At 73.4% G+C, this 57,196-nt stretch carries 48 protein-coding genes, 3 pseudogenes and 1 riboswitch (2 of these 52 running past the window's edge); of the genes and pseudogenes, 19 read left to right on the plus strand and 32 right to left on the minus strand.

Annotated features, from left to right (window positions below):
• From POF43_RS03570 to POF43_RS03605, 8 genes are all read right to left on the minus strand, one after another.
• Positions 1-766, minus strand: the 5' portion of a protein-coding gene (locus tag POF43_RS03570) for an LCP family protein (RefSeq protein WP_282704394.1). 641 nt of this gene lie to the left of the window's left edge; the window shows 766 of its 1,407 coding nt (coding positions 1-766); the start codon lies at positions 764-766; its stop codon lies off the left edge, out of view.
• A gap of 240 nt (positions 767-1,006) precedes the next feature.
• Entirely contained in the window at positions 1,007-2,770 is a 1,764-nt protein-coding gene (locus POF43_RS03575) for a carbohydrate binding domain-containing protein (RefSeq protein ID WP_271316954.1), read from the minus strand.
• Positions 2,771-2,906: 136 nt separating this feature from the next.
• Complete coding sequence (locus tag POF43_RS03580) at positions 2,907-3,557, minus strand: response regulator (protein WP_271316955.1); 651 nt, start codon at positions 3,555-3,557, stop codon at positions 2,907-2,909.
• A complete protein-coding gene (locus POF43_RS03585) occupies positions 3,550-4,845 on the minus strand; it encodes a sensor histidine kinase (RefSeq protein ID WP_282704395.1) in 1,296 nt (431 codons plus the stop codon). The genes POF43_RS03580 and POF43_RS03585 overlap by 8 nt, the downstream gene beginning before the upstream one ends.
• Before the next feature lie 105 nt (positions 4,846-4,950).
• Entirely contained in the window at positions 4,951-5,817 is an 867-nt protein-coding gene (locus POF43_RS03590; RefSeq protein ID WP_271324878.1) for an ABC transporter permease, read from the minus strand.
• Positions 5,814-6,716 carry an ABC transporter ATP-binding protein gene (locus tag POF43_RS03595; protein ID WP_271316958.1) on the minus strand — a complete coding sequence of 301 codons (903 nt, stop codon included), beginning with the start codon at positions 6,714-6,716 and terminating at the stop codon, positions 5,814-5,816. Before POF43_RS03595 ends, POF43_RS03590 begins: the two co-directional genes overlap by 4 nt.
• A 284-nt stretch (positions 6,717-7,000) precedes the next feature.
• Entirely contained in the window at positions 7,001-7,240 is a 240-nt protein-coding gene (locus POF43_RS03600) for a chaplin (protein WP_271317236.1), read from the minus strand.
• Between the two features lie 178 nt (positions 7,241-7,418).
• On the minus strand, positions 7,419-8,144 hold the full coding sequence (locus tag POF43_RS03605; RefSeq protein ID WP_271317237.1) for a ubiquinone/menaquinone biosynthesis methyltransferase: 726 nt from the start codon (positions 8,142-8,144) through the stop codon (positions 7,419-7,421).
• Positions 8,145-8,455: 311 nt separating this feature from the next.
• Here POF43_RS03605 and POF43_RS03610 point away from each other — a divergent pair, with 311 nt between their 5' ends.
• Positions 8,456-10,837 carry a phosphoketolase family protein gene (locus POF43_RS03610; RefSeq protein ID WP_271325012.1) on the plus strand — a complete coding sequence of 794 codons (2,382 nt, stop codon included), beginning with the start codon at positions 8,456-8,458 and terminating at the stop codon, positions 10,835-10,837.
• A gap of 54 nt (positions 10,838-10,891) precedes the next feature.
• Here the strand turns inward: POF43_RS03610 and POF43_RS03615 are convergent, their stop codons facing one another.
• Complete coding sequence (locus tag POF43_RS03615) at positions 10,892-12,094, minus strand: cytochrome P450 (protein ID WP_271317239.1); 1,203 nt, start codon at positions 12,092-12,094, stop codon at positions 10,892-10,894.
• 205 nt (positions 12,095-12,299) lie between these two features.
• On the opposite strand from POF43_RS03615, the gene POF43_RS03620 reads away from it, so the two are divergent.
• Both POF43_RS03620 and POF43_RS03625 read left to right on the plus strand, forming a co-directional pair.
• Positions 12,300-12,857: a MarR family winged helix-turn-helix transcriptional regulator gene (locus POF43_RS03620; RefSeq protein WP_271316754.1), complete on the plus strand. Its 558-nt coding sequence runs from the start codon at positions 12,300-12,302 to the stop codon at positions 12,855-12,857.
• A gap of 101 nt (positions 12,858-12,958) precedes the next feature.
• The gene (locus tag POF43_RS03625; RefSeq protein WP_271316753.1) at positions 12,959-13,930 is read left to right on the plus strand and encodes an AsnC family transcriptional regulator; all 972 of its coding nucleotides are present in this window, start codon (positions 12,959-12,961) and stop codon (positions 13,928-13,930) included.
• 64 nt (positions 13,931-13,994) lie between these two features.
• Here POF43_RS03625 and POF43_RS03630 read toward each other — a convergent pair whose 3' ends face one another.
• Both POF43_RS03630 and POF43_RS03635 read right to left on the minus strand, forming a co-directional pair.
• Positions 13,995-15,368 carry a S53 family peptidase gene (locus POF43_RS03630; RefSeq protein ID WP_271324697.1) on the minus strand — a complete coding sequence of 458 codons (1,374 nt, stop codon included), beginning with the start codon at positions 15,366-15,368 and terminating at the stop codon, positions 13,995-13,997.
• A gap of 325 nt (positions 15,369-15,693) precedes the next feature.
• Positions 15,694-16,932 (minus strand): S53 family peptidase, encoded by a 1,239-nt coding sequence (locus POF43_RS03635; protein ID WP_271316751.1) that lies wholly within the window; start codon positions 16,930-16,932, stop codon positions 15,694-15,696.
• Between the two features lie 495 nt (positions 16,933-17,427).
• On the opposite strand from POF43_RS03635, the gene POF43_RS03640 reads away from it, so the two are divergent.
• The gene (locus tag POF43_RS03640; RefSeq protein WP_282699070.1) at positions 17,428-19,410 is read left to right on the plus strand and encodes an acyltransferase family protein; all 1,983 of its coding nucleotides are present in this window, start codon (positions 17,428-17,430) and stop codon (positions 19,408-19,410) included.
• Positions 19,411-19,690: 280 nt separating this feature from the next.
• Here the strand turns inward: POF43_RS03640 and POF43_RS03645 are convergent, their stop codons facing one another.
• Complete coding sequence (locus POF43_RS03645) at positions 19,691-20,674, minus strand: helix-turn-helix transcriptional regulator (RefSeq protein ID WP_271317485.1); 984 nt, start codon at positions 20,672-20,674, stop codon at positions 19,691-19,693.
• A 171-nt stretch (positions 20,675-20,845) separates the two neighbouring features.
• On the opposite strand from POF43_RS03645, the gene POF43_RS03650 reads away from it, so the two are divergent.
• Entirely contained in the window at positions 20,846-21,601 is a 756-nt protein-coding gene (locus POF43_RS03650; RefSeq protein ID WP_271317484.1) for a G1 family glutamic endopeptidase, read from the plus strand.
• A gap of 406 nt (positions 21,602-22,007) precedes the next feature.
• Here the strand turns inward: POF43_RS03650 and fahA are convergent, their stop codons facing one another.
• The 5 genes from fahA to POF43_RS03675 all read right to left on the minus strand — a co-directional run bounded on the left by fahA (position 22,008) and on the right by POF43_RS03675 (position 29,887).
• On the minus strand, positions 22,008-23,240 hold the full coding sequence (fahA, locus tag POF43_RS03655) for a fumarylacetoacetase (protein WP_271325168.1): 1,233 nt from the start codon (positions 23,238-23,240) through the stop codon (positions 22,008-22,010).
• A 410-nt stretch (positions 23,241-23,650) separates the two neighbouring features.
• A complete protein-coding gene (locus POF43_RS03660) occupies positions 23,651-23,815 on the minus strand; it encodes a hypothetical protein (protein ID WP_271326018.1) in 165 nt (54 codons plus the stop codon).
• A 325-nt stretch (positions 23,816-24,140) separates the two neighbouring features.
• Entirely contained in the window at positions 24,141-24,689 is a 549-nt protein-coding gene (locus POF43_RS03665; protein ID WP_282704396.1) for a winged helix-turn-helix domain-containing protein, read from the minus strand.
• Between the two features lie 813 nt (positions 24,690-25,502).
• Entirely contained in the window at positions 25,503-27,125 is a 1,623-nt protein-coding gene (locus POF43_RS03670; protein ID WP_271325550.1) for a TROVE domain-containing protein, read from the minus strand.
• Between the two features lie 1,535 nt (positions 27,126-28,660).
• A complete protein-coding gene (locus POF43_RS03675) occupies positions 28,661-29,887 on the minus strand; it encodes an acyl-CoA dehydrogenase family protein (RefSeq protein WP_271315403.1) in 1,227 nt (408 codons plus the stop codon).
• Positions 29,888-30,065: 178 nt separating this feature from the next.
• Here POF43_RS03675 and POF43_RS03680 point away from each other — a divergent pair, with 178 nt between their 5' ends.
• The gene (locus POF43_RS03680) at positions 30,066-30,731 is read left to right on the plus strand and encodes a TetR/AcrR family transcriptional regulator (RefSeq protein ID WP_271315402.1); all 666 of its coding nucleotides are present in this window, start codon (positions 30,066-30,068) and stop codon (positions 30,729-30,731) included.
• 162 nt (positions 30,732-30,893) lie between these two features.
• Here the strand turns inward: POF43_RS03680 and def are convergent, their stop codons facing one another.
• The gene (def, locus tag POF43_RS03685) at positions 30,894-31,460 is read right to left on the minus strand and encodes a peptide deformylase (RefSeq protein ID WP_271315401.1); all 567 of its coding nucleotides are present in this window, start codon (positions 31,458-31,460) and stop codon (positions 30,894-30,896) included.
• 246 nt (positions 31,461-31,706) lie between these two features.
• Between def and POF43_RS03690 the strand changes: the two genes are divergently transcribed.
• The 4 genes from POF43_RS03690 to POF43_RS03705 all read left to right on the plus strand — a co-directional run bounded on the left by POF43_RS03690 (position 31,707) and on the right by POF43_RS03705 (position 36,126).
• Complete coding sequence (locus POF43_RS03690; protein WP_271315400.1) at positions 31,707-32,945, plus strand: MurT ligase domain-containing protein; 1,239 nt, start codon at positions 31,707-31,709, stop codon at positions 32,943-32,945.
• A 25-nt stretch (positions 32,946-32,970) separates the two neighbouring features.
• Complete coding sequence (locus tag POF43_RS03695; RefSeq protein ID WP_271315399.1) at positions 32,971-33,711, plus strand: type 1 glutamine amidotransferase; 741 nt, start codon at positions 32,971-32,973, stop codon at positions 33,709-33,711.
• Positions 33,712-33,813: 102 nt separating this feature from the next.
• Positions 33,814-34,839, plus strand: a complete 1,026-nt coding sequence (locus tag POF43_RS03700; protein WP_271315398.1) for a 6-phosphofructokinase — start codon at positions 33,814-33,816, stop codon at positions 34,837-34,839.
• A 318-nt stretch (positions 34,840-35,157) separates the two neighbouring features.
• Positions 35,158-36,126 carry a cytochrome c oxidase assembly protein gene (locus POF43_RS03705; RefSeq protein WP_271324485.1) on the plus strand — a complete coding sequence of 323 codons (969 nt, stop codon included), beginning with the start codon at positions 35,158-35,160 and terminating at the stop codon, positions 36,124-36,126.
• Between the two features lie 24 nt (positions 36,127-36,150).
• Here POF43_RS03705 and POF43_RS03710 read toward each other — a convergent pair whose 3' ends face one another.
• Both POF43_RS03710 and POF43_RS03715 read right to left on the minus strand, forming a co-directional pair.
• Positions 36,151-36,552 (minus strand): SSI family serine proteinase inhibitor, encoded by a 402-nt coding sequence (locus tag POF43_RS03710; protein WP_271315396.1) that lies wholly within the window; start codon positions 36,550-36,552, stop codon positions 36,151-36,153.
• A 204-nt stretch (positions 36,553-36,756) separates the two neighbouring features.
• Positions 36,757-37,380 carry a hypothetical protein gene (locus POF43_RS03715; RefSeq protein ID WP_271315395.1) on the minus strand — a complete coding sequence of 208 codons (624 nt, stop codon included), beginning with the start codon at positions 37,378-37,380 and terminating at the stop codon, positions 36,757-36,759.
• 166 nt (positions 37,381-37,546) lie between these two features.
• Here POF43_RS03715 and POF43_RS03720 point away from each other — a divergent pair.
• Positions 37,547-38,266, plus strand: a pseudogene (locus POF43_RS03720) (lysophospholipid acyltransferase family protein); the annotation flags it as partial.
• Positions 38,267-38,644: 378 nt separating this feature from the next.
• On the opposite strand, the gene POF43_RS03725 reads toward POF43_RS03720, so the two are convergent.
• Entirely contained in the window at positions 38,645-39,277 is a 633-nt protein-coding gene (locus tag POF43_RS03725; RefSeq protein ID WP_271325994.1) for a DUF1707 SHOCT-like domain-containing protein, read from the minus strand.
• Between the two features lie 227 nt (positions 39,278-39,504).
• On the opposite strand from POF43_RS03725, the gene POF43_RS03730 reads away from it, so the two are divergent.
• A complete protein-coding gene (locus POF43_RS03730) occupies positions 39,505-40,572 on the plus strand; it encodes a TIGR02452 family protein (protein ID WP_282704398.1) in 1,068 nt (355 codons plus the stop codon).
• Between the two features lie 82 nt (positions 40,573-40,654).
• Here the strand turns inward: POF43_RS03730 and POF43_RS03735 are convergent, their stop codons facing one another.
• From POF43_RS03735 to POF43_RS03775, 9 genes are all read right to left on the minus strand, one after another.
• Positions 40,655-41,551 (minus strand): helix-turn-helix domain-containing protein, encoded by an 897-nt coding sequence (locus POF43_RS03735; protein ID WP_271323907.1) that lies wholly within the window; start codon positions 41,549-41,551, stop codon positions 40,655-40,657.
• A 369-nt stretch (positions 41,552-41,920) separates the two neighbouring features.
• Positions 41,921-42,466: a hypothetical protein gene (locus POF43_RS03740; protein WP_271323906.1), complete on the minus strand. Its 546-nt coding sequence runs from the start codon at positions 42,464-42,466 to the stop codon at positions 41,921-41,923.
• A 1,226-nt stretch (positions 42,467-43,692) separates the two neighbouring features.
• On the minus strand, positions 43,693-44,046 hold the full coding sequence (locus POF43_RS03745; protein WP_271323905.1) for a VOC family protein: 354 nt from the start codon (positions 44,044-44,046) through the stop codon (positions 43,693-43,695).
• A gap of 327 nt (positions 44,047-44,373) precedes the next feature.
• Positions 44,374-45,165, minus strand: coding sequence for an urease accessory protein UreD (locus POF43_RS03750; RefSeq protein WP_271323904.1), 792 nt, complete (start codon positions 45,163-45,165; stop codon positions 44,374-44,376).
• On the minus strand, positions 45,162-45,857 hold the full coding sequence (gene ureG, locus POF43_RS03755; RefSeq protein WP_271323903.1) for an urease accessory protein UreG: 696 nt from the start codon (positions 45,855-45,857) through the stop codon (positions 45,162-45,164). Before ureG ends, POF43_RS03750 begins: the two co-directional genes overlap by 4 nt.
• Positions 45,858-45,924: 67 nt before the next feature.
• Complete coding sequence (locus tag POF43_RS03760) at positions 45,925-46,632, minus strand: urease accessory protein UreF (RefSeq protein ID WP_271323902.1); 708 nt, start codon at positions 46,630-46,632, stop codon at positions 45,925-45,927.
• Positions 46,632-48,353: an urease subunit alpha gene (locus POF43_RS03765; protein ID WP_271315289.1), complete on the minus strand. Its 1,722-nt coding sequence runs from the start codon at positions 48,351-48,353 to the stop codon at positions 46,632-46,634. The genes POF43_RS03760 and POF43_RS03765 overlap by 1 nt, the downstream gene beginning before the upstream one ends.
• Positions 48,346-48,657: an urease subunit beta gene (locus POF43_RS03770; RefSeq protein ID WP_271315290.1), complete on the minus strand. Its 312-nt coding sequence runs from the start codon at positions 48,655-48,657 to the stop codon at positions 48,346-48,348. The genes POF43_RS03765 and POF43_RS03770 overlap by 8 nt, the downstream gene beginning before the upstream one ends.
• Before the next feature lie 236 nt (positions 48,658-48,893).
• Entirely contained in the window at positions 48,894-49,196 is a 303-nt protein-coding gene (locus POF43_RS03775; RefSeq protein WP_271318763.1) for an urease subunit gamma, read from the minus strand.
• 343 nt (positions 49,197-49,539) lie between these two features.
• Between POF43_RS03775 and POF43_RS03780 the strand changes: the two are divergent.
• From POF43_RS03780 to POF43_RS03795, 4 genes and pseudogenes are all read left to right on the plus strand, one after another.
• Positions 49,540-49,992, plus strand: a pseudogene (locus POF43_RS03780) (DoxX family protein); the annotation flags it as partial.
• A 481-nt stretch (positions 49,993-50,473) separates the two neighbouring features.
• A riboswitch (cyclic di-AMP (ydaO/yuaA leader) is annotated at positions 50,474-50,633 on the plus strand.
• Positions 50,634-50,636: 3 nt separating this feature from the next.
• Positions 50,637-51,119, plus strand: a complete 483-nt coding sequence (locus POF43_RS03785) for a C40 family peptidase (RefSeq protein WP_271325876.1) — start codon at positions 50,637-50,639, stop codon at positions 51,117-51,119.
• A 141-nt stretch (positions 51,120-51,260) separates the two neighbouring features.
• Positions 51,261-51,650, plus strand: a complete 390-nt coding sequence (locus POF43_RS03790) for a VOC family protein (RefSeq protein WP_271325877.1) — start codon at positions 51,261-51,263, stop codon at positions 51,648-51,650.
• 257 nt (positions 51,651-51,907) lie between these two features.
• Positions 51,908-52,600 (plus strand): class I SAM-dependent methyltransferase, encoded by a 693-nt coding sequence (locus POF43_RS03795; RefSeq protein ID WP_271324848.1) that lies wholly within the window; start codon positions 51,908-51,910, stop codon positions 52,598-52,600.
• Between the two features lie 289 nt (positions 52,601-52,889).
• On the opposite strand, the gene POF43_RS03800 is transcribed toward POF43_RS03795, so the two are convergent.
• Together POF43_RS03800 and POF43_RS03805 are read right to left on the minus strand one after the other, a co-directional pair.
• Positions 52,890-53,285, minus strand: a complete 396-nt coding sequence (locus POF43_RS03800; RefSeq protein ID WP_271315163.1) for a fic family toxin-antitoxin system, toxin component — start codon at positions 53,283-53,285, stop codon at positions 52,890-52,892.
• 218 nt (positions 53,286-53,503) lie between these two features.
• Positions 53,504-53,728: pseudogene (locus tag POF43_RS03805) on the minus strand (toxin-antitoxin system HicB family antitoxin); the annotation flags it as partial.
• 316 nt (positions 53,729-54,044) lie between these two features.
• On the opposite strand from POF43_RS03805, the gene POF43_RS03810 reads away from it, so the two are divergent.
• From POF43_RS03810 to POF43_RS03820, 3 genes are all read left to right on the plus strand, one after another.
• Entirely contained in the window at positions 54,045-54,941 is an 897-nt protein-coding gene (locus POF43_RS03810) for an LLM class F420-dependent oxidoreductase (RefSeq protein ID WP_271315164.1), read from the plus strand.
• A gap of 285 nt (positions 54,942-55,226) precedes the next feature.
• The gene (locus tag POF43_RS03815; protein ID WP_271324849.1) at positions 55,227-56,717 is read left to right on the plus strand and encodes a hemolysin family protein; all 1,491 of its coding nucleotides are present in this window, start codon (positions 55,227-55,229) and stop codon (positions 56,715-56,717) included.
• Positions 56,714-57,196 carry the start of a hemolysin family protein gene (locus POF43_RS03820; protein WP_271324850.1) on the plus strand. Its footprint extends 555 nt past the window's final position, so 483 of the gene's 1,038 nt are visible here — the first part of the coding sequence; it begins with the start codon at positions 56,714-56,716; the stop codon falls past the right edge of the window. The genes POF43_RS03815 and POF43_RS03820 overlap by 4 nt, the downstream gene beginning before the upstream one ends.

A 57,196-nucleotide genomic window follows, 5' to 3' on the forward strand; every position in this document is an offset into this window, starting at 1 on the left:
GGTACAGGTGCTGGGCGTAGGTGCGGCCCAGGTCGCTGCCGTCGCCGAAGGCGTGCCGCGAGCGCAGGAACTCCAGCGCCGACAGCCCCTTCAAGGTGTGCCTGCCGCGGGCCAGCCGCAGGTGGGAGTAGGGGTCGTAGACGTCGGAGTCCACGCAGACCGGGACGCCGCCGACCGCGTCGGACATCCGCACGACCCCGGTGAAGCCGATCATCATGAAGTGGTCGATGGGGATGCCGGTGAGCGCGTGCACGGCGGCGACCGTGCAGCCGGGTCCGTAGCCGAGGCTGGCGTTGATCTGACCGCGGTACGCGCGGTGGGCGGCGCCGCCGTGCGGGTCGCGGCAGGCGGGCAGGTCGGCGACGGTGTCGCGCGGCACGCTCATCACGGTGGCGTTGCTGCGGTCCGCCGACAGGTGCAGCACCATCTCGACGTCGGCGTTGCGGCCCGGTCCGCAGTCGCCGCCGATGACGCAGTCCGCCCGGTCGGCGCGCGAGTCCGAGCCGATGACCAGCACGTTGACCGGGGTGCGGCCGAGGGCGTCGCTCCGCTCCCGGCCGGCGTCGCCGCTGGCCCCGCCGAACAGCGGCAGGCCGCGGATGTTGCCGTCGAGGTGCTCGTAGAGCCAGGCGCCGGCGCCGGCGGTGACCAGCACCAGCGCCGCGGTCAGCGCGGCGGCGGCCCGCAGCGGGCGGCGCCGGCCCCGCGGCCGCACCGGGCGCGGCGCCCAGCCGGGGTACGCGCGCCGCCGGCCGCCCGCACTCACGCCGGCACCGGGTGCGGCGGGCGGGGGGTCGGTGGGCGCATCGCGTTCGCTGCTTTCCGGGGGTGGGGCGGCGGTCGGCGGCGCGGGGGCCGCGGAGCTTCGAATATGCCGGTATCCGGTGCGGTGTGCCGCTCTGGGCTGGGCCGTACGGGGGACGGGCCCGCCGGGAGCGGTCGGCTCCCGGCGGGCCCGTCGGGTGGTGCGGTACAGCGTTCTCGTGGTGCGGCGGTGTGCGGCGGGTCAGCTCACCGCGAGGTCGTCGGCGTGCACGTCGCCCTGGGCGTACCAGCCGTGGACGTAGACGGTGACCGCGCCGGTGGAGCCGGTGGTGAAGGGCACCGACAGCTTCGTCCAGCCGGTGGCGGAGGTCCAGGAGCTGGCGGTGGCGCCGCCGCTGACGCCGAGGTAGGCGTAGGAGCCCTCGACCCAGCCGCTGAGGGTGTACGAGGTGTTGGCCTTCAAGGTCAGCGCCTGGTCGCACTCACCGGTCTGCGAGGAGGTCGGCACCACCTGGAGGGCGTGGCTGCCGGTGTGCGCCGGGGAGGAGACGACCGCGCCGCCGCTCTGGCAGGTCCACGGGCTCAGGGTGCCGGTCTCGAAGCCGCCGTTGACCAGCGAGCCGGAGCCGCCGGTGCCGCCGGAACCGGTGACGGTCAGGGTGTAGGTGGCGGTGTGGCTGCCGGAGGCGGCGGTGCCGGTGACGGTGACCGGGTAGCTGCCGGCGGCGACCGTGGAACCGACCTTGGCGGTGAGGGTGGAACTGGCGCCGGCCGTCACACTGGCCGGGCTCAGCGCGAGCGTCACGCCGGACGGCGCGCCGGACGCCTTGAGGCTCACCGACTGGGCGGACCCGGCGGTGACGTGGGTGGCGACGGTGGTGGTGGCGGTGCCGCCGGGCGCGGCGGAGCCGGCCGCCGGGGTGGCCGACAGGGAGAAGTCGTTGGACGCCGGGGCGCCGGAGGAGCTGGTGAACGGCTCGAAGTCCTGGCTGAACTGCCAGGTGGACTGGGCGATCGAGGAGCAGGAGTCGCTGGCGGCGGAGCCGGGGCAGCCGCCGTTGTCGCGCTGGAGGGCCCACATCGACAGCGAGGCCAGGCCCTTGGCGGCGGCCCAGCTCTCCACGGTGGGTCCGTCGGCGGTGGTGAACGTCTCGGCGGGGCCGAAGTCGTCGACGCCGGGCATCTCGGTGACGCCGATGGTCGACCACAGCTGCGCGGCGCTCTTCGACGGGTAGAGGGTGGCCAGCTGGTTGTACAGGCCGGTCGCGGCGTTCTCGGTGTCGGTCGCCATCTCGTGGGTGGCGCCGTCGTAGTAGTCGAACGTCATGATGTTGACGACGTCGATCCGCGCGTCGTTGGCGACCGCGTTCTGCAGCACCGCGAGACCGCTGGCGGCCAGGCCGCCGGTGGTGGTCGGCAGGGTGTAGGAGAACTGGACGGTGCGGCCGTTGGCGGCGGCCCAGTCCTCGACCTGCTTGATCGCCTTGTTGCGGCGGTCGATGCCGGCGGTGTCGGTGAGGGAGTTGTCCTCGGTGTCGAGGTCGATGCGGGTGATGTTGTAGGTCGTGACGGCCTTTTCGTACGCGGCCGCGATGGAGGAGACGTCGGTACAGCTGTCGGCGATGTCGGTGCCGGCGTGGTCGGCTGCGTAGCCGCCGAAGGAGGGGATGACGTCGCCGCCGGCCGCCTGGATGGCGGAGATGTCGGAGCCGAAGGCGGACGAGGCGAACGGGGTGCTGGTGTCGCCGTTCCAGTACGGGGTGCACGAGCCCGCGGCGTCGGTCTGGGCGAAGGCCATCGTCAGGTACTTCGCGCCGGAGGCGGCGGCCGCGGCGGCCGGGCCCTGGGCGGTGTTGTACGCCTCGAAGTAGGGGGCGTAGACGTGGGCGGGCAGCGGGGTCGGCGCGGCGTGGGCGGCGCCGCCGCCGGTCACGACCAGGCCGAGCGCGGCGGTGGCGGTCGCCAGGCCGGCCACGGCCGCGCGGAGGGGTCTTTGACGTCTCATGAAAGCTCCCGGCAGATGACGGAACGCGAGAGGAAGCGGGACGCCAGTCATAATTGGACTAGACCAACGGCATGTCAAGGGTTGTGGCTCCACCGGCGGTTGAAAGCCGGACATCCGACCGCCCGGCGGCTGGCGCTCAGCCGCGGTCGCGGCGGCTGAGCAGGCCGCGCTCGTACCCGGCGGCCACCGCGGCGGCCCGGTCGTTGACCCCCAACTTGGCGTAGATGTGCAGCAGATGGGTCTTCACGGTCGCCTCGCTGATGAACAGCCGACGGGCCGCCTCCTTGTTGGTGCTGCCCGCCGCGACCAGCGAGAGCACCTCGACCTCGCGGGGGCTGAGCGGTTCGCGCTCCGGGGTGCGCACCTGGCCCAGCAGCCGGGTGGCCACCGCCGGGGACAGCACCGACTCGCCGCGCGCCGCCGACCGTACCGCGCGGAACAACTCGTCGCGGGCGGTGTCCTTCAGCAGGTAGCCGATGGCCCCCGCCTTCACCGCCGGCAGCACGTCGCTGTCGGTGTCGTAGGTGGTCAGCACCAGCACCCGGCACGGCAGGCCGCGTTCCGCCATCGCCCGGATCGCCGCGACGCCGTCCATCCGCGGCATCCGCAGGTCGGTCAGCACCACGTCGGGCAGCAGCCGGGCGGCGAGCTCGACGGCCTCGGCGCCGTCGCCGGCCTCACCGACCACCTCGAAGTCCGCGGCGCCGGCGAACATCCCGCGCAGCCCGTCGCGCACCACCGGGTGGTCGTCGACCACGATGAGCCGGATCACCGGGCCGTCAGCCACGCGCCGCCTCCCGCGCGACGGCCGGCACGGTGGCCGACAGCGCGGTGCCGCCGCCCGGCTCGGACTCGATCTCCAGCGTGCCCGCCAGCCGCCGCACCCGCTGGCGCATCGCGGTCAGCCCGAACCCGCCGTTCTCCCCGGCCGGCCGGCCAGCGGCGTCCGGCAGCGCCGACGGATCGAATCCGGCGCCGTCGTCGCGTACGTCCAGTGTCACCACGTCCTCCATGTACGACAGGGTCAGCCCGACCCGGGTGGCCGCGGCGTGCTTGGCGGCGTTGTTCAACGCCTCCTGGGCCGCGCGCAGCAGGGTGACCTCGACTTCGGGGTGCAACGGCACGGCGGTACCGGTGACCGTCAACTGCGCCGGAAGGTTGTGCAGTTCGCGCCAGGAGTCGACGACCTCACCGATGGCGGCCGGCAGTTCGGCGTGCTCCAGCGGCTCCGGACGCAGGGCCCGCACCGCGCGGCGGGCGTCGGTGAGCGACTCGCGGGCCAGCCGGGCGGCGTTGTCGAGATGGCGGCGGTGGGCCAGGTCCGTACCCCCGTGCTCACGGACCTGGTCCGCCGCCTGGAGCTGGGTGACGATGCCCGCCAGCCCCTGCGCGACGGTGTCGTGGATCTCCCTTGCCATCCGCTGGCGTTCGTCGGTCACCCCGGCCTCCCGGGCCTGGCCGATGAGCTGGGCGTGCAGGCCGGCGTTCTCCGCCAGCATGGCCGCCAGCCGCTCGTTGGCCTGCGACAGCGCGGCGTTGGCCTGCTTGCGCTGGGCGCTGAGCCGTTCGGTGACCTCCCCCAGCGTGATGACCACGCCGACCACCACCAGGTTGAAGCAGAGCGCGACGCCGTAGACCCCCAGCAGCCCCGGCGTGACCGGCAGCGTGCCACCGATCTGGGACAGCGCGGTCGGCAGCGTGGTCACCGCGATGCCCGCCATCCGGCGCCGGCCCTTGAGGTACCGGATGGCGTGCACGTAGCCGCTGAACGCGAAGAACCCGAACACCGGTGTCGACAGCACCAGTTGGCAGATCAGCGCGATCTGGACCGCGAAGTGCGCGCCGGCCGCCCACGGGCGTCCCCGGTCCAGCGCGCGGTGGTCCATCACCGACCGCAGCACCAGCCACCCCAGCGCGCCGGCCGACAGCAGCAGCGTGGAGCGCAGCGAACGGGCGGTGGCGATCGGCACGGTGCAGGCGAGGACGGCCGAGACCCCCAGCGCGAAGTACGGCAGGTACCCCAGCAGCGTCTCCAACCGCCGCTCGGACCGGTCCAGTTGCCGTTCACCGCTCACGGAGGCCATCCCCCGCACCCCTCTTCCAGCCGATCGGACCACCCCGGTGCCGCCACGTGCGCCGGCCGGCGGGCGGCGTCACCCGCCCGCCGCCCGCCCCACGTCTCACCGCCAGCGGAACAGCTTGGCCGCGAGGAAGCCCGCGACCAGGGTGAACACCGCCATTGTGGCCAGATCCCCTCCGCCTGGCCAATGGCCGGTCCAGCTGTCGGCCACCGCCTGGGTGGCGGCGCCGCTGGGGATGAAGTCGCCGATGTGCCGCAGGACCGACGGCATCAGGGCCCGCGGGACCCACAGTCCGGAGAAGAACATCAGCGGGAAGAACAACGCCATCCCCACGGCGTTGCCCGCCTTCGCCGACGGCACCACGGCCGCCACCAGCAGCCCGACGCCGAACAGCGACGAGGCGGCCAGGACGAAGGAGACCAGCAGCCCCAGCGGTTCGCGCGGCAGCGGGATGCCGAACGCGAGCCGGCCGACCGCCACGACCAGCCCCAGCGAGACCACCGCGACCGCCAGGTAGACGGTGACCAGCGCGGTGAGCATCGAGGCCGCCGGCACCGGTGAGGCCGACAGCCGGCGCAGCACGCCGCGTTCGCGGTAGGCGGTCAGGGTGGGCACCAGGCCGTTCATCCCCAGGATGGCGAGGCTGAACACCACCAGGATGGGCGCGTAGGCCTCGATGGTCGACAGTCCGTGCAGGGCGGCGGTGTGCTTGCGAAAGCCCGGGACCGAGCCGAGGATCACCAGCAGCAGGACCGGGAAGAGCAGCGAGAAGAACGCGGCCGCCGGGTCCCGCAGGAACAGCCGCCCCTCGGTGAGGGTGAGCCGGCGCAGGGCCCGGCCGGTGACGGCCGCCCGGTCGGCGGCCGGGTCGGCGGTTCGGGCCGCGGGGCGATCGGTGGCCGGGTTTGCGGTGCGGTCGGCGGTGCGGCCGGTGGCCGGGTTTGCGGTGCGGTCGGCGGTGGTCATGCGTCTCCTCCGGTGATGCGGACGTACGCGTCGTCGAGGGTGCGTTCACGGATGCGCAGGCCGGCGACGACGATGCCGCCGCGCGCCAGGGTGGCGGTGACCTCGTCGACCACCGGGCCGGCGCCGCTGACCTCGACGGTCCCGCCGGTGCTCACCACCCGTTCCACCGACGGCAGCGCGGCCAGCAGGTCCAGGTCGAGCGGCGCGGTGGGCCGGAAGCTGACGGTGACCGGGGTGCCGGTGGCGGCCACCAGGTCGGCGGGGGTGCCCTCGGCGACGATCCGGCCGCCGTCGAGGACGGCGGCGCGGTCGCACAGCGCGGTGACCTCGTCCATGAGGTGCGAGACCAGCACGACGGTGACCCCGCTGTCCCGGACGTCGCGCACCAGGTCCCAGGTCTCGCGCCGGCCCTGCGGGTCCAGGCCGGTGGTCAGCTCGTCGAGGAAGACCACCTCGGGGTCGCCGACCAGGGCCAGGGCGATGAACAGCCGCTGCTTCTGGCCGCCGGACAGCCTGCCGAAGCGGGTGCGGCGCTGGCCGGCCAGCCCCCACTGCTCCAGCAGTTCCCCGGTGTCGCGCGGCCGGGGGTGGAACGAGGCGTACAGCTCCAGCGCCTCGCCGACCCGCAGGGCGTCCTGGAGCTGGGACTCCTGGAGCTGGATGCCGACCGAGCGCCGCAGCCGGCGGGTCTGCCGGGCCGGGTCGAGGCCGAGCACCCGGACGGTGCCCGCGTCGGGGGTGCGCATGCCCTCCAGGCACTCCACGGTGGTGGTCTTGCCCGCGCCGTTCGGCCCGAGCAGACCGAAGATCTCCCCCTGCCGCACGCTGAACGAAACGCCGTCCAGGACCGTCCGGTCGCCGTACCGTTTCGTGAGGTCCTCGACCGAGATGATCGTCATGCCCCCAACTCCCTCTCCGCTGTGCCCCCGTGGCGTCGCCGCCCTGCGACGTGATCAGCCTCCCGCCCGGACCGGGTGCGCCGCGTCGCCCGTCCGGCCACCGTCGGGCGGCGGTCCGGTGGACGACGGCCATCAACCGATCGGTGGATGCGGGGGGCGCCGGGGCCCGGCCGGGTGAGGGTGCGGGCTGGGCCGGGGCGGGGCGGGGTGCGGGGTGAGGGCGCGGCGGGGGCCGGGGCCGGGGCGGCCCGCCCGGCGCGGTGCGGGGACTCCCCCGCGGTGGATCAGCTGTTGACGCAGGTGTTGCCGAACGCGGGGTTCAGGATCCCGATGACGTCGATGGTGTTGCCGCAGAGGTTGACCGGGATGTGGACCGGCACCTGGATGACGTTGCCGGAGATGACACCGGGGGAGCCGGTGGCGGCACCGGTGGCACCGGCGTCGGCCATGGCCAGGCCGGCGGTGCCGGTAACGGCGACACCGGCGGCGGCGGACACCATGAGGGCCTTGGCGATACGCGACATACTCGTAAGTCCTTGTCTGTGTAACGGGCATCGGTCCCGGCCGGGTCAGCGGTCGGGAGCCTGTTCAACGCGTGAGTCGCGCGTTCGTCGCGGTAGACCCCTCGAACAGGTGACACCCGTCGCACGATCGGCCCAACGTCCTGACGGGTGAGCCGACCGGCGTGCCGTTTGCCATCGCTCAGGCGGACTCCGAGCGCGATCCGGAGCCGGCGCCGGGCACGACGCCGGTGTGCAGGTGGACCACGCCGCCGTCCAGCGCCCGGTAGGCGACCTTCTGCCAGCCGGCCGCCCCGATGCGCCGGGCCAGCCCCGCCGGGGTGGACCAGGCGCGGATGGATTCGGCCAGGTAGGAGTACGCGGCGGGGTTGGTGCTGACCCGGCGGCCGATCCACGGCACCGCGTGCCGCAGCCAGAGCCCGAACAGCGCCCGGCACACCGGGTCGGACGGCATGCTGAACTCGCAGACCACCAGCCGGCCGCCGGGCCGGGTGACCCGGCGCATCTCGGCGAGCGCCGTCCCGGGGTCGGCGATGTTGCGCAGCCCGAAGGAGATGGTCACGGCGTCGAAGGCGCCGTCGGCGAACGGCAGCCGCCGGCCGTCGCCCACCACGAAGTCCATCGCGGGGTGGCGCCGCCGGCCGACCGACAGCATGCCGGGCGAGACGTCGCAGGCGGTCACCCGGGCACCGCGGGCACTGAGCGCCAGGCCGGAGGTGCCGGTGCCCGCCGCGACGTCGAGTATCCGGTCGCCGGGGCGGGCCCGGGCCGCGGCGGCCATGTGGACGCCCCAGGTGTTCATGCGTCCGAGCCACAGCCGCGACCGCGTGCGGTCGTAGCCGTGGGCGACCTCGTCGAACATCGCGACGACCTCGGACGGCACCTTCTCCAGATCTGCTGTGACCACGTTCTTCCCCGACCTTGGACGATGGAGCCTCCCACCCTGTCACGCGGTGTGCTGGACACCGGTCAACTCCCTGCACAGCACACCGAAGTTGCCGCCCGCCCCCGATCACCGTCGCCCCCGGCACGGCGGGCCGCGGCGGCGCCGGGTGGCTGGCGGACCGCGCCGGGGGCGGCGCCGGGCGGCCGGCTCCGCGCTCCCGCACCCGGGGGGAATCCGGGCCGGTATCCGCTCGCCCGGTGCGAAACGGGGTACCGGGGGCCATATCCGCCGGTGGGCGGCCCGTACCGCATCCGTTTGCAGGGAGGACGAAGATGGCCCGGACCGCGCCCCGGCACCTGACCGACGACGAGCTGGCGACCGTCGACCGGTACTGGCGGGCGGCGAACTACCTGGCGGTCGGGCAGATCTACCTGACCGGCAACCCGCTGCTGACCGAGCCGCTGCGGCCCGAGCACGTCAAGCCGCGGCTGCTGGGGCACTGGGGGACCTCGCCGGGCCTGAACCTGGTCTACGCGCACCTCAACCGGGTGATCCGGGCCCGTGACCTGGACGCCATCCACATCACCGGCCCCGGGCACGGCGGGCCGGCGACGCTGGCGTGCTGCTGGCTGGACGGCAGCTACAGCGACGTCCACCCCGACATCCCCCGGGACGGGGAGGGGATGCGGCGGCTGTTCCGGCAGTTCTCCTTCCCCGGCGGGGTGCCCAGCCACGTGGCACCGCAGACGCCCGGCTCGATCCACGAGGGCGGGGAGCTGGGCTACTCCCTCAGCCACGCCTACGGCGCCGCGTTCGACAATCCGGGGCTGCTGGTCGCCGCGATCGTCGGGGACGGCGAGGCCGAGACCGGTCCGCTGGCCACCGGATGGCACGGCAACAAGTTCCTCGACCCGGTGCACGACGGCGCCGTGCTGCCGGTGCTGCACCTGAACGGCTACAAGATCGCCAACCCGGCGGTGCTGGCCCGGCTGGACGACGGCGAGCTGGACCATCTGCTGCGCGGCTACGGGCACGAACCGCGCTACGTCGGCGGCGACGACCCGGCCGCGGTGCACGACGCGCTGGCGGCCGCGCTCGACGACTGCCTGGACCGGATCGCGCAGATCCAGCGGGCGGCGCGCGGTGGCGACAGCTCCGGGCGGCCGCGCTGGCCGATGATCGTCCTGCGCACCCCGAAGGGCTGGACCGGGCCGGCCGAGGTGGACGGCAAGCCGGTGGAGAACACCTGGCGGGCCCACCAGGTCCCGCTGTCACGGGTGCGCGACAACCCGGAGCACCTGGCGCAGCTGGAGGCGTGGCTGCGCTCCTACCGCCCGGAGGAGCTGTTCGACGAGCGGGGCCGGCCGGTCGCCGGCCTGCTGGGCCAGGTGCCGCACGGCGACCGGCGGCTGGGGTCCAACCCGCACGCCAACGGCGGCCGGCTGCTGCGGGCGCTGCCGGTGCCGGACGTGCGCCGGTACGCGGTGGAGGTGCCGGAGCCGGGCGGCACGCTGCACGAGCCGACGAAGATCCTCGGCGAGGTGCTGCGCGACGTCATGGACGCCACCGCGGACCGCCGCGACTTCCGGCTGTTCGGCCCGGACGAGACCGCCTCCAACCGGCTGTCGGCGGTGTTCCGGGCCAGCGGGAAGAACTGGCAGGAGCACCGGTTGGCGACCGATGAGGACCTGAGCCGGGACGGCCGGGTGGTGGAGATGCTCTCCGAGCACAACTGCCAAGGCTGGCTGGAGGGTTACCTGCTCACCGGCCGGCACGGGCTGTTCGCCTCCTACGAGGCGTTCATCCACATCGTCACCTCGATGGCCAACCAGCACGCCAAGTGGCTTCAGGTCTCACGGGAGTTGCCGTGGCGGATGCCGGTCTCCTCGCTCAACTACCTTTTGACGTCGCACGTATGGCGCCAGGACCACAACGGCTTCTCGCACCAGGACCCGGGGTTCATCGACCACATCGTCAACAAGGACCCGGCCACGATCCGGGTCTACCTGCCGCCGGACACCAACTGCCTGCTGGCGGTGGCCGCCGAGACGCTGGACACCCGGGACCTGATCAACGTGGTGGCGGCCGGCAAGCAGCCGACGTTCGACTGGCTGGGCATCGAGGACGCGGTCAACCACGTCGAGCGCGGCGTCAGCGTGTGGGACTGGGCCGGCACCGACACCGGCCGGGAACCGCAGGTGGTGCTGGCGGCGGCCGGCGACGTGCCCACCATGGAGATCATGGCGGCGGCCTCCCTGCTGCGCGCCCACCTGCCGGATCTGGCGGTGCGGGTGGTCAACGTGGTCGACCTGATGCGGCTGATGCCGCGGGAGAGCCACCCGCGCGGCCTGTCCGATGCGTCCTTCGACGCGCTGTTCACCACGTCGGCGCCGGTGATCTTCGCCTACCACGGCTACCCGTGGCTGATCCACCGGCTGACGTACTCGCGCCACAACCACGGCAACCTGCACGTGCGCGGCTACAAGGAGCGCGGGACGACCACCACGCCGTTCGACATGGTGGTGCTCAACGACATGGACCGCTACCGGCTGGTGATGGACGTCATCGACCGCACCCCGTCGCTGGCCTCGCGGGCCATCGCGGTGCGCCAGGCGATGGAGGAGAAGCGCAACAAGCACCGCGCGTACGTCCGCGAGCACGGTGAGGACATGCCCGAGGTGCGCGACTGGTCCTGGGCCAACCCCCTGGGGTGACACGGGTGTTCGCGGACCGTCCCGGGCGGGGACGGTCCGCGAAGGGGTGAAGTACTACCAGGCGACCGGCAGTTCGTGGACGCCGTAGACGGCCATGTCCTCGCGGTAGCGGATGTCCTGCGGGTCGCAGTCCAGCCGCAGGGTCGGCACCCGGCGCAGCAGGGTCTCCAGGGCTATCTGCAACTCCACCCGGGCCAGCGGCTGTCCGAGGCACTGGTGGACGCCGAAGCCGAAGGCCAGGTGGCGGCGGGACTCGGCACGGGTGATGTCGAGTTCGTCGGGGCCGGGGAAGGTGTCGGCGTCGCGGTTGGCGGAGTTGATCATGCACAGCACGCCGTCGCCGGCCCGGATGAGCCGGCCGCCGATCTCGACGTCCTCGGCGGCGACCCGCGGCACACCGGTGTGCACGATGCTCAAGAAGCGCAGCAGTTCCTCCACCGCGCCCTTCATCAGGGCGGGTTCGGCCCGCAGCTTGGCCAGCTGCTCGGGGTCGCGCAGCAGGGCCAGGGTGGACAGCGCGGTCATGTTGGCGGTGGTCTCGTGACCGGCGATCAGCAGCAACAGGCCCATGGCGGCGATCTGTTCGTCGGTCAGCTCACCGCGCTCGACCAGCCCGGAGATGATGCCGTCGTCCGGCTCGGTCCGCTTGCGGCGTGCCAGGTCGGTGAGGTAGCCGACGAGCGCCTCGCGGGCGTGGTCGATCTCCTCGGCGGTGGAGGCGTTGCGCAGCACGACGCGGCTGTGTTCCTGGAAGAACTCGTGGTCGGCGTAGTCGACACCGAGCAGCAGGCAGATCACCAGCGACGGGATCGGCAGGGCGTATTCGGCGACCAGGTCGGCGGACGAGCCGTTGGCGAGCATGCGGTCCAGGAAGTCGTCGACGATCTCCTGGATGCGCGGGCGCAGCGCCTCGGTGCGCTTGATCATGAACTCGGCGGTGAGCATCCGCCGCAGCCGGCTGTGTTCCGGGTCGTCCATCCGGATGAAGGAGATCTGCCCCTTGGGGACGGCGCGGCGGCCCTGGGTGATGAAGGGGAAACCGGGGCGGTGGGCCTCGGCGCTGAAGCGGTCGTCACGTAAAACGTTCCGCACGTCCGCGTGCTTGGTGATCATCCAGCACTTGGTGCCGTCCCACAGGCTGACCTGGCTGACCGGTTCCTCGATCAGCGCCGCCTGGTGGGCCGGTGGCGGGGAGAAGGGGCAACCGCCCCGGGCGGCGGGGAAGACGAGGGGTTCCGCTGGGCTCGCGGTGGTCATCGGGGAGGGCTCCTTCGGGCGGCGTCAGGGCCGGCGGCGGTGCGACGGCCCGTGTTACCTAACAAACTCAACTAATTCCCGGTGCCAAGGTATCCGCCGTCCCAGGGGGTGGGGTAGGGGTCAGGGGTCGTTCGCCGCAGGTTGGCCGATTTCGGACGGTGGCTTTCCGCCACGCCGGCGCGGTCGGCGACGCTACAGTCTCGGCATGCCCGACGCCGCGGACCACCCCGCCCCGGACGACCCCGCCACGGACGCGCTCCAGCAGGTGCTGAGGTCGATGTCCTACCTGATGACCCGGCCGTCCGCGCACGTGTGGCTCAGCTCCCGGGCGGGCGTGAGCATCGGGCGTTCGGACGTGCACCTGCTGGACGCGCTCGCCCGCGACGGCGGCAGCTGCCGGGTCGGCGACCTGGCGGACCGGCTGCTGGTCGAGCCGTCCCACGTCACCCGCCAGGTGGCCGGCCTCCAGGAGCAGGGCCTGGTGGAACGCACCCCCGACCCCGGGGACCGCCGCGCGCGCAACCTCACGATCACGCCAAAAGGCAGCGACCTGCTGATCCAGCTGCGCCGCATCCACCTCGACGACCTGCGCCAGGCCCTGCGGGACGTGGACGCCGACGACATCGACGCCACCGTCCGCGTGCTGCGCCGGCTGCTGGAGCGCTACGCGGTCGCGGTCCGCGCCAACGCCCCGGCCCCGGCGGCGCTCCCCGCCCCGGACGCGGCCGGCGGCACCGCCGGGGGGCCGGCGCCGCGCGGCTGACGTCGCGGCGGGTGCCCGCGTCCGCGGCCGGCCTCGGGCGGGGCGCCGCGGCGGCCGGCCGGTGCGCGGTGCGGTGCCGGGGATGGGCGAACATGGCCGTCATGACGCGTGATACGGCGATCGACGTCCTGGACGGCCTCGATCAGCGGCTGGTGGCGGCGTTGCAGTGCGACGGACGGCTGAGCGTGGAGCGGGCGGCGCGGGTGCTGGACGTCGGGGTGCGCACCGTGCGCCGCCGGTGGGCGCGGTTGCGGGAGGACGGCACGCTGTCGGTGGTGGTCCCGCCGCCGGTGCCGGACCTGGCGGCGGTGACGCTGCTGCGGGTGCGGGTGCTGCGCGGCCGGCTGGCGACGGTGGCCGCCGCGCTGGCCGCCCGCGACGACGTGCCGATGGTGGACGTCTCGGCCACCGGCGACGAGATCAGCGCGGTCGCGGTGACCGGGCACGCGCCCGGCGAACGCCTGGTGCTGGAGCAGTTGCCGCGCTCCTCGGCGGTGACCTCGGTGACGGCGGCCGCCGTGCTGCACGTCTTCCGCGACGCGTACGGCTGGCGGCACGACGTGCTCACCGCGCCGGAACGCGCCGCGCTCACCCCCGGCCGGCCTGCCGTACCCGCCGGTGAACTCGACGACGTGGACCGTCGGTTGCTGTCGCTGCTGGCGCCGGACGCGCGCAGCCCGGCGGCGGCGCTGGCCGCCGCGTCGGGCCTGCCGGACTCCACGGTGCGGCGCCGGCTGGCCGCGCTGGCCGCCCGCGGCCGGCTGGCGACCCACGTGCTGATCGACGCGCGGCGGCTGGGGTACGCGGTGGACGCCAACCTGTGGATGCGGGTGCCGCCGGAGCAACTCGACGCCGCCGGGCGGGCGTTGGCCGCGCATCCGGCGGTGCACGGCGCGCTGGCCACCACCGGCGCGGCCAACCTGCACGCGGCCGTGTGGCTGCCGGACCTGGCCGCGCTCTACGCGTTCGTCACCCGGGACCTGACCGGCCTGGGCATCCGCTCGGTGGAGACCGTGCTGGTGGGCGAGGCGGTCAAACGGCCCGGCGCACGGGCGCGTTACCGCTGGTCGTGACCGGGGTGCCCGCGGCCCGGACCCGGCCGCCGCACGGCAGGCCGGGTCCGGGCGGGCGGCGCGGTCAGTGCCGCTTCCAGCTCTCCGCCGCCAGCGCCGGCACGAACTTCGCGGCGTCCACGGTGCCGACGCCGCTGGCCAGGTCGTAGCCGGCGACGGCCCGGTAGCCGGGGACGGTGCCGTAGCCGTTGTCGGTGCCGTCGTCGATGTCGACAACGCCGCTGTAGTAAGGGGACTTGTCCCGCAGCGCGTACAGCGCCCGGTGGATGTCGCCGACGCGGTGGCCGGCGGCCTGGTCGGCGAGTGCGACGACGCCGGCGAAGAGCGGACACGACTCACTGGTGCCGCCGTAGACGTCCCAGCCGGTGGAGGCCGGGTCGAAGCTGGCGTAGACCCACGCGCCGCCGTCGACCGCCGCCGACATCGACACGTCCGGGGTGCCGCGCCAGGCGCCGACGATCCCGCGCACGCCGTCCTGGTACGACGGGCGGGTGAAGACGTGGGACGGGCCGCCGCCGCCGGCCCCGAAGTCGTTGTAGACCGAGTCGGGCGCCAGCCGCCGCCCCTGGTCGTTCAGGTGCAGCTGGGTACCGCCGATCGAGGTGACCAGCGGGTCGGCGGACGGGAAGGAGTTGACCGGGTAGGCGTAGGTGCCGGCGCCGCTGTCGGTGTCGTCGGTCGCGCCGCCGTCCCCGGAGGAGCCCAGGACGGTCACGTCGTGCGCGGCGGCGTCCTCGAAGGCGTAGCGCAGCCGCATGATGCTGGTGTGGTCGCCCTTGGCGAAGCCGGGGAAGGTGTTCTCGGTGGCGCCGAAGCTCTGGCTGATGACGTCGCCGGTGCCCCGGTCGATCAGGGACTTCTCCGCCGACATCATCTCCGGCAGGCCGGTGACGCCCTCGGTCTCGGCGACGCCGGTCTCGACCAGCACGATGCTGGCGCCGGGGGCGACGGCGTGCGCCATCTCCACGTCGAGGGTGGTCTCACCGGCCCAGCCGGTCATGTCGGCGTCGCCCAGGTCGAAGGCCGGCACGTGCCCCCACTTGACCACCCGCACCCGGGTGCTGGGCATGCCGAACTGCTTGCTGTAGGTGTCCAGGTCGTGCTGGATGGTCGGTGAGCCGAAGGAGTCGACGATGACGATGGTGCGGCCCTCGCCGGTCACCCCGGAGTCGTAGAGCGCGTCGAGGTCGTAGGCCTTGCGGTACTGCAACGGGGTGTAGCAGTTGATCTTCCACTTCGCCTGGCACTGCTCGATGCTCACCGGGCTGTCGACGTGCCGCACCAGGTGGTGGCCGGCGATCGCCGGGACCACCTTGACGGCCGGCGTCGCGGCCGCGGGGACGGCGGCCGCGCCCGGGGGTACGGCGCCGGTCAGCGCGGCGGCGGCCAGGACGGCCGCCGCGGCCGCGGCGCGGGTGCGCGGGCGGGCTCTACGCATGGGTTCTCCTTCGTCGCGGTGACGTCGCCCCGGGAGGACCGCCGGCGATCACGTCGGTCCGGACCTGAGCAGAAGACCTGCTGCCTCGGTGCGCCGGTCAACGATCGCCCGTCCCGTCCCGGTCACCCGTGGCCGGCCACTCCGGCCCGGGGCGGCCCCCGAACGCGGGCCGCGAAGTGCGGCATACGTACCCACCGTCACCCTGGATTGACGGTGACTCACCGGAATGCCACGCGGCCCCGGCCACCCGAGGGTGACCGGGGCCGGTGTCACGGCTGCCGGGCCGCCGTCCGCGACGGCGCGGCGGCTGCGGGGTGAACGGGCGTCAGCCGGTGAAGGCCGCCGTGCCGTTCGGGGTGCCCAGGCCGGTCGGGCCGTCGTAGCCGGTGCCCGCGGTGCACAGGTAGCTCGTGTCGCAGGTGCCGTTGGAGCCGGAGGTGACGTCGTTCAGCGCGCCGGTGTTGGCGTAGGGGAACGACGCCGGGTTGCTGCCCGACGACGGGGTGCCGGCGAGCGCGTAGACCGAGGCGATGATCGGCGACGAGGCGCTGGTGCCGCCGTAGACGTCCCAGCCGCCCGACTGGTAGGTGTCGTAGACCGCCACGCCGGTCGCCGGGTCGGCGACCGCGGAGACGTCGGCGATGGTCCGCTTCGAGCAGCCGCTGTCGGTCTGCCAGGACGGCTTGGTCTCGTAGGCGGAGCAGCCCGAGCCGGTGCCCTCGGTGCTGCTGGTGTTCCACACCGACTCCGACCAGCCGCGCGAGCTGGAGTCCTTGGTCAGCGAGGTGCCGCCGACCGCTGTGACGTCCGGCGAGGCGGCCGGGTACTCGGCGCCGTAGCCGCCGTCACCGGCGGAGGCGGTGATGACGGTGCCGGGGTGGTCGTAGTACTTGGTGTCGGTCGAGGTGTCCGAGGAGTCCTCGGAGCCGCCGTAGCTGTTGGAGACGAAGCCGGCGCCCAGCTTGACCGCCTCGTTGACCGACGCGCCCAGGTCGTCGGTGTTCGCCGAGGTGGCCTCGACCAGGATGATGTGCGCCTTGGGGGCGATGGCGGAGACCATGTCGAGGTCGAGCGAGATCTCGCCGGCCCAGCCGGAGTCGGCGGTCGGGTAGTTGGTGCTACCGTCCTGCGCCACCTTGCTGAAGCAGCCGTCGCCGCAGGCCGGCAGGCCGTACTGCGAGCGGTAGGCGGCCATGTCCGACGCGGCGTTGGGGTCGTCCTGCGCGTCCACGATGGCGATGGTCTGGCCCGCGCCGCCGCCGGTCGGCAGGTTGTAGGCGCTGGTCAGGTCGGACGGGCCGAAGCCACTGGGGGTGGCGTCGGCGGCCATGGCGTGCTTCTGGGTGATGTCGGTGCGCTGGAGCGCCATGCACGCCATCACGCCGGGCTTGTCCGGCGCGGCACACAGCCGCTTGACGTGCGGTCCGCTCGCCGCCGGGGTGGCGGCGCCGGCCGGGGCGACCACCGCGAAGGTACCGGCGACCGCCAGGCCCGCCGAGGCGGTGGCGACGACGGTACGCACCAGGCGGCGACTGCGTCGCGTGCCGGAAGTGGAGTTGTGCAAGGAACGGCCCTCCCTGGGGGGATGGGGGCGGCACCGGCCCGAACACGTACGGGCCCAGGTCGTGCGCCGCCCCGGGATCGACCGCCCGCCGGGTGCTCGTCCCGCCGCTGTGGGGTGTCGCGGCGGGAGTGGGGGGAGCACGAGGTGGCAAAGAAGCCATGCGCATGACAGATGCACCGGCCCAGTGCCACCCCGGCGAGTGGTGTCTGGTGCCAGGAAGCTAGCCCACGTTCACAGCGGACCACAAGGTTCCAGGTACCGCCGCGACCGTCCGGCGGCGCAATGTTACCCGGCCGTAACATCAAGGACCGCCCGCTCCGGGACCGTTGGCCCCGCCCGAACAGGTGATTGGCCATCACCCCGTTCCGCACCCCCGGAACCCGCTGCGACCTGCGGTTCCGTCCTCCCCGACGGCCCGCCGCCACCGGAACGGCGGACCGGCAACCGGCGGTGCGGCGACGGGGGTCGCGCGGCGTGATTGTGAACAGTACGAAGATGAGCACCGACATGACGCGTCCGGCGCCCGGTCCACCGGCCGCCCCGCCGGCGGCCGCGGCCGGCGCCCCGAGGTCCCAGGGACTGGACGGGCTGCGGGCCCTGGCGGTGACGGCCGTGGTCGTCTACCACCTGTGGACGAACGGCCTGCCGGGCGGATTCATCGGCGTCGACCTGTTCTTCGTCATCAGCGGCTACCTCATCACCAGCCTGCTCACCGCCGAGCGGGACCGCACCGGCCGGATGCGGCTGCGCGCCTTCTGGGTCCGGCGCGCCCGGCGGCTGCTGCCCGCGCTGTGGGCGGTGCTGGTCGTCGCCGCCTGCGCGGCCACCCTGCTGGGCGGCGACACCTACGCCGGCCTGCGCGGCACCGTGCTGGCGGCGCTGACCTACAGCAGCAACTGGTGGCAGGTCGCCCGGCACGACGCCTACTTCGCCGGCGTCGGCGGCCGCCCGGTGCTCCAGCACCTGTGGTCGCTCGCCGTCGAGGAGCAGTTCTACGTGCTGTGGCCGATGCTGCTGTGGGCGGTGCTGTCGCTGGTGCGCGGCCGGCGGCGGCAGGCGGCGGCCACCGCCGGCCTGGCGGGCTGCTGCTTCGCGCTGATGGCCTGGCTGTTCAGCCCGGACACCGACACCTCCCGGGTGTACTACGGCACCGACACGCACGGCGGCGGCCTGCTGCTCGGCGCGGCGGCCGCGCTGCTGGTCCCGCTGGCCCGGGCCGGCGGGCCGTGGCCGGCCCGGTCGGTGCGGCTGCTGGACCGGGCCGGGTTCGCCGGGCTCGGCGTGCTCGCGCTGGCCGCGCTGCTGCTGGACGGCACCGGCGCCGCGACGTACCGGGGCGGGCTGGCCATCTCCTGCGCGGCGTCGGTGGCGGTGACGGTGGCGGCCTGCGCGCCGGGCCGGCTCGCGCGGTCGCTGTCGTGGCCGCCGCTGGTGTGGGTGGGCCGCCGCTCCTACGGGATCTACCTGTGGCACTGGCCGCTGATCGCCGTGCTGGCCGACGCCGCACCCCGGCTCGCTGCCTCCCCGGCCGGGCACTGGCTGGTGCTGGCGGCGACCGTGCTGATCGCCGCCGCCTCGCACCGGGCGCTGGAGGAACCGCTGATCCGGCTCGGCACCCGCGCCTACCTGACCGCCGGCCGCCGGTGGTTCGAGGAGCGGGCCGAGCAACGCCCCCAGCAGGCCCTGGCGCTGGCGGTGGCCGCCGCCGGCGTGGTCACCGTGGCCGCCATCGGCGTCGCCCACGCCCCCGGCGCCACCGGGCTCCAGGCGCAGATCGCGGCCGGCCAACGCCTCGCCGCCGACCCGCCGGGCGCCTCCCCGGCCGCCACTTCCGCCGTCGCCCCGGGCCCCTCCCCCGCCGCGCCGGGCGTCCCGGACCGCGGCGCGCCGGCCCCGCGTCCGCCGACCGGTCCGAACGGCACGCCGTTCGCGGTGGTCGACGGCCGGGACACCGGCGGCCACGAACACGGCACGGCGATCGCCGCCCGGCCGCCGGTCACCGGCGAGGACCTGACGGCGGTGGGCGACTCGGTGATGCTGGCCTCGGCGGACGCCCTGCGGCACGACTTCCCCGGCATCGCGGTGGAGGCCAAGGTCGGACGGCAGATGGACGCCGCCCCCGGCGTGCTGCGCGATCTGGCGGCGGCCGGGCGGCTGCGGCACACGGTCGTCATCGGCCTGGGCACCAACGGCGGGTTCGGCGACTCCGTCATCGACGACGTCCTGCGGATCACCGGCCCCGGCCGCACGGTCGCCTTCGTCGACGTCCACGTGCCCAAGCCCTGGCAGGACGGCGTCAACGCGGCCCTGCGCCGGGCCGTCGTCCGGCACCCCGGCACCCTGCTGGTCGACTGGAACGCGGTCATCTCCCCCGCTCCCGAACGCCTGTGGACCGACCGCACCCACCCCCGCCCGTCCGGCACCGGTCTCTACGCCGACGCGGTCCGCGACACGCTGGCCCGGGCGGCCGGCGGGTGAGGAGCTGTCGTCCGGCGAGGGGGCGGACGGCGAGGGGGGCCGACCGGTGGACGGCAGCCGGGGGTACGGCCCAACGGTGAGCGGGTTACCGACCCGAGAGCGGCCCAACGGTGAGCGGGTTACCGACCGGAGAGCGGCCGGCGGGTGAGGTGCCAGCCGGGGAGCCGTTGTCCGGCCGGCGACCAGAGCGCTGCTGTCCGGCGAGCGGCCGGCGGGCGAGGCCCGCGACCAGTGAGCTGCTATCCGCTGAGCGGCCACCGGTGAGCGCCCGGCGGCCGGGTCACAGCCAGCCGGCCCGGGACGCCTGGATGCCCGCCTGGAAGCGGGTGCGGGCGCCGAGGGCATCCATCAGCTCGCGCACCCAGCGCTGCACGGTGCGCGGTGATACGCCGAGCTGCCGGGCGATGCTGTCGTCGGTGAACCCGGCCGACAGCAGCGTCAGCAGTTCGGTGCGCCGGTCGGGCGCCGGGCTGTCGCTGTGCGCGTTGGGCACGCCGACCGCCCGGTGCCAGTACGCCTCGAACATCCCGGTCAGCGCGTCCAGCAGCGAGGAGGCGCGCACCAGGACCGCGCCGCGCAGTTCGGCGCCGGTGGCCACCGGCAACAGGGCCCAGCGGTCGTCGACGATGGCGAGCTTGCAGGGCAGTTCGGGCAGCATGCGGGCCTCCTCGCCCGCCGCGACGACCGCCGCGATCTCGGCCCGGCGTCCGGGCGCGCCGACCGAGCCGCTCTCGTAGACCGCCCGGACCTTCACCCCGCGCTCCAGCAGGCGGCGTTCCGGCTCGGCGTCGCCGAAGGACAGGTGCGGCGGCTTGTCGAACATCAGCAGCCGGCGGCGTGCGCCGTCGCGCATCTGCCGCCAGCGCTCGGCTATCACGGCCTGGCCGGTGATGACCTCGACCAGGTCGTCGACCTGCGGGCTGCGGGCGCTGCGGTAGGTGCGCATGAGTTCGCCGACCCGGCCGCGGGTGCGCAGCAACTCCTCCTCCCGGCGCAGCAGCAACGCCTCCAACGCGACGTCCGGGGCGGCGGCCGACCAGTGCGGCGGGGCGCCCTCGGGACCGTTGACCAGGCCGTAGGAGGCCAGCGCGGTCAGCATCGCCTCGGTGCGGGCGGTGGTGGTGCGCAGGTCGGCGGCCAGTTCGGCGGAGGTGGCCCGGCCGCTGGCCAACACCCGCGCGTAGGCGCTCTGTTCGGGCTCGGGAATGCCGAGTCCCTCCAGCAGTCCCTGCTGGGCCGTACGGGTCACGCCCGGTGTCGTCATGACCGCTCCCTCTGAGGAACCGCTCGTCCACACATGATGTCATGTTCCCGCCATGGCGGGTTCCGGTCCGCCCGATCCCCTTGAGCCGCGGCGAACGCCGTGACCACGATGATTCACGGTCCGGCCGGCCGCCCCACACCTTCACTCCTCCCCCCACAGGAGATACGGCTCATGGGCATGACTTCGAGCGCCAGAGGAAAGCTCGCCAAGGGCAAGGCCGCTGCGGCGGGCATGATCCTCGCCGCCGCGCTGGTTCCGGCGAGCGCCGGTACGGCGGCGGCTGCGGACTTCACCCCGCAGACCGGACACTACGCCGACAGCAACTGGGGCGGCTACGTCGCCCAGGGCAGCTTCACCAGCATCAGCGGTTCGTGGGTCGAGCCCTCGGTGACCTGCAACTCCACCAACGACCTGTTCGCACCGTGGGTCGGCCTCGACGGCTACGGCTCGCAGAGCGTCGAGCAGGCCGGCGTGCAGACCGACTGCTCCAGCGGTTCGCCGGTGCTGTCGGCCTGGTACGAGATGTACCCGGCGGCCCCGGTGTACTGGAGCAACCCGGTCTCCGAGGGTGACACCATCACGTCGTCCATCGTCTCCAACGGCGGCGGCAGCTACACCCTGACCCTCTCCGACACCACCCAGGGCTGGACGAAGACGGTCAACCAGAACCTCAGCGCCGACAACGCCAGCGCGGAGGCGGTCATCGAGTCGCCGACCTCCAGCTACCCGTCGTTCGACCAGCTCAACTTCTCCAACATCACGGTCGACGGCCAGCCGTTCGCCTCCTCCAACCCCGGCTCGCTCACCAGCGGCGGCTACGGCCCGGGCCCGCTCAACGGCGGCGACTTCTCCATGACGCCCGGCGCGGACGCGATCCACGCCGGCACCCACGCGTCGACCAGCCGCCCCGGCACCATCCGCTACTGAACCCCCCACCGGTGAGGACCCCTGACACCTCACCGGCGAGAAAGCCCTGACGGCGGTCCGGCCCACCCATGCGGTGGACCGGACCGCCGAACGGCGTTGCGCGGCGAACGGTGTGTTGCGCGGCGAACGGTGTCGCGGCGAACGGTGTCGCGGTGAACGGTGTCGCGGTGAACGGTGTCGCGGCGTGTGGGGTTGCGGCTCATGGCGTCGCGGCGAACGGGCGGCGTGACCGGTCTCCCGGTCCGGGCGGTCAACGGCTTTCCTTCCGGCGGGCGTTGAGCCGCAGGCGTCCCGGTGTTGAACCTCAGACAGCCCTCGGCACCGCGAACGGCCTTGTCACGGGCCGACGTTGACCGCGTCCCTTGCTCGCCGGACCGGCCAACGCCAGCGCCGCGTACCGGTGTCGCTACGGAACGCGGGCCGGCAGCACGCGGCCGGTGACCTCGCCGAACCCCACGCGCGTACCGTCGGGCCCCGGCGCCCACGCGGTCACGGTGACCACGTCGCCGTCCTGGAGGAACCCGCGGGCCGAGCCGTCCGGCAGCGACAGCGGGTCGCGCCCGTTGGCGGTCATCTCCAGCAGGCAGCCCCGCTCGTGCGCGCCGGGCCCGCTGACCGTGCCGGACGCGAACAGGTCGCCGGTACGCAGCGCGGCACCGTTGACCGTCAGGTGCGCCAACTGCTGCGCAGCGGTCCAGTACATCGCGGAGAACGGCGGCCGCGACAAGGAGTGCCCGTTGAGCCGCACCTCCAGCCTCAGGTCGAGCCCCCAGGCGGGCAGCGCGGCGTCGTCGAGGTAGGGCAGCAGCGGGGTGTCGCGCTCCGGCGGCGCGACCCGGGCGGCCTCCAGCGCCGGCAGCGGCACGACCCACGGCGAGACCGACGTCGCGAACGACTTGGCGAGGAAGGGCCCCAGCGGCACGTACTCCCACGCCTGGATGTCGCGCGCCGACCAGTCGTTGACCAGGCAGACACCGAACACGTGCTCAGGGAACGCCTGTTGGCTGACGGGTACTCCGGCTGGCGATCCGGCGCCGACCACGAAGCCGACCTCCGCCTCGAAGTCCAGTCGCGCGCACGGGCCGAAGACGGGTGACGGATCGTCAACTCCCTTGCGCTGCCCGGCCGGACGCACCACATCGGTGCCCGATACCACCACCGAACCGGCCCGGCCGTGGTAACCGATGGGAAGATGCTTCCAGTTGGGGGTCAGCGCGTCACCGTCCGGCCGGAACAACCGCCCGACGGTGGTCGCGTGATGCTCACTGGCGTAGAAGTCCACGTAGTCGGCGACCTCGAACGGCAGGTGCAGCTCCACCGAGTCCAGCGGCCGCACCAGCGGTGCCACCGCGTCGTACAGCTCCGGCGCCGTCAGCCACCGGCCCACCGCCGCCCGCACCCGCTCCCAGGCCGGCCGCCCGGCCGCCATCAGCGGATTCAGCACCGGGTGGTCCAGCAGCGCCGCCACCGCCTCGTCGCCGACCGCCCGCGCCGCCGCCGCGGCGTCCAGGACCACATCCCCGACCCGCACCCCGATCCTGCGCGCCGGATCGCCCGGCGTACCGAAGACGCCGTAGGGGAGGTTGTGCGGGCCGAACAGTTCGCTGCCGTGCTGGTCGAGCAGGCTTGCCTGGGGCATCGGTGGTGCCTCGCCTTCCTCTTCTGGGCGCCGGTGAGCGCGAGGAAAGGCTACGGGTCGGACGGGGGCGGAGTGGCCGGCGGGGGCGGGGCGCGGCCGGCGGTTTCGGGGCGGGGGTGGTTCGCGGGGGCGCGGCCGGGTCGCGGGGTACGGGGTTCGGGGCCGGGGGTGCGCGGCCGGGTGGGGGCGGACGGACTGCGTCGGCGCGGGGCGGACTCCCTCGGCCGGCGGCTTACGCGGTCCGTGCCGGTGCGGCAAACGGCTTACGTGGTCCGCGCTGACTCGGCCAGCGGTTTACGCGGCCGGGCGGACGCGGGCGGACGGGGCGGCCGGCCGGGCGAGCGGGCGCCGTCGATCGGACGGCGCGGGGCTCACCGGCGACGCGGCACCGCCGGTCGCGAGCCGCGGACCTACCAGCGGCGCAGCGCCATCAGGCGGCGGCGCACGTCGATGCGGTCGGTCTGCGGCGGACCGGCGGCGTCGCCGTTCGACGTCGCGAGGGTCTCCCCGAGCGGGGCGGTGACGTCGTTGTCCGGGCGATCGGCGTCGGTGTTGCCATCCTGTGTGATTGTCATGACGCGTGTCCTTCGTCATCGGCACGGGCACGTTGAGCACCCGTACCGCCTCGGCGGACTGTGCGCCGAGACGGTCCCCGACCATAACGTCCTGCATACCGTCATGACCATGGGGACTGTCCCAGAACCACTCCACCGGCGCCTTCCCAGCGGGTTCTGTTCCATTCCCCACCATTCGCGACCGCTTTCCGACCGCCACCGACCGAACCGCCGGACCGACCGAGGCCACTGCCTCGTCCCGTCCGGCCGGACCGGCCCACCCCCACCGAACCGACCCGAACCGACCCGAACCGACCCGAACCGACCGATCGACCGATCGAAGAGGTCAATTTACCTTCACCGGCGCGTACTTGTAGCCGACCCGGCGTACGGTCACGATGCTGTCCCGGTGCGGGGCGCCCAGCTTGCGGCGCAGCCGGGCGACGTGGACGTCGACGGTACGGCCGTCCCCGACGTGCCCGTAGCCCCAGACGGTGGTGACGAGCTGGTCGCGGGTGTGGACCCGGTGCGGGTGGGCGACGAGGTGGGCGAGGAGTTCGAACTCCAGGTAGGTCAGGTCCAGCGGTTCGCCGTCGACGCTGGCGGTGCGCCGCTCCTGGTCCAGCTGGATCGCCCCCTGGTCGGCGTCTTCCTGTTCCACCTCCGCGGTACGCAGGGCCGGCGGCAACTGGTCGGCGGGCACCAGCACCAGGTAGCCGACCATCGCGGGCCCGCCGTCGGTGCCGGGCAGGGTGTGGCCGGGCGCCGGCAACCAGGTGGCGCCGGGCGGCAGGACATCGGGCAGCGGCGGGAGTTCACCGGGGCGCACCGCGCGCAACCGCTGGCGGGGCACGACGGACAGCGGGGAGGACGAGGAACGGGTGGGGTTGGGCATGGGTCGGCTTCCTTCGCGCGAGGGATCGTCGGGGACGTCGTGCGCGGTGCCGGGGCGCCATGGGGCTGGGGCGGGGAACGGGCGTGGAAGCCGTCGGTCCGCTCAGCGGTGGGCGCGGGGCCGCGCGGGGATCGCGCGGCAACACAGACGGTCGTAGTGGTGCGACTGACGGGACGGCCAGAAGGGTTCGAGGTCGCTTCGCCCCGTCGCCGTCCGATCCAAGCTCACCATGTGCTTATTCAATCAGATAGTCAGCCTTATGGCCGTACCTTTTCGGTCACAGCACGGCGAGTTGCCGATTCCCCCCGCAGCGGCCGGGTCAACCGGCCTCAGCACCCCCTCGTCCGGCCGCCGCGCGACCCGCCACTGGGCAGCCCACCCCGGCGGCGGGCCGGACGGCGGGCTCACGGTCGGCTCACATGCCGTTCGCGGTCCGTCAGTCGGGGCAGGGTGCCGGCGCCCACGACGGACGGACGCCGTGCACCTCCCACCAGGTACGCCGCTGCGGGCGGCCACTCCGCACGCCGCCGGACGCCGTGCGCCTCCCGCCAGGCACGGCCAGGCATGCCGCCGGGCGGCCGCTCCGTACCCGCGCAGGACGCCACGCCGCACGCCGCCGGACATCGTTCGCCGTCCGCCGTCCGCCGACCGGCCGACCACGCCACCCAGCGCCCGCCGGACACCGTTACCTCCGCCGACCACGCCACCCCGCATCGACCGGGTGCCGTCCGCCCCGACCGGGCACACCGCCCCGCACCCACCGGATGCCGTCCGCCCCGCCGACCACGCCTCCCCGCACTCATCGGCCTCCGTTCAGCCCGCCGTCTCCCACGGCCAGCGTGCGTCGCGGCCGGCCTCCAGCAGCGGGATCATGCCGAACGCCTGGTCCGTCAGGCCGCCGAAGGTGTGCCGGGCGGTGCCGCCGGCCGGCGCGTGCCCGGCCTGGTAACCGGCGAGGTTCCAGGTGTACATCGGCACCGCTGCCGGTATCGCGTCGGTGACCTCGCCGGCGTCGTGCGCGGCCTGCTCGTCGGTGACGACGACGACCCGGTCGTGCCCGGCGTACTCGGCGCGCAGCGCGGCCGCGGTGTCGGTGCCGCCGCCGAGGAACCAGCCGCCGTCCTTCCAGCGCCGGACGTCGCCGAGCACCGAACCGCCGCGGGTCAGCGGGAACGCCTTGGTCTTCGCGCCGGGCGCGTCCGTGACGTAGTACCGGGCGCTGGAGAAGGAGACGACGTCCGCGTGCGCGCAGGCCCGGCCGAGCCCGATGCCGAACAACGCGGCCGCGTCCCAGCGCATCAGCGAGCCGTCCCGGGAGAAGGAGGACGCCATCGAACCGGAGGTGTCGACCATCACCAGGGTGCGGCCCGGCAGCCGTGGGATCCCGGCCAGCGAGGCGGTCAGCGCCTTCTCCAGCGCGCCTCCCCAGCGCAGCGAGGGCGCCGCGTTGAACGCCGAGTAGAACCGCATCGGCAACTGCCGGGAGCGGCCCACCTCCTCGGGGTCGGCCAGCGTCGCGGCGACCTTCTCCGCGATCTCGTCGCTCACGCCCGCCTGGTCGAAGTTGCGCAGGTTGCGCAGCAGCGCCATGTATCCCATCGAAGGGATCAGTGCCTGCCACGCGGCCGCGTCCATCGGCCCCTGGAGCCAGCCGGCCACCGCCTCCCAGGTCATCCCGGCCGCCGCCAGCCGCTGCGGCCCGTCCGGTGCGGTCAGCAGCGCGCGGCGCTCCCCGGGCGGCAGCGCGGTCAGCTCGGCGCGCCGGGTCAGGATGGTGAGCGTCGCCGGTACGTCGTCACCGCGGCCGTGCCGGCGGTCGATGGCGTACCGGAACAGCGCGCCCTGCCACGCCTTGTCGGCGGCCGGTGCCGGGTGCGTCAGCTCCAGGACGTCGGCGAAGCGGTAGCCCTTGCCCGCGGTGTCGTACTTCAGCAGCGAGCGCTCGCCGTAGAGCCGCTGGACGGCGTCCGCGATGCCGCGCTTGACGGGCTTGGGCAGCCGGCGGCCGTACCGCGAGGTCCAGTAGCCGAGCATCTCCCCCGGCTCGTCGGCGCGGCGCAGGACGGCGTCGACGGCCTGGCGGGAGTGGCCGGCCAGGCCCGCGTCCAGCCGGGCACGGGTGAACTCCGCGGCGCCGACCAGGGCGGCGCTGCGCAGGTTGGCGTCGGCGCGCAGCCAGGTCAGCAGCGCCAGCGTCCACTGCGGGTCCTCGACGGCCATCAGGTGGATGAGCGCGGTGAAGCGGTCGTCGCGCGCGCCGCCGGTCTCGTAGAAGGTGTCCTGGCCGACGAGGTTGGTGACGGCCAGCAGGAACAGCTCGGACTTCGTGTCACGCAGGTGGCCGGTGCCACCGGTGTGGGTGGTGGTGCGCTCACCGGTGGTGGTCACCGGCGAGGTGGTGTGCGCCCGCGTGGCGCGGGTGTTGAAGCGTGCCATGTCGAACTCCCCCGTGTGGTGGGAGGCACGACGTGCGGGTGCCCGGGTCCTGGGTCGGCGGCGCGTCCGCTGCCGCCGAGGTGGCACAGGCCCGCGGCAGGGCCTGAAGGGGATCGCACCGATGAAGTACGCGTCGCCTGCGCACCGGGCACTCCACGCCGCTCCTCCCGAGATCAAGGTCGGAGCCGGTCTTTTCGCCAGAGGAAGGAACCGGCTCCCGCGCACCGGGAGGTGCGTAGAGCGTGTGAAGTTGTGAGCCCCGGTGCTTACGGTGGCCGGGGAAAACCGGTGTCCGGAGATCAAGGACGGGCATCGTGACAAAGCGCTCTGGGCCACTGAGCTACCGCCGCGCGAGCGGCGGCCGGGATTCGGACCCGGGTCTCTCCTTGCGATGAGGAAGTAACGATCCCCTGCGCACCTGGACGTGACCCACTCTAGCCCGGAGCGCCAACCGGCCTCATCAAGTTTTCCACAGGCCCGGTCATACGAACGGCAGTTGCCCCGGCAGAGCGCTCAGCAAGTGGCCGGACGGGACGCGGAGCACGTCACCGGGCCCCGGAACCCACGGCCGACACGCGGGCCGCCCGCCGCCCGCCGCCCGCCGCCCGCCGCCCGCCGCCCGCCGCCCGCCAAAGGCTCACGTGGACGAGGCGGTCGGGGCCGTCAACCCGAGCGAGTACCTGACGCCCCATCAAGCAGCCTGAATACATTACTTCTTCACGCTCTCGACACGCCATCTCCATGCAACCGCTATTGTTGCGGCCCACGCGATCCGAGGGGGGATCATGCTGCGCTGGATACGCCGGCACATCGTCTGGACTGTGATCTACGGAATCGCTGCGGTCTTTCTCGCCGACGCGATCGGAGCGGCCGCGGACCCGCCTGAGGAACATCTGGCCGCAGCCACGGGAATCGTCGCGCCATCGGCCCCGCCCCGGACGCCGAGCCCGACGCCGACGCACTCGAGTGAGCCACGGAAGGCCGCCTCGCCACTCCCGTCATCGAGCGCCACGCCCACGCCGACGCCCACGCCCACAGCCACCCCACGCCCGAGAGCGACCGCAAGCACGACCAAGCCCGCAGCAGCCGCCACGCACATCGCATCCAGACCGCGGTCCGCACCCGCCACCCACAAGGCCGCGCCCCCGCCCCCCGCGCCGCTCGTTGTCCACCCGGGGGCGTTCTGCGCCCCGGCAGGGGCGCACGGAGTGACGGACCGCGGAACGCCCATGGTGTGCGGGCCCGCGTCCGACGGCCGCAACCGGTGGCACGAAGGCTGATCGCGCACCCCCGGGACCGTCACCCAGCCCCGGAAGCACGCAATCGCCCCCGCCCCGCATCGGCGAGGCGGGGGTACACGTTGCGGGTCGGCCGACGAGCCGGCGCGAGGCGCACCCGGGACGCGGCGGACGAGCCGCCGATCGGGGGAAGGTGAACGGCCTCAGCGCCGAGACGGAATGCCTGAGGCAGGAACTCCCGCGGAGGCCGCCCATGCGTACCCCGCGAGGCGTTCGGCGCGTGCCCCACGGGGCGGCTCAGCGGATCGGGACGCCCGACAGCGTGCGGGCGATGACCAGGCGCTGGATCTCGCTGGTGCCTTCGAAGATCGTGTAGATCGCCGCGTCGCGGTGCATGCGTTCCACCGGGTACTCCCGGGTGAAGCCGTTGCCGCCGAGGATCTGCATGGCGGAGGCGGTGACCCACTTGGCGGTCTCGCCCGCGTACAGCTTGGACATCGAGCCCTCGGCCGCGGTAAACGGCTTGTTGGCCGCCGCCATCCAGGAGGCGCGCCAGACCAGCAGGCGGGCGGCGTCGATGCGGGTGCGCATGTCGGCGATGGTGAAGGCGATGCCCTGGTTGTCGATGATCGGGCGGCCGAACTGCACGCGGGTCTTGGCATAGTCGAGGGCCACCTCGTACGCGGCGCGGGCGATGCCGACGGCCTGGGCGCCGACGGCCGGGCGGGAGGCCTCGAACGTGGCCATGGCGGCGTTCTTGACCCGCTCGCCGCCGGTGCGCTTGCGTTCGCGGGCCCGGGCCATCCGCTCGTCGAGCTTCTCCTTGCCGCCGAGCAGGCAGGACCCGGGTATACGCACGTCCTCCAGCACGACCTCGGCGGTGTGCGAGGCGCGGATGCCGTGCTTCTTGAACTTCTGCCCCTGCGACAGACCGGCGGTGGCCGGCGGTACGACGAACGACGCCTGGCCGCGGGCGCCGAGTTCGGGGTCGACGACGGCGACGACCACGTGGACGTTGGCGATGCCGCCGTTGGTCGCCCAGGTCTTGGTGCCGTTGAGCACCCACTCGTCCTTGGCCTCGTCGTAGACCGCGCGGGTGCGCATCGCGGAGACGTCGGAGCCGGCGTCCGGCTCGGAGGAGCAGAAGGCGGCGACCTTGACGTCGTCGGGGGTGCCGAACATCTGCGGGACCCAGGTGCCGATCTGCTCCTCGGTGCCGTTGGCCAGCACGCCGACCGCCGCGAGCGTGGTGCCCACGATGGACAGGCCGATGCCCGCGTCGCCCCAGAACAGCTCCTCCATGGCGACCGGGATGCCGAGCCCGGTGGGGTCGAAGAAGGCCTGGGCGTAGAAGTCCATGGAGTACAGGCCGATCTTGGCCGCCTCCTGGATCACCGGCCAGGGCGTTTCCTCGCGCTCGTCCCACTCGGCCGCCGCGGGGCGGATCACATCGGCGGCGAAGCCGTGGATCCAGTCGCGTACGCCCTTCTGGTCGTCATTGAGTTCCAGTGCGAATTCACCCATGACCGTCCTCCACCCCCGGTTGCCCTCATAGAATGTTACTTGCGGTAACGCCGAGTCTGTTACCGGCCAGTACCCCGTGTCAACCGGGCGTCCGCCGCCATGGATGCCCGGACCTGGGGTGTTACGTTGCGGGAAGCCGGGAATTCCGGCGGGAGCGAAGCGGGACGGAAGGACGTGGATGGGCGGCCAGGCGCAGGCGCACGCCAACCGGCGCGAGGACCAGCAGGAGGCGACCCTACGGCGCCGCCGCGAACTGCTGGAGGCGGCGGACCGGGTGGTGCTGCGCGAGGGCCCCGAGGCGTCCATGAACGCCATCGCCGCGGAGGCCGGCATCACCAAGCCGATCCTCTACCGGCACTTCGGCGACAAGAGCGGCCTGTACCGCGCGCTCGCCCAGCGGCACACCGACGCCCTGCTGGGCACCCTGCGCGCCGCGCTGGACCGGCCCGGCACCCGGCGCGAACGCGTCGAGGCCACCGTCGACGCGTATCTGACCGCGATCGAGGGCGCCCCGCAGGTCTACCGGTTCCTGATGCACCCGACGGACCAGGCCGGCGCCGACACCGAGAAGGGCTTCGACGCCGGACGCCACTCCGCGCCGCTGCTGCGCCGGCTGGGCGAGGAGCTGGCCGCGATCATCGGCGAACGCCTCGACCTCGGCCCCGAGAGCGCCCAGGTGGCCCGCGCCTGGGGACACGGCATCGTCGGCATGATGTACGCGGCCGGCGACTGGTGGCTCGGCGAACACCCCTGCTCCCGCGAGCGGTTGGTCCACCAGCTCTCCGATCTGCTGTGGGGCACCCTCGCGGTGGCCGCCGACGCGCCGGACGGCCCGGGCCTGTGACGCGGCGCGGGCCTGTAACGCGGCGTGGCCTGTGACGCGGCGTGGGCCTGTGACGCGGCGTGGCCTGTGACGCGGCGCGGACCCGCCACGTAAGACACCCCACCGACCGCGGCCCCGGCGCGCTCATCCCCGGCCTCCGACACACCGCGCGGGCGCACCCCCTCACCCCCGCAACGCCGGCCCCGCCGGCCCCGACCGCCCCGGCAGCTTCCGGCGGCCCCGCAGGGCGCGGCGCCGGCGCAGGCCGGTGAGGCGGTCGGTGTAGACGACGCCGTCGAGGTGGTCGATCTCGTGCTGGAGGCAGCGGGCGAAGAAGCCGGTGCCTTCCACGACGAGGGGTGCGCCGGTGACGTCGAACCCCTCGACGACGGCGCGGTCGAAGCGCGGGGTACCCGCCTCGGTGCCCGGCAGCGACAGGCAGCCCTCCGGACCGCGTACCAACGGACCGTCAGCGGCCACCAGCCGGGGATTGACGACGTGTCCGAGGTGGCGGCGGTCCTCGTCGTCGGGGCAGTCATGGACGAACACCCGGACATCGGCGCCGATCTGCGGCGCCGCCATGCCCACCCCGGAGCGCGCGTACATGGTGGCGAACAGGTCCTCCACCAGCCGCGCGAGCCCCGGGCCGAACTCCGGCGCGGGCGCGGCCGGGCGGTGGAGCAGCGGATCGCCGAACCAGCGCAGGGAATGGACGGTTCCGGAACTTCCGGGAATGGCACCGTGTGGCATGCGCACAGGCTAAGGGTGCGGGCGCGTCCCGCCGCACCGGCGTCGGCGGCGGGGTACGGACGCGGGGCCCGTTGTCGATAGGCTGACCGCTGACCGAAGCCCTCCCGCGTCGACGGGCCGGCGCGGACCGCGGGTACCACCGGGGCCGTGTCGTTCCCCGGCGGGCGTGCGACGTCACCCCTGCCGGGCGGTGGCGGCCGACGCGCACGGGGGCGCGGTGCCGGACGCGAGGAGGAACGAAAGACGATGTCAGGCAACCCGGAGCCGCTGTCGCCGCGGGCCAAACTGGCCGTGACGGCGGGCAAGGCAGCGGCCGCGGTCTCACGCGCCGCGGGCAAGGGCAGCGGATCGGTGATCGGCGGCCGGGTCGCGCTGAAACTCGACCCCGACCTGCTGGCCCGTCTCGCGGGTCATCTGGACGTGGTGCTGGTCTCCGCGACCAACGGCAAGACCACGACGACCCGGCTGATCGCCGAGGCGCTGCGGGCCAGCGGCCCGGTGGTGTCCAACGCGCTGGGCGCCAACATGCCCGCCGGCATCACCTCCGCGCTGGCCGGCGGCTCGGACTCGCGCTACGGCGTCATCGAGGTGGACGAGAAGTACCTCGCGGGGGTCGCCCGGGACGTGACCCCGAAGGCCATCGCGCTGCTGAACCTCTCGCGCGACCAGCTGGACCGGGCCGCCGAGACCCGGATGCTGGCCGAGCACTGGCGGGAGGGGCTGTCCGGCACCGAGGCGGTGGTCATCGCCAACGCCGACGACCCGCTGGTGGCCTGGGCGGCCTCGTCGTGCCCGACCGTGGTGTGGGTCGCGGCCGGCCAGGAGTGGAAGGACGACGCCTGGTCCTGCCCGTCCTGCGGCGGTGTGCTCCAGCGGCCCGGCGACGACTGGTACTGCGGCGACTGCGGCTTCCGCCGGCCGCCGCCGACCTGGGCGCTGCACGGCGACTACGTGCTGTCCCCCGACGGCGTCGCCTGGCCGATCCAGCTCCAGCTGCCCGGCCGGGCCAACAAGGCCAACGCCGCGATGTCGGCCGCGGTCGGCGCGGTGTTCGGCGTGCCGCCGAAGATCGCGCTGGAGCGGATGTACTCGGTGCAGGCGGTGGCCGGGCGCTACGACGTGGTGACGTACCTCGACCGGCAGCTGCGGCTGCTGCTCGCGAAGAACCCGGCCGGCTGGCTGGAGACGTTCTCGCTGATCGACGGCCCCCCGGCGCCAGTATTGCTGTCGGTGAACGCGCGTGGTGCCGACGGTACGGACACCTCGTGGCTGTGGGACGTGGACTACACACGGCTGGCGGGACACCCGATCTTCGTCCTGGGTGACCGCCGGCTGGACCTGGCGGTACGGCTGGAGGTGGCCGGGCTGGAGTTCCGGGTCTGCGACGATCTCGACCAGGCGGTGCGCGCCGCGCCGCCCGGACGGGTCGAAGTCATCGCCAACTACACGGCGTTCCAGGACCTGCGCCGCCGGATCGGCAACTGAGGGCACCATGACGAGGAATGGCAGAATGAACGAGACCAGCTTGCGTCTGGTCTGGATTTACCCGGACCTGCTGAGTACCTACGGGGATCAGGGCAACGCGCTCGTGGTGGAGCGCCGCGCCCGGCAGCGGCGGATTCCGGTCACCCGGATCGACGTGCGTTCCGACCAGCCGATCCCCACGTCCGGTGACATCTACCTGATCGGCGGCGGTGAGGACCGCCCGCAGCGGCTGGCGGCCGAGCGGCTGCGGCGCGACGGCGGCCTGAACCGGGCGGTGGCCAACGGTGCGATCGTCTTCTCGGTCTGCGCCGGCTACCAGATCCTGGGCACCGAGTTCATCAACGACCTGGGCCGCCCGGAGCCGGGGCTGGGCATCCTGGACGTCAAGAGCGTCCGCAACGACGGCGACCGGCACGTCGGTGACGTCCTGGCCGACATGGACGAGCGGCTGGGCCTGCCGCCGCTGACCGGCTTCGAGAACCACCAGGGCAACACCCTCATCGGCCCGAGCGCGCGTCCACTGGCCCGGGTGCGGATCGGCAACGGCAACGGGACCGGCGACGGTACCGAGGGCGCGTACTGCGATACCGTTTTCGGTACGTACATGCACGGTCCGGTGATGGCGCGCAACCCCCTGCTGGCCGACATGCTGCTGAAGCTGGCGCTCGACGTACACGCGCTGCCGCGGGTGGACGAGCAGTGGTACGAGGCGTTGCGGGCCGAACGGATCGCACACGCCACCCAGGCAGCGGCCGCCAGGTCCTGAGACGGACCCGTACGGGGAGCCCCCGTGCCGTTAGGCTGGCGGGGTCCACCCGGACGACGGCGTCCGGTCGGCGGAGTCGCACGTAGCAGGAGTAAGAGAGCAATGCGCATTGGTGTACTGACCAGCGGCGGGGACTGTCCTGGCCTGAACGCCGTGATCCGCTCGGTGGTGCACCGGGCAGTGGCGGACCACGGTGACGAGGTCATCGGCTTCCACGACGGCTGGAAGGGTCTGCTGGAGTGCGACTACCGCGCCCTGGACCTGGACGCGGTCAACGGCATCCTGGCCCGCGGCGGCACCATTCTCGGCTCGTCCCGCGTGCGCCCGGAGCACCTGCGCGGTGGCGTGGAGCAGGCCCGCGGCCACGTGGCGGACCTGGGGCTGGACGCGATCATCCCGATCGGCGGCGAGGGCACCTTGAAGGCGGCCCGGCTGCTGTCGGACGCCGGGCTGCCGATCGTCGGGGTACCGAAGACGATCGACAACGACATCTCCTCCACCGATGTCACCTTCGGCTTCGACACCGCGGTGATGGTGGCCACCGAGGCACTGGACCGGCTCAAGACCACCGCCGAGTCGCACCAGCGGGTGATGATCGTCGAGGTCATGGGCCGGCACACCGGCTGGATCGCGCTGCACGCGGGCATGGCGGCCGGTGCCCACGCGATCGTGGTGCCGGAGCGGCCGTTCGACATAGGCGAGCTGACCGAGCTGGTCGGCAAGCGGTTCGCGGCCGGCAAGCGGTTCGCCATCGTGGTGGTCTCCGAGGGCGCGAAGCCGCGGGAGGGCTCGATGGAGTTCGACACCGGCGGCACCGACGTCTACGGCCACGAGCGGTTCGCCGGGGTGGCACGGCAGCTGTCGATCGAGCTGGAGCAGCGGCTGGGCAAGGAGGCGCGGCCGGTCATCCTGGGCCACGTCCAGCGCGGCGGCACCCCGACCGCGTACGACCGGGTGCTGGCCACCCGGTTCGGCTGGCACGCGGTGGAGGCCGCCCACCAGGGCCGCTTCGGCATGATGACGGCGCTGCGCGGCACCGACATCGTGCTGGTGCCGCTGGCGGAGGCGGTGGACAGCCTCAAGACGGTGCCGGTCGACCGCTACCTGGAGGCGGAGTGCGTCCTGTGACGCGCTGACGCCCGCACGCCCCGCATCACTGCACGATCCGCGCGACCGCACCATCCGCAGCACTGCACGATCCGCACGACCGCATCACCCGCAGCACTGCACGATCCGCACGACCGCATCACCCGCAGCACTGCACGATCCGCACGACCGCATCACTGCACGACCCGCACCACCGCACGACCCGCACGACCCGGCCGGACCGGCCGGTGACGCCCCCGCCCGATCCGCAGGCGGGGGGACGTTCTACCCTGTTACGGGCACGGTCGCGGGGATCATGAAGAGCCCGCCCGTGCCATGGCGCTCGACAGGAGTATGCGGATGTATCTCGGCGGATCCGGTATGGCAGGCATGAACATGCCGATGGACCTTCCGCCGTTCACCTTCGCCAGAGCGCTGGCCTTCAGCGCCGATCCGTTCTTCCTCGTCGGCTGCCTGCTCGCGCTGGCGCTCTACGGCTGGGCGGTGGTCCGCCTGGTGCGGCGCGGGGACCGCTGGTCGCCGGGACGCTGCGTGGCGTTCCTGCTCGGGGTGCTGACCGTCGGGGTGACGATGTGCACCAGGCTGAACGACTACGGCATGGTGATGTTCAGCGTCCACATGGTGCAGCACATGATCATCAGCATGCTGTCGCCGATCCTGCTGCTGCTGGGCGCGCCGGTGACGCTGACGCTGCGGGCACTGCCGGCCACCCGGCGCGGCGGGCGCAAGGGGCCGCGCGAGCTGCTGGTGGTACTGCTGCACAGCCGGTACATGCGGGTGATCACCCACCCCGCCTTCACCATCCCGCTGTTCATCGCGAGCCTGTACGGGCTGTACTTCACCCCGCTGTTCGACTTCCTGATGCGGCACCCGGCCGGCCACATCCTGATGATGGTGCACTTCCTGATGGTGGGTCTGGTGTTCTTCTGGCCCATCATGGGCGTCGACCCCGGACCGCACCGCCCCGGCTACGTGATGCGGATGCTGGAGCTGTTCATGGGCATGCCGTTCCACGCGTTCTTCGGCATCGCGCTGATGATGGCGAGCCAGCCGATGGTGAGCACCTTCGCGCATCCGGCGGCGTCGGTGGGCGTGGACCCGCTGAACGACCAGCACGCGGCGGGCGGCATCGCGTGGGCGTTCAGCGAGGTGCCGTCGGTGGTGGTGCTGGTCGCGCTGGTCTTCCAGTGGTACCTGTCCGAGCAGCGCGTCTCGCGGCGGCTGGACCGCGCCGCCGACCGGGACGGCGACCAGGAACTGGCGGCCTACAACGCGTACCTGGCGTCGTTGCAGAGCCGCAGCCGCTGACCGGGCCGGCGGGACGGGCCGCGGTCAGAAGCGGAAGACCGCGCCGGTGCTGCGGGCCAGCATGCAGGAGTTGGCGAACCGCTGGGACCAGCTGACCGGTCGGCCCTGCCAGGTCCCGGTCGCGGTCGCGGTGACCGGGTTGTAGATCATCGGGCACATCTCGGGGACGGGCACCAGATCGGCCAGTCCGCCGCCCGCCGCGTCGAGTTCGGTGCACGCCTCGCCCGCGTTCGGGTGCGGGCCGGAGGCCGGGTCGCAGTCGAGGACGACGCTGCGCGGGGCGGCCGGGGAGATGGCGCGGGCCGGGGTGCTGACCGACAGCACCAGGCGGGACGGGCCCTGCGGCGCGGCGAGCGCCGTCGGGGTGGCGGCGGCCAGCGCGGCGAGCGCGATGGCGGCTGTGGCGGCTCGGCGGGCGACGGACATGGGGGCCTCCGGGGCGCAGTGGGTTCGAGACAGCGGCCGCAGCTCCGGACGGAACGGTGGCCGTGTACCGGATGCCATCGCGCCGACGGGCCCCATGCCGGGTGAATCGCCGCGATGTCCCCCGAAAGGGCCTGCGGCGTTCACCCCGGCAGGGGCCCGCCTCGAACACGCGTCCCGTTCCACGGGCCGCTCCCGAAGGTTGGCTCAGCCGGTCGGAGCGGAGCTGGTGGCGGCGGCCGGCACGTGCGGCAGAGCGGTGAAGACGTCGAAGTACATCAGGCCGGCGACGACCAGGCCGATGACGCCCAGGATCAGGGCGCCCCAGGCGACCGCGCGGATCCACGGCACGGTGGCGGAGGCGGGCCGGTCCACACCGGTCTGCGAGATCAGCACCACGGCGGCGACCAGCAGCGCGACCAGCGCGAACACACCGTTGAAGACCTCGGTGGTGTGCCAGGGGGTGCCGAACTCCAGGGCTATCTGGTTGGCGGTCGGGTGGGACTGGGCGGAGATCTGTCCGATGAGCTGCTCGCGCTCGGACATGATCGTGCCCAGCCAGGTGCCGGTGACGGAGGCCAGCGCCAGGCCGAGGGCCACCAGCCCGGCAGCGCCGGACGCCACGACGGACGACCGCGCCTTCGCCTGGGAGCGGGAGGCGAGCTCCGCCTCCGCGGCCTCCTCTTCGACGTCCGCGGGCGCCTCGGTCACCTCGGCGCCGTCCTCGGCGGTCGTGCTCACGGCACCGTCCTCGGCAGGCGTGCTCACAGCGCCGTCCATGACGGGCTTTTCGTCGCTGTCGACGGGGGTCTCGGTATTGGTCGTGTCCATGGGCGGCCACCGTAGGTGCACTTTCTGAGAGTCCGCTGAGAATCCGGCAGCCCGATTCCTCATTGCCGGTCCGATGAGGTAATCCGGGCCGGGAACGGCGGGTGAGGAACGCCGCGGCGGGCAGCAGCACCCCAACGCCGATGCCCGGCGCGGGAAGGGGACCGCGGTGTTCTACTACCTGCTCAAGCACGCGCTGCTCGGTCCGTTGCTCCGGATCGTCTTCCGGCCACGGATCGAGGGCCTGGAGAACGTGCCCGAGGACGGCCCGGCGATCATCGCCGGCAACCACCTGTCGTTCTCCGACCATTTCCTCATGCCGGTGATGCTGCGCCGCCGGATCACCTTCCTGGCCAAGCAGGAGTACTTCACCGGGCCGGGGCTGAAAGGGGCGCTGACCGCGGCGTTCTTCCGCGGCGCCGGTCAGATCCCGGTGGACCGCACCGGCGGGCCGGCCGCCCGGTCGGCGGTCCGCGAGGGGGTGGGGGTGCTGCGCGGCGGCGGGCTGCTCGGCATCTACCCGGAAGGCACCCGGTCGCCCGACGGCCGCCTGTACAAGGGGCGCACCGGGGTCGCGGTGATGGCGCTGACCGCTCCGGCGCCGGTGGTCCCGTGCGCGATGGTCGGCACCTTCGAGATGCAGCCGCCCGGCCGGAAACTGCCCCGGCTCCGCCGGGTCCGCCGGATCACCATCCGGTTCGGCGAACCGCTGGACTTCTCCCGCTTCGACGGCATGGAGGCCGACCGTTTCGTCCTGCGGTCGGTGGTCGACGAGATCATGTACAAAGTCATGGAACTCTCAGGTCAGGAGTACGTCGACCAGTACGCCGCCGACGTCAAGGCTGCGGCCACCGCCGCCGCGAAGGCCGGCCGGGGGTCACGGCGACGCGGGGGGCCGCAGGATGCGGGAGTTGGCCCGGGAGGCGAGCCGGGAGCCGGCGCGGGAGACGGGCCGGGGGCCGACCCGGGAACGGGGTCGGGGACTGAGCCGGGGACGGGGGCGAGGGGCTGACGGCGGTCGTGCGACGGGCAGTTGGGCGCCCGGGCCGGGGCGGGAGCTGACGGCGGACGTCTTACGCGGGATCCGACGCGGAGGCGCACGTAACCGAGCGGCGCCGGAGCCGGGGCTGACGGTGCGCACTTGACGTCGAGTTGGGCGCCGGAGCCCGCTCAGGGAGCTGACGGCGGACGTCTACGCCGGATCCCACGCCGAGGCTCACGCAACCACACGCAACCGGAGCCGGCCGGGGCCGGCGGCCCGTCGACGTCAACGCCAGTCGCGCCAAGGCCACTTGAAGCCGCCGCGCATCACCTTGACGTGGCCGAAGAGGGAATGGCCGGTGATGCGGACGATCGGGCCGTCGTCGCCCTGGGGGCGCTTGCCGCCGGGCTGGGAGCGTTTGCCGAACAGCGCGGTGCCGGTCTCCTGGACGATGGCGTTGTCCGGCACCAGGATCTCGATCTTGCCGAAGAAGGAGTCGGCGTGGATGACGACTTCGCGCCGGGTGAAGACGGCTTGGCGCAGGTCGATGACGGCGGCGCCGAAGGTGGAACGCACGTACGTCTCCGGCGGCACCGGCCACTGGCCGCCGCGGCGGATCTTGCTGAAGACCGCGTGCACCGGTGCGGCGTCCGGGTGCGGGGCGGGCGCCGCGCCGTCGGTGGCGGCGGGCAGGTCGCGGGTGAGTGGCGCGAGTTCGCCCATGGTGCGCGCGCCGTAGGTGGCTTCCAGCCGTTCGGAGTGCTCCTCCGCGGTCAGCCGACCGGTGGCGAGCGCCTCGGCGAGGATGCTCGCCACCCGGTCCCGGTCATCGTCGGCGGCACGCAGGTCGGGCGCCGCGGTGGGCTTTCCGGCCTGGAATCCGCGCTCCGGGGAGGGCTGGGATGCTGCGGCGGGCATGGCGGAACGACCTCCAGGGGCGACGGGCGACGACCGTTCCGCCGCACGGTATACGGACGCGGCGTCCCGACGTACGACAACACCTGAAGGTTACGCTATATCGCGATAGCCCGCCGCCGCAATACGGTCGCCCCGGCCACCCCCGCCCGCCTACACTCGCGCCGGAGCGTCGGGCGGCCATCCGCCCCGCGGGACCAGGGCAGTGGAAACGCACGGGGGTTGGGGACATGAGCGCACGTCTGCGCGCGATCGCGGCGGCGAACGACCGGATCGTGGCCGACGGCCGCTACGTCACCGAGGACGGCACCGAGGTCGTCATCGGCGACGCGATCGCCGCCGCGCAGGCAGCGACCCGGCTGTACGGACCGGAACCGGTAACGGTGCCGGAGCGGCACGCGGTGAGCGGGGCGGCGAAGGGTTCAGGGGCGTCGGGAGCCGTGGGGGCCGCGGGGGCTTCACGGGCCGCGGGGGCTGCCGGGGCGCCGGGAACCTCGGGAACCGTAACGACCCCGGGGACCGCAGCGGCTTCGGGGGCCGCGCTCGCGACGTCGGCGACGGACGCGACGGACGCGACGGGGACCGCCTTCGAGGTGACCGACGAGGACAGTCTCGCCGCGGCCCGCCGGATCATCGACGAGGACCACCGGAACGGTCCGGGTACGGACGGCGGCGCGACGGGCGCGGGCGGCACGCGTGGCGACGGAACACCGCTCGGCGCGGCCGGTGTCGCCGTGCTGAACTTCGCCTCCGCCCGCAATCCCGGCGGCGGTTACGTCAACGGCGCGAAGGCGCAGGAGGAGGCGCTGTGCCGGGCCTCGGCGCTGTACAGCTGCCTGTTGCGGGCCCCGGAGTACTACGCCGTCCACCGCGGGACCCGTGATCCGTTCTACACCGACCGGGTGATCCACTCCCCCGGCGTCCCGGTCTTCCGTGACGTGCGCGGCGAGCTGCTGAACCGTCCGTACACCGTCGGCTTCCTGACCAGCCCCGCGCCGAACGCCGGCGTCATCGCCCGCCGCTTCCCGCAGCGGACGCCCGAGGTCCCGGACGTGCTGATCCGGCGGGCGGAACGGGTGCTTGAGGTCGCCGCCGCCCACGGGTACCGCGCGTTGGTACTCGGCGCGTGGGGCTGCGGGGTGTTCCGGAACGACCCGGCCGAGGTGGCGGCCGCGTTCGCCGGCCATCTCACCGGTGGCGGACGGTTTTCCGGGCGCTTCGACCGGGTGGTGTTCGCGGTCCTGGGCGGCCCGGCGGCCTCACCGGCACGGGACGCGTTCACGCGGGCGTTCGGCTGACCAACGCGGCTGGCGCCAGGGCTTTCGCGGGGCGATGCCGCCGGGGCGGGACCGTTTCGCGTGACGACCGGCCCGGTTCGCGCTACGACCGGCCCGGTGGCAGCGGGAGTTGTTCGATGCGCCGGGCGCTCTGGCTGCCGGGTTGCGGGGTGAAGACCAGCATGTGCTGTCCGGGCGCCGAGACGATCTCGAACGTGCTGCAGTAGAGGTGGAGGTCGCCGACGACGGGGTGGCGCATCAGCTGGTCGGTCGGGAGCGGGCTCGGCCGTAGCTCGTGCTGCGCCCAGAGTGCCGCGAAGTCCGTACTGGAGGCGCCGAGTTGTGCCGCGGTGTCGGCGATCCGCGGGTCGTCGGGGAACTGCGCCGACGAGGCCCGCAGCCGGGCCACCGCTGTGCGGGCGGTGGCGTGCCATTCGCCGAAGAAGGCTCTGGCGGCGGGGTCGCGGAAGACCATGTGCAGCAGGTTCTCGGTCCTGGAGAACCCGTCGTAGAGGGCCGCAGCGACCGGGTTGAGGTCCACGATGTCGAGGCTGGGACCGATGACCATGACCGGGATGCGGAGCAGCGGGGAACCGAGCAAGGTCCGCAGATGCGTGCCGAGTTCGGAGGCCGGGACGGGCTCGGGCGCCGCCAGTCCTGCCAGCCGGAACAGGTGGCCGCTCTCGTTGTCGTTGAGGCGCAGGGCACGGGCGAGGGATTCCAGGACCTGGGTGGAGGGACGGCGTTCGCGGCCCTGTTCGAGGCGGGTGTAGTAGTCGGTGCTGATGCCGGCCAGGTCCGCGAGCTCCTCGCGGCGCAGCCCGTGGACCTGCCGCCGGCGCTGGTCCATCACGATGTTCACCGAACCGGGGTCCGTCCGCGCCCGCCGGGCCTTGAGGAAGTCACCGAGCGCGGACGACCGGGTCCCGCGCGCACCGGGTACGCCGGTCGCCGCGACGGTCGGATCCGGGCTGGGCTCAGCACGAGGGGCAAGGGCCACGGCAGCCTCCAGTGGGATCGGGTCGGAAGCGAACCGACCGTCTCTGGCGACCAGTTGGGCCCACTCGCCGGATCGACGCGGGGCTTCGCTTTCGGAAACTGAGGAACTCGGGAACTGAGGAACTCGGGAATTCAAGAACTCAGAAGCTCAGGAACATGGGGCACGGGCATGGGGCAGAGACTTGGGGCCGGTACAGGGACAAGGCGTGATCCCGGCTGCGACTGCCTCCCGGTGAGCCTCCCGGTGAGCGGCGACGGGTTCCGGGGGCGGCGGGGGCGACCACCGGGTCGGGATCGGCGGGGCGACGTAGCGGCCCGGCGGCGTGCGACCCCTGCAACGTGCGGTCCGGGGGATCAGGCGTCCGGCGGATCAGGTGTCCCGGCGAGCGCGGGCGGCGGCGGTGTAGCGGGTGGTGAAGACGGCGGGGATGACGAAACCGGCGATGTTGATGGCGAGGGCGGGGCGCGTGTCGCCGTGCAGGGCGAGCAGGAGCAGGCCGGTGATGGTGAAGGCGGCGGCCCAGACGGTGGTGACGACCGCGTTGACGCGGTAGAAGGCCGGACTGGACCAGTACTGGGCGGGCACGTCGAGTTTGGCGATGCCCAGCGTGAACGGCCGGCGCAGCAGCAGCGAGCCCCAAGCCGCGGCGGCCAGCCACAGGCAGGAGGCGCCCCTGGCGTACGCGTGCAGCGAGGAGTGCGGGTCGTGGAAAGCGACCGCGGCGACCAGCACGAAGTAGACCACCGAGCAGACCTGAATGACGGCCGAGTCCCAGCCCCGCCCGGCACGGCGCAGCGCCAGCAGCTGGTAGCCGCCCAGGACCAGTCCCGCCAGCGCACCCCAGCGCCAGTCCGTCACGGCACCGACCACCGCGTAGGCGATCCAGGGCAGGAACGGACGGATGAATGCCGACATGGGCTCTCTCCCTCGGCGAGTGCACGGCGTCACACCACCGCATGTTCCACCAATGACATGTCGAAGGTAAAACGTATCTCGTCGACATGTCAACTGAGGAAGGTGAACTCCGGTGGGTCGTGAGTCTTCGGCACGCGATGCGGGGCTCGCCGGCCTCGGGCCTCGGCCAGCGGCGATAGCGAGGCGGGCGGGAGCGGGCGCGCTGCCGGTGAGGTCCGGACGAGCGAGGGCGTGGCCGGGCGCAGCCGGTGAGGGCGAAACGGGCGAGGGCGGCGCGGGCGCACCCGGTGAGACGGGCGAGGGCGGGGCGGGCGCACCCGACGACGGGAGTACGGACACAAGGGTCGTCGGGGGCAAGACCAGCGACAGCAGGGCCGGCGCGGGCAGGACCACCGGCAGAACAGCCAACGACAGCGGGCCGGCCCGGCAACACGAGCGACCCGGTAGCCGACCGACACCCCCGCCGCCCGCGGCCACCGGAGCATCCGGGCCGCACGAGCCACCGGAGGCTCTGACGACCTCGCCCGCGGTCAGGGTCGGGGCCCGCTGGGGTGATGCGGTCGGGCGGTTCAACGGTTCAGCGGTCCGAGGGGAGGACGGGCACGGGTTCGGTGCCTGGCCGCTGGCGGGCGACTCGTCCGGCGGTGCGGCGGTCAGCGGCCGGACCGGCGACCGTGCAGTGCGTCTCGGTGTGGACTGGGCGACACCCCGTCCAACACCGCCGGAAACGCCCTCGCCGCGGCTCGGCGACATGATCGACGGCGAACCGCCTCCGCCGGGCCGGCCGGCGGCGCTCGGACTACCGCCAGCCGCACTGCCCGGTGATCGGTGATCGGTGATCGGTGAACGGTGAACGGTGATCGCGCGTTCGCCGAGGTTCTTCGGCTTGCGGGCGGAGCGCTCACGCGGCCAGGGAGCTGCTCGGCAAGTCCCCGGCAGGCATCGCCGGCATCGGCATGGGCGAAACGTGTCGGTCGGGATGCGCGGGCGCGGGCCTGATCACTGCGGACCGCCCACCTGGTCCAGGTCTCCGCAGCGCCACTGGCAGAGCCCGAACCCGCGTCGCGCCGCCCAGCGCGCCACGAGCCCGGTGGCAAGCTCGACAACGTGTTCCCGCAGCAACTCACGACAGGCGTAGCAGACTTGGCCGCCCGGACCGCAGCCGAGGTTCACATCTCGGTAACCCGATGGCCGGCCGGCACGTCACCGCCTGCGAGGAGACGCGGTCAGGCGGGCTGCCACAGCTCGACCCGGTTGCCCTCGGGATCGGTGACCCAGCCGAATCGACCGACACCGTCCATTTCCTGCGTGTCCTCAGCCACGTCCGCTCCTGCGGCGCGCAACTGCGCGAGCATCGCGTCCAGGTCGCGGACCCGGAAGTTGAGCATGGTCCGCTGGGCGCGGGCCCCGAAGTAGTCGGTCTCGGACTCGAAGGTCGCGAAGACCGTCTGTCCGGCTTCCTGACGCCACAGGCCGTTCTCGTCGGCGTCCAGGCCCAGGCAGTCGCGATACCACGCGCCCAGGGACACGGGGTCGGCGGCGCGCAGGAAGTATCCACCGATTCCAAGTACACGTTCCATGCCGCCATTTTGCCAGGCCGGCGGCCGGGCGGACCGACACCACACCACCGTCCGCTCCCCCGGCCCCGATCGCGGAGGCACGCGTCAGCGTGGGGTGGGAGGACGGTGTCGGTGCGCCGTCGGCGGGTACGGTGCCCGAGGCGGTTGAGGCCCGGTCGCGACGGCCCCTTGTGCGGGGGCCTTCGCCGCCGGCACAGGTCCGGATCGTCCAACGCGACTCGGTGAAGCGCAACCCCTGTGCCGTCAGACCGAGTTGCCGGCCGAGGCGGAGGCCGTGAACACCTCGGTACGACCGTTCCCGGTGCGGGCCGCAGTCGTCGGGGCACATCACGCCGCGCCGGGCAACGGCGGTCGGGCGCGGTCCAGCAAGTGACGCACCGTCAGACCATCGGCGGCCAGGGCGGTCACCAGGACGGCGGGGCCGGCCAGGGGCGTCACGAGGGCCACTCCGTCACCCCGGTCGGCGGACAACCGGGTCACGTTCGGCGGAGCGTCGATGAACTCCGGTGCCACGAGCAGCAGTTGGCCGACCGCGCGGCGGCCGCCGAGGACCGCGGGGCCGTCCCAGCCCGGTTCGCCCGGGCCGAGAGCCAACTCCTGTTCCAGCAGCGGCTGTCCGTCCAGGGTGGCCGTCAGACGACTCGTCAGGTGGCCGGGCGCCTCACCCGCGCGGCCCAGCACCTGGATCTCCCGCAGTACGAGCCGTGCCCCCGCCGTCAGCCGTATCCGGGTGGTGACCGCGAGGTCGCTGCCGGCCGCCGCGATCAACGGCTCGGGCTCCCAGTGCAGTTCGGCGTTCCGACCCACCGTCAGGTTCGTGTCGTACGTCGCACGTGCGCCGTCGGCTCCGGGCAGGGCGACGGTCGCGGCCGCCGAGCCGACCAGCAGCCGTGCGCCGGCGGCCACCTCGGCGTCCAGCGCCAGCCGGTCGCCACCCAGCGGAGCGCACATCGCGCCGACCACGGTGACCCGGGCCCAGCCGGGCGCCGACCGGGTGCGGCGCAGCGCCAGCGGTCCGTCGCCGGCCAGCAGGGGCAGCGCCGTGCCGCCGCGGCCGTCGGGTACCGCGGCGATCCGGGCGGCGGCCCGTACCCCGCGGACCGCCGGCGGCGCCGTCATACCGGGACCGCCGTCCAGGCGGCCAGTTGTTCGCGGACCCAGGCGGTGACCGGCGCGATGCCGTCCGGCGCGGTGAGGGAGGTGAAGGCGACCGGGAGCGTGCCGCGCTGCGCCGCGGCGTCGCGGGCCATGACGCCGAGGTCGGCGCCGACCATCGGGGCGAGGTCGGTCTTGTTGACGACCAGCAGGTCCGCGGTGCTGACGCCGGGGCCGCCCTTGCGGGGCACCTTGTCGCCGCCGGCCACGTCGATGACGAAGACCTGCGCGTCGACCAGGCCCTTGGAGAAGGTCGCGGTCAGGTTGTCGCCGCCGGATTCCACCAGCACCAGGTCGAGCGGCCCGACCGCCTCCTCCAGGTCCTCGACGGCCTCCAGGTTGGCGGAGATGTCGTCGCGGATCGCGGTGTGCGGGCAGGCCCCGGTCTCGACCGCCGTGATGCGCTCCGCCGGCAGGACCGCGTTGCGCAGCAGGAACTCGGCGTCCTCGCGGGTGTAGATGTCGTTGGTGACCACCGCGATCGACAGTTCCCCGCGCAGCGCGCGGCACAGGGCGGCGACGGTGGCGGTCTTCCCTGATCCGACCGGGCCGCCCAGCCCGATGCGCAGCGCCCGCCGCCTCCCGTCCGGCCGCGTCCTCAACGGCGCGCTGTAGGTGTGCCGCTGGGGGAATCCTTCGGCGTGGTCCAGGTGCATGTCCGCCTCCAGGGGGTCTACGTGAACGGGTGGGCCGCGTACGACTTGTGACGTGATGTCAGGTGCTTCATGACGCGAACAGGCGTACCGGCCAGGCGGCGTGGTCCTCGGCGAACAGGTCGAGCAGCGGGGCGGAGGCGGCGGGCAGCGCGCTGGTGCCCCCGGTGCGCGCGGCGAGGGCGTGTTCCTCGGCGCGCCGGGCGACGCGGTCGGTCTGCGGTGCCAGGCGGGCCAGCACGGCGGTGGCGTGGAACGGGTCGAGGCTCAGCAGCCGCACCACCGCGGTCGCCGGACCGCTGACCGACTCGTGGGCGGCCGCGTGGGCGGCGTCCAGCGGGTCGAGTCCGGCCGCCGCGGCGGTCAGTCCCAGGACGACGCTGTGGTGCGCGCCGCGCGGCCGGGACGCGGCCAGTTCCTCCAGCGCCGGGGACGGCCAGACGGCCCGGGCGGCCCGGGTCAGCTGGCGGCCGAGCCGGCGGGAGGTGGCGCGCAGCGCCGGTGAGGGGGTGCGCGCGTCGGCCGCGTCGTCCAGCGCCCGGGGGTCCACGCCGGCCGCCGCGGCCGCCGCCAGCGCCGCGGCGACCAGTCCGGTGGTGGCGAGCCGGCCCCGGCAGAACTCCTCCAGGTCGGCGGCGCCGGTGATCCGGCCGGCCTTCACCGCGGCCTCCGCGCCGCCGGAGTGGGCGTGCCCGCCGGCCGGGAACCGTCCGTCGGCCAGGACGAGCAGTGCGGCGCGGGCCGGGTGCCGCCGCTCCCCGTGCGTGGCGGCCGTCATCAGAACAGGAAGTAGCGCTGGGCCATGGGCAGTTCGGCGGCGGGGGCGGGTTCGACCGCCTCGCCGTCGATGCGCACGGTGAAGGTGTCCGGGTCGACCTCGACCCGGGGCATGGCGTCGTTGCCCCGCATGTCGGACTTGGTGACCCGCCGGGTGTCGCGGATGGCGGTGAACGCCTTGGCCACGCCCAGTCGTTCGGGCAGCCCGTCCTCGAGTGCGGTACCGGTGACGAAGTTGACGGAGTTGGCGGCGGGGGCACGGCCGGTGGCGCCGAACATCGGCCGGGGCAGCACGGGTTGGGGCGTCGGGATGGAGGCGTTGGCGTCGCCCATCTGCGCGTAGGCGATCTGCCCGCCCTTGATGACGAGTTGCGGCTTGACGCCGAAGAACGCCGGGTCCCACAGCACGAGGTCGGCGAGCTTTCCCTCCTCGACGGAACCGATCTCGCCGTCGAGTCCCTGGGCGACGGCCGGATTGATGGTGTACTTCGCCACGTAGCGGCGGGCCCGGTGGTTGTCGGCGGGGCCGTCCCCGGGCAGCGCGCCGCGGCGCCGTTTCATCACGTGCGCGGTCTGCCAGGTGCGCAGGACGACCTCCCCGACGCGGCCCATGGCCTGCGAGTCGGAGGAGATGATCGAGATGGCACCGAGGTCGTGCAGGACGTCCTCGGCGGCGATGGTCGAGGGCCTGATGCGGGACTCGGCGAACGCCAGGTCCTCGGGCACCGTGGGGTTGAGGTGGTGGCAGACCATCAGCATGTCGAGGTGTTCGTCGACGGTGTTGACGGTGTGCGGGCGGGTCGGATTGGTCGACGAGGGAAGGACGTTGGGGCGGGAGACGACCGTGATGATGTCCGGCGCGTGCCCACCGCCGGCACCCTCGGTGTGGTAGGCGTGGATGCCCCGGCCGGCGATCGCGGCGAGGGTGTCCTCCACGAAGCCCGCTTCGTTCAACGTGTCGGTGTGGATGGCGAGTTGGGCACCGGTCGTCTCGCACACCGACAGGCAGGCGTCGATGGCGGCCGGTGTCGCCCCCCAGTCCTCGTGGATCTTGAACCCGACGGCTCCGGCACGCAGTTGGTCGTGCATCGACTCGGTGCTGACGGTGTTGCCCTTGCCGAGGAAGCCGACGTTGACCGGGTAGGAGTCCATCGCCGCGAACATCCGGGCCAGGTGCCAGGCGCCCGGGGTGATGGTGGTCGCCTTGCTGCCCTCGGCCGGGCCGGTGCCGCCGCCGATCATGGTGGTCACGCCGGAGGCCAGCGCCTCGTCGGCCAACTGCGGGCAGATGAAGTGCACATGGGCGTCAATGGCGCCGGCGGTGAGGATCTTGCCGTTGCCCGCGATGATCTCGGTCTCCGGGCCGATGACCAGGCGGGGGTGCACGCCGTTCATGGTGTCGGGGTTGCCGGCCTTGCCGAGGGCGGTGATCCTTCCGTCGCGGATGCCGACGTCCGCCTTCACCACGCCCCAGTGGTCCAGGACGATCGCGCCGGTGATCACCGTGTCGGGCGCGCCCTGGGCCCGGGTGAGCCGGGACTGGCCCATGGACTCGCGGATCACCTTGCCGCCGCCGAAGACCGCCTCGTCGCCGGCCCGGCCGGGACCGCCGGACAGGTCGCGTTCGATCTCCACGAACAGGTCGGTGTCGGCGAGCCGCACCCGGTCGCCGGCGGTCGGCCCGAACAGGTCGGCGTACAGGGCCCGGTCGAGTTCAGTCATCGAGGGCTCCGGCGGTCTCGCCGCGCAGCCCCGGCACGATCCGGGCACCGCCGATCGGCACGAGGTCGACCTCGACCGGGATGCCCGGCTCGAAGCGCACCGCGGTGCCGGCCGCGATGGACAGCCGCCGGCCGCGCGCGGCCGCCCGGTCGAAGCGCAGACCGGGGTTGGCCTCGGCGAAGTGGTAATGGGAGCCGACCTGCACCGGCCGGTCGGCCTCGTTGAGCACGGTCAGCCGGGTCACCGGCAGCCCCTCGTTGAGGACGACGGGCGCGGCTGCGGTGACGATCTCTCCGGGGATCACGGGGCCTCCGGGGCGGGGACGGTGAGCGGACCGGGCGCCGTTCGCGCGCGACCGGCGGTGGGTGCGGGCGACCGGTGATGGTCCGTGCGGGCGGCGGTGGGTGCGGGTGGCCAACGGTGGTCGCGTGCGGGCGGTCGTGGCTGCGGGCGGCCAGCGGTGGCTGCGGGCGGGCGGCGGTCGGTGCGGCGAGCGGCGGCGATCGCGGGCGGCTGGTTCAGCCGATGGGGACGGTCGGTTCAGACGATGGGGGCGTGGACGGTGACGAGTTTGGTGCCGTCCGGGAAGGTGGCCTCCACCTGGACGTCGGACAGCATCTCCGGGATGCCGGACATCACGTCGTCGCGGGTCAGCACCGTGCGGCCGGAGATCATCAGTTCGGCGACGGTACGGCCGTCCCGGGCGCCTTCCAGGATGTGCGAGGTGATGAGGGCGACCGCCTCCGGGTGGTTGAGCTTCAGACCGCGCGCCCGCCGCCGTTCGGCGACGTCCGCGGCGACGTGGATCATCAGCCGTTCCTGCTCGTGCGGGGTCAGACGCACACGTATCACCTCACTGGCTCCGGTCGGCGGACCACTCGACGCCAGACTTTTACCGACTGGTTTCACCCGCGCCTCGGGCGCGTTTCCGGTCTGTTAACCATCCGCGTACAGAACATCCCGACGAGCCGCTTTTCCGACGATCGCTTTGGATCCGCAGACCAGGGACGCCCCGAGGGCGATCGAATGCGACACGGCGACACGGCGACTCCCGGGTAACTTCCGCCGCTTTTCCGGCCATCACACCAACCGCCACTCCAAGGGCGCATGCAAGTAAGGTTAGCCTTGCCTTAGTATCGAGGCGTTCGCACGCTCCCCGTTCACCGGGCCCCTGCCGGAGGTATCCATGTCCACCCCCGTTCCCGCCCTGACCCGTTCACGGATCGACGCGGCACCGCCGTACGTCCTCGCGCTCTTCCGGATCGTCACCGGTCTGCTGTTCGCCTGTCACGGCGCGGCGGGCCTGTTCGGCCTGTTCGGCGGCACGCCCGGCGGCGGTCCGGCGACGGGGGCGTGGCCCGGCTGGTGGGCGGCCGCCATCCAGTTCGCCGGCGGCCTGCTCGTCCTGCTCGGGCTCGGCACCCGCGTCGCGGCGCTGATCTGCTCGGGATCGATGGCCTACGCGTACTTCACCGTGCACGCCGGCCACTCGCTGCTGCCGATCCAGAACGGCGGCGAGCCATCGGTGCTGTTCTGCTGGAGCTTCCTGCTGATAGCCGCTTTCGGCGCCGGCACCTGGTCGTTGTCCGGCCTGACCAGCCGCCGTACGAACGCCCCCGCCCGCCCCGGCACCCGCGCCGCGCTCCCCCACGTTCCGCTGGCCGCACCGGGTTCGGCGGGTTCACCAGTTCCGGCGGTTGCGCACACCGCACCGGCTCCGGGGGTTCCGGCGGGCTCGCCGACCGCACCGGCTCCGGGGGTTCCGGCGGGCTCGAAGACCGCACCGGCCGCCGTGGGTGCACCGGCCGCACCGGTCCCGGCGGGTCCGCCGACACCGGCCGACGCGGGCGAGGGCGTCGCCGACTGAGGCACCGCGGCGGGGCGGGTCCCGGGACGCCCGCCCCGCCGGGGCCCTCACTCCGGCGGCCGTCGGCTCTCAGGGTGAACGCGTTACGTCCGCGCACCGCTCCCACCGGCGGCTTTACCCGAACACCCGATCACTCTCCAGCGTTTCGCGGTCGAAATGCCGCCGGGGGGTGCGCGAAGATCCGGGAACCACAAGCCCCCGCCGGCACGGCGGGGCGCTCCGGGCGAACGCCGAGTCCTGCCGCGCCCGGGGTGCCAGGTCGAGGCCATAGCGGGCAGGAGCGGAGGACCCGAGCTTCACGGGGTCAGCCGGAACACGGAAGGCCCCTCGGGGTGAAGCCGCACCAGCGGCCGGGCAACTTCGCCTGCCCGAACCCGACAGGCACTCCTTCGTAGGCGGTCGACGAAGGAGTGCGCATGCCCGCGCCCATATCCACCTCACAGCGGTCGCCCCGGCAGCTTCGCCGTGCCGGGACCACCGCCTTCCTGACCGCCGCGCTCGCCGGAAGCCTGCTCGCCCCGGGGCTCGCACCACCCGCCGACGCCGCAGCGGTGGCCGCCCGGGCCCTGCACGTCGCCGCCGCGCAAAGCGGCGCGCCGTACCAGTGGGGCGCCTCGGGTCCGTACCGGTTCGACTGCTCCGGGCTGACGTTCTACGCCTTCCGGGCGGCCGGCCGGCGGCTGCCCAGGACCGCCGCCGCCCAGTACGCCCGCAGCCGGCACATCTCCGCGGCCTCCCGCACCCCCGGCGACCTGGTCTTCTTCCACACCGGCCGCTACGTGTACCACGTGGGCTTCTACGCCGGCCACAACAAGATCTGGCACGCCCCGCACACCGGCGCCCGGGTCCGCCTCGAACGGATCTGGACGCACGCGGTCTGGTACGGCCGCATCGCCTGACCACGGGAGCGGCCCAGTCGTGGCGCGGGTCGGTCGCGCGGCGGGCGGTGTCGCGGCGGGGCCATCGCGCGCGGGGCCATCGCGCGGCCGGGTGCGCGTATTGCCCGGGCGTGCCGCGCGCCGCTTCGTTAGCGTGCCGTCATGACCTTCCTCAACCCGGTGCGGAACATCACCTTCGACGCCCATGACCCCTACGCGGTGGCCCGGTTCTGGGCGGCGCTGACCGGCTACGCGCTCGGCGACGCCGCCCCCGGGGACGAGGAGGTGCAGCTCGACCCGGCCCAACAGGGAGCGCCGGGGCTGCTGTTCCTGCGGGTGCCGGACGACAAGAAGGTCAAGAACCGCGTCCACCTCGACATCCAGCCGCCCTCCGGCACCCGCGACGCCGAGGTAGAACGCCTGCGGGCCCTCGGAGCGACCGTGCTGGACGACCTGCGCACCCCCGACGGCCTGGGATGGGTCGTCATGGCCGACATCGAGGGCAACGAATTCTGCGTCGAACGCAGCGCGGTCGAACGCGGCCTGGCCTGACGGGAGCCGGTCCGCAGGAAGTCGGCCCGCCGGAGGTACCCGCCGCGCGCCCCCGGCACCCTCGCCCCGCACTTCCGGCACCCTCGCGCCCGGCACCCCCGGCACCCCGCGCCCGCCGTCCCCACGCCTACCGTCCCCGGTCGCCGGAGCCCGCGAACCCGGCGCCGCGGCCCGCGTACCCACGGCACGAATGCGGTTGCCCGCGGGTTCGGTGTGATCCACCATGACCACGCCGAACGCACGAAGGAGAACCAGCCGTGGACCTGCCCGACTTCCGCCCCGCGCCCAACCAGGGCGGGGACCCGGGGCTGTACGAGATCGAGAACCGGGCGCTCGATCCGCGCGGGCTGGTCCTCGACGCGATGCGCCGGGCCGCGCCGTGGGCCGGCCGCACCCTGCTCGATCTGGGGTGCGGCAGCGGTTTCTGGCTGCCCGGTTACGCCGCCGAGGCGTCCGAAACGATCGGCGTGGAACCCGATCCGCGCCTGGTCCCGCTGGCGGCGGCCCGCGACCCACGGGCCCGAGTGCTCGCCGGTTCCGCCGAGCACCTGCCGCTGCCGGACGCCTCGGTCGACGTCGTCCACGCCCGGTTCGCGTACTTCTTCGGGGCCGGCGCGGAGGCCGGCCTGGCGGAGGTCACGCGAGTACTGCGGCCGGGCGGCGCGCTGGTGGTCGTCGACAACGACTGGCGTGCCGGGGAGTTCGCCGACCTGCTCAACGCCCTCCCCCACGCCACGGCCCACGAACACGGCCGCCACACCGACACCTGGTGGGCCGAACGGGGTGCCGAACGCACCGAGGTCATGAGCGACTGGCGCTTCGACTCCCGCACCGACTTCGAGTCCGTCCTGCGCCTGGAGTTCCCCGGTCACGCCGACACCTGGCTCACCGCCCACCCGGACGCCCTCGGCCTGACGTACGGGTATCTGCTGTTCACGGTACGTCGGTAGGCGTTGCTGGGGGGCGGGTGATCCGGTGGTGACGTTCCCCGCGAGCGGGTGAAGGGGGTGCGGTGGTTGACGTCCCCCCGAGCGACGGGTGAATGCGGTGCGGTGGTTGACGTTCCGGGAGAGGCGGGTGGACCCGGTGCGGTGGTCGACGCTCCCCGGCAGGCGAGTGAAACCCGGTGCGATGGTCGACGTCCCTCCGGGGGGAGGAACCCGGTGCGGTGGTTGACGTCCCCGGTACGGCCCGGCGCATCGTGGCCTGCGCGCGCGACGCGGTGGCCCGCGTTCGCGGTCAGACCTGCGGCGGTGTGTCGAGGCCGTCGGTCCAGCCGCGCAGTTCGTCGGCGATGCGGTCCAGATCGGCGGTGCCGTCGCTGACGAGGCGGGCCAGGTCGCGGACCCGCTCCGGCGAGGTGACCACCTTCAGGCCGGCGGCCACCAGGTACGCGTAGGCCACCGCTGAGGCGAACAGCGCGTTGGACCGCTCCAACGCCGGTACGTGAAGCAGCAGTTGCAGTAAGGACGCGGCGCGCTGCTGGGGGTCGGGGTAGATCTCGGTGCCGAATATCTCGGCCTCGTGCCGGGCGACGGCGGCCACCAGCGCACCCCAGTCGGTCACCTGGGGGTCTCCGGGCGTGCTGTTCTCGGCGACCATCAACAACCAGGCGAGATCGATACGAAGGGTCACGCCGCGGTACCGGTCCCCTTCGCGGTGCCGCGGGCACGCCGTCCGGAGTCGGGACGCCGGGCGCCGGCCCGCGCACCGGTGCCGGCCGCCGGGGAGGAACGGGCGTTGTCCGCGGCGTCGCCGGTGCTCACGGCATCGGAACGGTCGGCGTGCGACCTCGGCGTGCCCGCCGCCGTCCGCGCCGCTCCGGCTCCGTTCCGCGCTGCGGCGGCAGCCGTGCGGTTGCCCTCGCGCTCCCGGCCGAACTCCTCGGCGAAAACGGATTCGTAGCGCTTCATGAAGTCGGCCGCGGCCTCGACGAACGTGCGGCCGTTCTCGCCCTGGTCCTCGCGGACGAGTTCCTCGATGTAGCGGTTCACACTGATCCCGCGCTCGGACGCCCGCAGCCTGGCGGCGTCGGCGGTCTCTTCCTCGACACGCACGTTCAACTGTGTCTTCGCCATGCCACCACGCTAGCGCCGAGGCGCTAGCAGCAGCAAGCACAGCGGACGCCCGCCTCCACCGCGTGGCGTGCTCCGACACCGCCGGTGGCACCGTCCGGTCCATGTCCCCGCCCCCGATCCGCCGTTCCGCTTCCGCCCGCGCACCCGGGCGCACGGACTTCCCACGACGCCCCTGCGGCGTCGCAACCGGTGACATCCTGTTTACCGCAAGCCACTGACAATCGCCGGTGGCTCGATGCCGCATGCCCGGTCCGCGGTGTGCGGAGCCGGCGCCCGGGCCCGCGGGCGGGCGCCGCGAGACGAGGAGGCGCCCAGCGTGGTGGACCGTTTCAGGTTCGGAGTCAATTTCCTGGAGGCGGCGTCCGGGGGTCAGTGGGCCGACAAATGTCGGCACGCCGAAGCCCTCGGCTACGACGTGTTACTCGTGCCCGACCATCTCGGCTGGCCGGCGCCGTTCCCGTCGCTGGTCGCGGCCGCGCAGGCGACGACCAGGCCGCGGGTCGGCACCTTCGTGCTGAACGTCGGCTTCTGGAACCCGGTGCTGCTGGCCCGTGACATCGCCACGACGGACCTCCTCACCGGCGGCCGGCTCGAAGTCGGCCTCGGCACCGGATACGTACGCGCCGAGTTCGACGACGCGCGGATTCCGTTCGGCACCCCCGGCGGCCGGGTCGACCACCTGGAACACACCGTCCGGGAACTGGACCGGCTGCTCACCGACCCCTCGCACAGCCCGCGCCCCGAGCAGCGCCCGCGACCCCAACTGCTGCTCGGCGGCAACGGCAACCGCATGCTGCGCCTGTCGGCCCGCCACGCCGACATCGCCGCGTTCACCGGTGCCGAGCAGGCCGCCGGCGCGCCGGACGGCACCCTGCGCCTGCTCGACGCCGACCAGCTGGACGAACGGGTCGCCAAGCACCGCGAGTACACCCGCGCGCAGGGCACCGATCCGGAACTCAACATCCTCGTGCAGCACGTGCTGATCACCGACGACCGCGCGGCCGCCGCCCCCGCCCTCCAGCCGTACGCCCCGCACCTGAGCGCCGAGCAGTGCTCCCGCGTCCCGACGCTGCTGTGCGGCACCGTCGAACAGATCGCCGACCAGTTGCGCGCCCACCGCGAGCGTTACGGATTCTCCTACGTCACGGTGCTGGAACCGGCCATGGAGCCGATGGCGCTGGTCATCGCGGAACTGCGCCGCAGCGAACCCTGACGTACGGCGGCAACACATCCTCCCTGCGCGGGCCGACCGTTACCCCTGCGGACGACGGCCCGACGTGCGAGATCCGGCACAGTACCGTGCGGCATCCGGCTCAATACGTCACGAAACCGGATCAGTACGGTGCGGCCCTTCGCGCGGCCCGGGCGTGACGCGTTGTGCGTTCCGCCGAACGGGAGGTGCGGGACCGCCGAACGGGCGAGCCTTCGGGTGCGGGGTCGCGGGCAGCACCGGTCGTGGCGCGTGACCGGCGACGATCGGGGGCCGGAGGTGTGGTTGATGACCGAAGTGCTCCTGCTGCTGCTCGCCCTGGCGCTGGCCCTGGCCTGCGGGGTGTTCGTGGCCGCCGAGTTCTCGCTGACCACGGTGGAACGGGCCGAGCTGGAGGAGGCTGTCGAACGCGGTGATCGCGGTGCGGCCAGCGCGATGACGGCGGTACGGAGCCTGACGTTCCAGTTGTCCGGCGCCCAGCTGGGCATCACCGTGACCGGCCTGGTCATCGGCATGCTGGCGGAACCGTCGGTGGCGAGGCTGCTGTCCGGGCCGTTGCGGGACGCCGGGCTGGGCGGTTCCGCCGACGGTGTCGCCCTCGTGCTGGGCACCGTGCTGACCACGGTCGTCCTGATGGTGGTCGGCGAGCTGATCCCGAAGAACTGGGCGATCTCGCGGGCCGTACCGGTCGCCCGGGCGGTCGCCACACCGCAGCGGGTCTTCAGCGCCGCCTTCAAGCCGCTGATCGGCCACCTGAACAGCGCCGCCAACCACATCGTGCGCCGCCTGGGGATGGAACCGGCCGAGGAACTGGCGTCGGTGCGCAGCCGCCAGGAACTCCAGTCGCTGGCACGGCACTCGGCGAAGGAGGGCGCCCTCAGCCCCGGCACAGCCGACCTGGTCGTGCGCACCCTGAGCCTGGTCGACCTGACCGCGCAGAGCGTGATGACGCCCCGGGTACACGTCACCGCGCTGCCCGAGGACGCCAGCACACGGGACGTCACGGACACCACCCGGGCCACCGGCCTGTCGCGGTTCCCGGTCTACCGCGACACCCTGGACACCGTCATCGGCATCGTCCACATCAAGGACGCCCTGGCCGTCGCACCCGAACGCCGTGACGTGTACCCGGTGACCGCACTGATGCGTGAACCGCTGCTGGTACCCGGCAGTCTGACGGTCGACCGTCTGCTGGACCGGATGTCCGGCGACCGCACCATGGCGGTCGTCATCGACGAGTACGGCGGCACCGCGGGCGTGGCGACCCTGGAGGACATCGTCGAGGAGGTGGTCGGCGAGGTCCGCGACGAACACGACCCGCAGGAGACCGCCGACCTGGCATTCGCCGGCCACGACGCCGCAGGACGTGTGCTCTACGACGCCGACGGAGCCGCCCGCACCGACCAGCTGGCCGGCATCGGCCTGCGGGTGACCCACGGCCCCTACGAGACGCTGGCGGGGGTCGTGGCGGAACGGCTGGGCCGCATCCCGCGCGACGGCGACGTGGTCGAGGTGGACGGCTGGCGCCTGGAGGTCACCGAGGCCGCGGGCCACCGCGCCTCCCGGCTGCGCCTGGCGGCCCCCGCGCCCGGCACGGCCGACGACGACCCGCAGCACGAGGGCGGCCACCGGTTCCCGCGCGGCCACCGGTCCGGCCGCGGCCACGACACCGGCGGCGAGCACGGCCTCCGGCGCCACCGGCCCGACGGCGGTCACCTCACCGACGGCGGTAGTCGCCCGGACGCCGGTCATCGCGCCGACGGGGAGGACGGCCGATGACGGCGCTGCGACTGTTTGTGGCGTTGCTGACGCTGGTGCTCAACGCGTTCTTCGTGGGCGGCGAGTTCGCACTGGTGTCGGTGCGGCGCAGCCAGATCGAGCCGCTGGCCGAGGAGGGCGACCGCCGGGCCCGTACGGTGCTGTGGGCGCTGGAGAACATCTCCGCCCTCATGGCGACCGCCCAGCTCGGCATCACCGCCTGCACCCTGGTGCTCGGCGCGGTCGCCGAGCCCGCCCTCGTCCACCTGCTGGAGCCGGTCTTCGGGGCGGCCGACGTGCCGGTCGGAACCATCCACGCCGTGGCCTTCGTACTGGCGCTGGCCATCGCCACGTATCTGCACATGCTGGTCGGCGAGATGGTGCCGAAGAACATCGCACTGGCCGACCCCGCCCGCACCACGCTCGCCCTCGGGCCCGCGCTCGTGGGCCTGACCCGGGCGCTCAAACCGCTGGTACTCGGCGTCAACGCGCTCGCCAAC

This window comes from Streptantibioticus silvisoli, assembly GCF_027947535.2.
Classification (GTDB): domain Bacteria; phylum Actinomycetota; class Actinomycetes; order Streptomycetales; family Streptomycetaceae; genus Streptantibioticus_C; species Streptantibioticus_C silvisoli.

Coding starts and splice junctions, on each gene's coding strand:
- POF43_RS03575 (WP_271316954.1), bottom strand. CDS start 2,770: ATGAGACGTCAAAGACCCCTCCGCGCGGCCGTGGCCGGCCTGGCGACC.
- POF43_RS03590 (WP_271324878.1), bottom strand. CDS start 5,817: ATGACCACCGCCGACCGCACCGCAAACCCGGCCACCGGCCGCACCGCC.
- POF43_RS03595 (WP_271316958.1), bottom strand. CDS start 6,716: ATGACGATCATCTCGGTCGAGGACCTCACGAAACGGTACGGCGACCGG.
- POF43_RS03600 (WP_271317236.1), bottom strand. CDS start 7,240: ATGTCGCGTATCGCCAAGGCCCTCATGGTGTCCGCCGCCGCCGGTGTC.
- POF43_RS03610 (WP_271325012.1), top strand. CDS start 8,456: ATGGCCCGGACCGCGCCCCGGCACCTGACCGACGACGAGCTGGCGACC.
- POF43_RS03615 (WP_271317239.1), bottom strand. CDS start 12,094: ATGACCACCGCGAGCCCAGCGGAACCCCTCGTCTTCCCCGCCGCCCGG.
- POF43_RS03620 (WP_271316754.1), top strand. CDS start 12,300: ATGCCCGACGCCGCGGACCACCCCGCCCCGGACGACCCCGCCACGGAC.
- POF43_RS03625 (WP_271316753.1), top strand. CDS start 12,959: ATGACGCGTGATACGGCGATCGACGTCCTGGACGGCCTCGATCAGCGG.
- POF43_RS03630 (WP_271324697.1), bottom strand. CDS start 15,368: ATGCGTAGAGCCCGCCCGCGCACCCGCGCCGCGGCCGCGGCGGCCGTC.
- POF43_RS03640 (WP_282699070.1), top strand. CDS start 17,428: ATGAGCACCGACATGACGCGTCCGGCGCCCGGTCCACCGGCCGCCCCG.
- POF43_RS03645 (WP_271317485.1), bottom strand. CDS start 20,674: ATGACGACACCGGGCGTGACCCGTACGGCCCAGCAGGGACTGCTGGAG.
- POF43_RS03650 (WP_271317484.1), top strand. CDS start 20,846: ATGGGCATGACTTCGAGCGCCAGAGGAAAGCTCGCCAAGGGCAAGGCC.
- fahA (WP_271325168.1), bottom strand. CDS start 23,240: ATGCCCCAGGCAAGCCTGCTCGACCAGCACGGCAGCGAACTGTTCGGC.
- POF43_RS03660 (WP_271326018.1), bottom strand. CDS start 23,815: ATGACAATCACACAGGATGGCAACACCGACGCCGATCGCCCGGACAAC.
- POF43_RS03665 (WP_282704396.1), bottom strand. CDS start 24,689: ATGCCCAACCCCACCCGTTCCTCGTCCTCCCCGCTGTCCGTCGTGCCC.
- POF43_RS03670 (WP_271325550.1), bottom strand. CDS start 27,125: ATGGCACGCTTCAACACCCGCGCCACGCGGGCGCACACCACCTCGCCG.
- POF43_RS03675 (WP_271315403.1), bottom strand. CDS start 29,887: ATGGGTGAATTCGCACTGGAACTCAATGACGACCAGAAGGGCGTACGC.
- POF43_RS03680 (WP_271315402.1), top strand. CDS start 30,066: ATGGGCGGCCAGGCGCAGGCGCACGCCAACCGGCGCGAGGACCAGCAG.
- def (WP_271315401.1), bottom strand. CDS start 31,460: ATGCCACACGGTGCCATTCCCGGAAGTTCCGGAACCGTCCATTCCCTG.
- POF43_RS03690 (WP_271315400.1), top strand. CDS start 31,707: ATGTCAGGCAACCCGGAGCCGCTGTCGCCGCGGGCCAAACTGGCCGTG.
- POF43_RS03695 (WP_271315399.1), top strand. CDS start 32,971: ATGAACGAGACCAGCTTGCGTCTGGTCTGGATTTACCCGGACCTGCTG.
- POF43_RS03700 (WP_271315398.1), top strand. CDS start 33,814: ATGCGCATTGGTGTACTGACCAGCGGCGGGGACTGTCCTGGCCTGAAC.
- POF43_RS03705 (WP_271324485.1), top strand. CDS start 35,158: ATGTATCTCGGCGGATCCGGTATGGCAGGCATGAACATGCCGATGGAC.
- POF43_RS03710 (WP_271315396.1), bottom strand. CDS start 36,552: ATGTCCGTCGCCCGCCGAGCCGCCACAGCCGCCATCGCGCTCGCCGCG.
- POF43_RS03715 (WP_271315395.1), bottom strand. CDS start 37,380: ATGGACACGACCAATACCGAGACCCCCGTCGACAGCGACGAAAAGCCC.
- POF43_RS03725 (WP_271325994.1), bottom strand. CDS start 39,277: ATGCCCGCCGCAGCATCCCAGCCCTCCCCGGAGCGCGGATTCCAGGCC.
- POF43_RS03730 (WP_282704398.1), top strand. CDS start 39,505: ATGAGCGCACGTCTGCGCGCGATCGCGGCGGCGAACGACCGGATCGTG.
- POF43_RS03740 (WP_271323906.1), bottom strand. CDS start 42,466: ATGTCGGCATTCATCCGTCCGTTCCTGCCCTGGATCGCCTACGCGGTG.
- POF43_RS03745 (WP_271323905.1), bottom strand. CDS start 44,046: ATGGAACGTGTACTTGGAATCGGTGGATACTTCCTGCGCGCCGCCGAC.
- POF43_RS03750 (WP_271323904.1), bottom strand. CDS start 45,165: ATGACGGCGCCGCCGGCGGTCCGCGGGGTACGGGCCGCCGCCCGGATC.
- ureG (WP_271323903.1), bottom strand. CDS start 45,857: ATGCACCTGGACCACGCCGAAGGATTCCCCCAGCGGCACACCTACAGC.
- POF43_RS03760 (WP_271323902.1), bottom strand. CDS start 46,632: ATGACGGCCGCCACGCACGGGGAGCGGCGGCACCCGGCCCGCGCCGCA.
- POF43_RS03765 (WP_271315289.1), bottom strand. CDS start 48,353: ATGACTGAACTCGACCGGGCCCTGTACGCCGACCTGTTCGGGCCGACC.
- POF43_RS03785 (WP_271325876.1), top strand. CDS start 50,637: ATGCCCGCGCCCATATCCACCTCACAGCGGTCGCCCCGGCAGCTTCGC.
- POF43_RS03790 (WP_271325877.1), top strand. CDS start 51,261: ATGACCTTCCTCAACCCGGTGCGGAACATCACCTTCGACGCCCATGAC.
- POF43_RS03815 (WP_271324849.1), top strand. CDS start 55,227: ATGACCGAAGTGCTCCTGCTGCTGCTCGCCCTGGCGCTGGCCCTGGCC.